Source organism: Streptomyces sp. NPDC127092 (assembly GCF_042722475.1).
Classification (GTDB): domain Bacteria; phylum Actinomycetota; class Actinomycetes; order Streptomycetales; family Streptomycetaceae; genus Streptomyces.
The window spans coordinates 1-56256 of the sequence record NZ_JBHXFE010000051.1; the positions used below are offsets into that span (position 1 = coordinate 1).

Sequence of the window (56256 nt, forward strand, 5' to 3'; positions counted from 1 at the left end):
TAGCTCCGCTATCGCGACGCTCCGGCGCCTTGCGATGCACCGCACCAGACGCCGCGGCCTATCCGGCCCTGATCCGAAAGAAACGGCCTAGGCGATCTCGGGCCGGTCCGGCGGACCGGCGTCCGGACGACCCCCGCCGCCCGCACCCCGGCGCGCCGCCGGCTCCGGGGTGCGGAGGAGCCGCAGGTGGGTCTCCGCGCGGTGCACGGTCTCCTGGTGGGTGTGGGTCAGGCCCAGTTCCCGTGCCTTCGTCAGGGTGAGTTCCGCCTCGGCGGTGCGGCCCAGGGCGAGCAGGGCCGCGCCCGCCGTGGCCGTCAGCATGCCGTGCCGGAGGCCCAGGAGGCCGTTGACGGTGTCACCGTCGATCGTGAGGCCCTGGTGGGCGCAGGCGAGCGCACCGGACGGATCGCCCGCCGCGAGCAGCTGCCGGGAGCGGTGCTCCAGGGCCAGCAGCTCGGTGATCACGTCACCGCCGTCCCGTACGAGCGCGGCGGCGCGGGCGGTGTGCGCCAGGGACTCCGGGGTCACACCGGTCGTGTCGAGCGCCACCGCGAGATTGACCAGCGCGGTCGCCTCGCTGGACACGTCGCCCGCGCGGGCGGCCAGTTCCGGTGCCAGACGCAGGTGCGCCAGGGCCTCGGGGATCCGTCCGTCCTGGGTGAGCAGCCAGCCGAGCAGCGCCCGGGCCCGGGACTCGGCGTCCGGATCGTCCTCGCGCGCGGCCGAGTCGACGGCGGCCTCCAGGAGCGGCACCCAGCCGTCGTGGCCGTTCCACAGCATGTACGGCCACTGGAGCAGCGCGAGCCGCCAGGCTCGGTCGTGACGGCCCGTCGCACGGGCGGCGGCGACCGCCGCGGCGAGGTTGTCGCGCTCGGCCGCGTACCAGAGCAGCGCCGCGTCACGGCCCGCGAAGTGCGGGGTCGCGGCGGGCCCGCGCACGTCCGGCGGCACGGCGCAGCACGGCAGGTCGTCGGGCTCGGCGGCGCGCGCCGCGGCCATCGCGGTCAGCGTGTAGTGGTCGAGCAGGCGCAGCAGCGCCTCCTCGTTCGGGCGGAGCCCGCGGGCGTAGAGCCGTACGAGGTCGTGCAGCGTGTGCCGGCCCGGCGCGTACTCGGTGAGCAGATGCGCGTCGCAGAGCCGGTCCAACGCCTCGGCGGCGACCGCCGGCGGCCGGTCGAGCAGCGCCGCCGCCGCGTGCCGGTCGAGGTCCTGCCCCGGCAGCGCCCCCAACTGACGGAACAGCAGGGCCGCCTCGTCCGGCAGCCCCTGCACGGTGAGCCGCAGCGCGGCCGGCACCCCCTGGCCCTCGCCGCCCCCGGAACCGTCCACCGACAGCAGGGCCAGCCGCCGCTGCTCGTCGGCGAGTTCGGCGGCCAGGTCGGCGAGCCGCCAGTGCGGGCGGGCGGCCAGCTGGGCGGCGGTGACCCGCAGAGCCAGCGGCAGGCCGTCGCAGAGCGCGGCCAGCCGGTGCGCGGCGGCCGGTTCGGCGGTCACCCGGTCGGCCCCCACCGCCGCCGCGAGCAGCGCCGCCGACTCGTCGAGCCCGAGGACGCCGAGCGGCACCGGCCGGGCCAGCTCGCTCACCACGAGGCCGCCGAGCCGCAGCCGCGAGGTCACGACGGCCGCGCCGCGGGCCCCGGCGGGCAGCAGCGGCCTCGCCTCCTCGGCACCGCGCACGTTGTCCAGGACGACGAGCACGGCCCGGTCCTCGGTCAGCGACCGGTAGAGCGCGGCGGCGGCCGTGGGCGACTCCGGCACCCGCCGCGGCGGCACACCGAGCGCGAGCAGGAACTCGCGCAGCACGTCAGGGGCGTCGAGCCCGTCGTCGGGACTGAAACCGCGCAGGTCGGCGTAGAGCACGCCGTCCTCGAACCGGTCCGCCCGAAGGTGCGCCCAGTGCAGGGCGAGCGCGGTCTTCCCGACGCCCGCCGGCCCGGTCACGATCGCGACCCGTGCGGTGTCGACCGCCGCGTCGAGCGCCGTGAGTTCCCGCTCGCGCCCCATGAACCCGCGCGGTGTACGGGGCAGCAGGTCGGGCGCGGGCAGCACCGCGGAGCCGGCACCGGCGCCGGCCAGAGCCGTGAAGGGCGCGATCTCGCCGGTCGGGAAGGCTTCGGAGCCGGCCTGGCCACGCCTCTGCCTGACGCCGTGGCCGTTGCCGTCCTCGATGTCGCCGTCGCCGTCGCTGTCGCTGTCGCCGTCACCGCCGCCGTCGGCGTGGCCGGCGGGCGTACGGCGGGAGGCGTCTGGTCCCCCGCCCGGCCCCGCGTCGGGCACCAGGCCCTGCCCCGCGCCCATCGGCGCCCCCGCCACCGCGCCCGAAACCGCGCCCGACCCCCCGTCCGTCACCAGCCCCGGTGATGCGCCGCGTATCACCCCGGGTATGCCTCCGCGCAGGACGGCCTCGTAGGCGGCGCGGAGGGCCGGTCCCGGGTCGACGCCCAGTTCGTCGGCGAGCAGGGTGCGGGTGCGGTGGTAGCAGTCCAGGGCGTCGGACTGGTGGCCCGTCCGGTAGAGGGACAGCATGAGGGCGGCCGTGAGGGACTCGCGCAGCGGGTTGGCGGCGGCCTCGGCGCGGAGCACCGCCGCCGCCCTGGTGTGCTCGCCGAGCCGGCCGTACGCCGCCGCCAGCTGCTCGACCGCGACCAGCCGGGTCTCTTCGAGGGCGTGCGCCGCCACCAGCAGCGGCTCGCTCGCCACCGTGCCGGTCAGGGCAGGACCCCGCCACAGGGCCAGGGCCTCGCGGAGCATCAGGACCGCGTCGCCCGGGTGCTTCTGATGGCCCGCGAGCTGGACGAGCTCCTCGAACCGGTGGGTGTCGAGGAGCTCGTCCGGCATCCGCAGCTCGTAGGCCTGGGAGCGGGTCGCGAGCTCCACCCCGTACTCGCCCGCGCCGCCCTGCTCGAACAGCGCCCGGAGCCGGGAGACGTGTCCCTGGACCACCGTGCGGGCGCGGGCCGGCGGGCACTCGGCCCAGAGGGTGTCGATCAGCCGGTCGACGGGCACGACCGCGTTCGCGCGCAGCAGCAGCGCGGCGAGCACGCTGCGCCGTTTGGCGGGGCCGAGCGGCAGCTCACCCGCCTCGGAAGTGATCGCCACCGTCCCGAGCAGGCGGAACTCCACCCGGCCCTCCTTCTCGCCTCGATCCGTGGGTCTCCCAGTATCGCCAACCCGCGGACCAGGTCTTTCGGGAGGAGGCCGGATTCGGACGCCGTGACGGACGGGAAGGACGGACCGAAGGAGGGGCAGGCGTGCGGGCTCAGGCGTTCGGGTCGAAGGGGATGCCCGCCGGCTTGGCGCGGGACAGCGCGGAGGCGAAGTCGGAGTCCCGGATCTTGAGGGTGGCCGAACCGAAGTCAGCGCCCGTCAGCTTCTCCCGCAGGCCCGTCGGGTAGCCGTTCCAGCCGACGAGCCGCGGGTGGAACCAGCCGCCGGTGGAGTTCTCGATCTGCTCGTCGGTGGAGTTGGCGAAGCGGTAGCAGTGGGTGGAGAGCCCGTCCTTGTGGTAGACGATCTTGGGGTGGGTGCCGTCGAAGCGCACCGAGGAGCGGGCGGCCACCTGGTAGCCGCTGTGCTGCGAGACCGACACGTACTGGACCTCGTTCCCGCTGGTCCACACGACGACGTGTTCCCAGTCGTGGGTGTGCCCGATCGCGAGGGGGCCCCACGTCGCCTGGTCCTTCTCGTAGTAGCCGGCGTAGACGACGGCGCACCAGCCGTTGTTGCACTTCGCGCGGGAGTAGCTGTTGGCCGAGGCCAGCTGGGCGGGGTCGTGGCACTGACCGCTGACCGTGCCGCCGAGCTTGAGGCCGGGGTTGAGGGTCCCGTCGGAGCCGATGGCGGCCGTCATGTAGCAGCCGTCGGTGTCGAAGTCGTACGCGGGGGCGAAGGTCTGCTCGAGGCCGTCGGCGTTCTGCGGCAGCGGCGGGAGCACGGCGGCGTGGGCGGTGGCCGGGACGCCGACGACGAGGGCGAGGGCGCACAGGATGGCGGCGAGCGCCGTCCGGCGGCGCCCCGGCGCAGAGGTCAGGTGCACGTCAACTCCTTGAGGTGGGGGCGGGTCACCTTCGCAGCCGGGCTCGCCGAGCGTCAACCACCCTGCGGCGAACGGGTAGTTACGGATCGGCGGCGGGGGTCGGCGGGGGTGCGGCGGGGTGCTGGGGGGTGGGGGAGGGGGCGCGCGCCGGTGGGCTCGCGGCGTCAAGGCGCGGCGGGGGCTTCGCCGGATCGTGCGGTTTCGCGCGTGAAGATCGAGGAACCGGGGGAAGGCACGGCAAGATCATGTGGGTCGGGATCGTTTCCGAACGGGAGCCGTGGGGGCTCCCGGATCCCGTGTCCGAGCGTCGTGCGCCGATATCGCCGCTCGCCGCCGCCCCCGGACGAGGCTCCGCTCCGGGGGTGGCACCAACGCCCACCTGGGGCCGACCCGTCGGGCGCGACGCGGCGGAGGTGCTCTTGACGGGTTGTCAGTAGTGGCCGGAATGATGCCTGTACACGACTACCGGCCGGTTCTACTCTCAAGTCACTTTGCGCGTACCCCCCACCCGTCAGCCCGCGCGCAGAGGCACCGCGTCCACGCACCGCGTACCGCAGCACCGCGTATCCGCACCTCCTCGCTCCCCACACTCCGAAACCGAGGAGATCCCCATGTCCAAGCTGCTCTTCGCCGCGACCGGTCTCGCCGCGGCCACCGCGCTCACCCTCGGCGGCACCGGCACCCAGGCGGCCTCGACCACACTGCTTCCCGCCGGTCACTCCTTCGCCGCCAAACTCACCGGAAAGGCCACCTTCGTGGCCGGCTCCACCACCATGACCTGCACGGTCTCCGCCTCAGTGCCGACGACCGGCGCGAACAACCAGGTCCCCGCCGCGCCCGCCAACCACAACGACGCCGGCCCCGTCTCCGCCACCATCAACCCGCCCACCTTCAGCGGCTGCTCGACGAGCATCACCGGTGTCAGCGTGACCGTCACCGCCAACTCCACGAACGGCGCCTGGACGCTCTCCGCCCAGAACGGTGCTCCGGCCACCGGCGGGTTCACCATCCCCAAGGGCGGCGTCGTGCTCAAGACCAGCGGCTTCGCGTCCTGCACCATCACCGCCTCGCCCGCCGGGCCAACCGCCGTCAACGGCACCTGGACCAACGGCGCGCCGTCCGCGCTCGCCATCAGCGGCGCTCCCGTCCCGGCCACCGTCACCGGCGGCTTCCTGTGCCCGACCGGCAACCAGTCGGCCACGTTCACCGCCACCTACCAGATCACCGACACCACGGACCCCGCCCAGCAGATCACCGTGACCGGCTAGGGCCTGTCCGAGAACCGAGGCCCGTGTCTCGCCCCGCGCCGTGACGATCTCGGTGCGGGGCGGGGATCTTTCAGCTGACCGCTGCGGTGCCGGGGTCGTTGTCGCCGGTCCTGGCCGATCCGTCGCGCGAGCGGCCGATCTTCGGCATCCTGGTGGCCTGAAGTGCGCGCCCGGCGCGGCGAGTCGGGGCGCGGTGGGGTGATCCGGGGCGGGGGCCGCGGAGGGGGGAGCCGTAGCAGATGAGTACGCGTGGCGTGCCGGGCAGGGCCGGCGACGAGGAGCTCCAGGAGGAGGACGGCACCACCGACGGCACCACCACCGGCGCCGCCGTCGACGAGGATGACGCCGACGACGGCGACGACACTGGTGGCGCCGACGACGCCGACCGTGGTGACCGGCCGCGTCCGCGCCGTCGGCGGCCCAGGGCGCGGACGGTGCTGGTCGGCGCGCTCGCTCTGCTGGTCGGGGCGGTGCTGCTGACCGCCGGCGCGGGCTACTGGGCGTACCAGCACTACACGGGCCGGGTGCAGCGGATCCCGCAGACCTTCCCGACCGACGCCCCGGTGCCCGCCGCGTCCAAGGGCGGCCGGAACTTCCTCCTCGTGGGCCTCGACTCGCGGTCGGAGGTGCCCACGACCGGCAGCGACGCCAAGGGCAGGCTGTGGAAGTACGGCGACCAGCGCAGCGACGCGATGATGCTGGTGCACATCCCGGACGACCACTCCGCCGCCTACGTGGTGTCGCTGCCGCGCGACTCCTGGGTGGACATTCCCGGCCGCGGCAAGGCGAAGCTCAACGCGGCCTTCTCGTGGGGCGGCCCGCCGCTGCTCATCGACACGGTGCAGCGGCTGACCGACGTCCGTGTCGACCACTTCGCCGTCATCGACTGGAACGGCTTCCGCAAGCTCACCGACGCCGTCGGCGGCGTCGACATCATCATGTCCGACGGGGAGCGCCGGCACATGAACGGCGAGCAGGCCCTGGACTACGTGGGGGAACGGAAGAACCTTCCCAACGGCGACTTCGACCGGACGCACCGCCAGCAGAACTACCTGCGCACGGTCCTGGAGAAGGTGATGGGCTCCGCGTCGCTCACCGACCCGATGCGGCTGAAGGAAACCCTCGACATCTTCACCGAGACCGTCTCCGTCGACGAGCGGTTCGGCGACGGCGAGATGCGCGAACTGGTCTGGAACATGCGGGAGGTGAGGGCCGGCGACATGACCTTCATGAACGCGCCCGTGAAGGGCACCGGCACGGAGCGCGGACAGTCGGTGGTCCACCTCGACCGGGCCCGCTGCACCGCCCTGTGGCAGGCGTTCAAGGACGACACCCTGGCGGACTACGTGAACACGCACCCCATCGACCGGCTGCGACCCGCCACCAACTGAGGTTTCACCAGGGGGGCTTGACGGGGACATTGGTCCAGTCCAATCTGTGACCGCTTCCCCTCCTCAACCCCCCCCATGGAGGTACGGTGCTCATCCGCAACCGCCTGGTGGCGTCGCTCGGCGCGTCGCTCCTCGGCGCGGCGGCCCTGGTCGCCCTTCCCACCCCCGCCCAGGCCGCCAACCTGCTGACCGACCCCGGCTTCGAATCCGGCGGCCTGACCGGCTGGACCTGCTCCGGCGGCCTCGGCTCGGTCGTCTCCAGCCCCGTGCACAGCGGCACCAAGGCACTGGCCGGCGCCGCGAGCGCCTCCGACCACGCCAAGTGCTCCCAGACCGTCGCCGTCCAGCCCAACACGACCTACACCCTGTCCGGCTGGGTGCGCGGAAACTACGTCTACCTCGGCGTCGACGGCGGCACCTCGACCTGGACCGCGTCCGCGCCCTCGTACCAGCAGCTCTCGCTGCGCTTCACCACCGGCGCGTCGCAGACCAGTGCGACGGTCTACACCCACGGCTGGTACGGCCAGGGCACCTACTACGCCGACGACATCAGCCTCGACGGCCCCGGCGGCGGCACCGACACGCAGGCGCCGACCGCACCCACCGGCCTCCGGGCCACCGGCACGACCTCGTCCAGCGTGTCGCTGTCCTGGACGGCCGCCACCGACAACGTCGGCGTCACCGGCTACGACGTCTACCAGGGCGCCACCAGGGTCAGCACCGTGACCGGCACCGGCACCACCGTCGGCGGGCTCGCCGCGGGCACCGCCTACACCTTCACCGTCAAGGCCCGCGACGCCGCCGGCAACGTCTCCCCGGCCTCCAGCGCCGTCACCGCCACCACCCAGACAGGAGGCGGCACCGGCTTCAAGCAGGCCGCGCCCTACCTCTACCTCGGCTGGGGCAACCCGCCCGCCCCGGCCACGGTGATGAACGCCACCGGCATCAGGACCTTCACCATGGCCTTCATCCTCTCCTCCGGCGGCTGCAACCCGGCCTGGGACGGGCAGCGCCCGCTCACCGGCGGCGTCGACCAGTCCACCATCAGCGCGATCCGGGCCGCCGGCGGCGACATCGTCCCGTCCGTCGGCGGCTGGTCGGGCAACAAGCTCGGCCCCAACTGCTCGACCCCGGAGGCCCTCGCGGGCGCCTACCAGAAGGTCATCGACGCCTACGGACTGAAGTCCATCGACGTCGACATCGAGAACACCGACGAGTTCGAGAACGCGGCCGTCCAGGACCGGATCCTGGGCGCCCTGAAGATCGTCAAGGCGAACAACCCCGGTCTGCGGACCATCCTCACCTTCGGCACCTCGACCACCGGCCCGACCTCCTGGGGCAACCGGCTCATCGAGCAGTCCAAGGCGCTGAACGCGGACATCGACGTCTTCACCGTCATGCCCTTCGACTTCGGCGGCGGCGCCGACATGTACGGCAACACGGTCAGCGCCGCCGAGGGCCTGAAGAACAAGCTGAAGTCCGTCTACGGCTGGGACGACGCCACCGCCTACGCCCACATCGGCATCTCCGGCATGAACGGCCTCTCCGACCAGCAGGAGGTCACCACCACGGAGACCTGGACGCGGATCCGCGACTGGGCGAACGGTCACCACATCGCCCGGCTGGCCTTCTGGTCCGTCAACCGGGACCGCGGCTGCGCCGGCGGCGGCGTGACCGAGACCTGCTCGGGCATCGCCCAGCCCGACTGGGAGTTCACGCGGATCACCGCCGGGTTCACCGGCTAGGCGTCGCGGACCCGGCCCCCGAGGAAAGGCCTAGGGGGTGTCTCGCCCCGACCCGCCGGACGCGTCCTGCCCACGGGCTCCGTCTCCCGGGGCCGGGCCCGTCTCCGGGAAGTGGCAGGCCACCTCCCTCGCCTCCCCCGCCGCGGTGATCCGCAGCGGGGGAGGCTCCTTCCGGCACACGTCCCGGGCCTTCGGGCAGCGCGGGTGGAAGGTGCAGCCCGGAGGCGGCGCGGCCGGGCTCGGCGGGTCGCCGGCCAGCACGATCCGCTCCCGGGCCCGCTCCGCCGCCGGGTCGGGCAGCGGCACCGCCGAGAGCAGCGCCCGGGTGTACGGGTGCGCGGGATCGCCGTACACCCGGTCCTTCGGACCGATCTCCACGATCCGGCCCAGGTACATCACGGCCACCCGGTCGCAGACCCGTTTCACCACCGACAGGTCGTGGGCGACGAAGAGGTACGCGAGGCCCAGCTCGGCCTGCAGCCGCTCCATCAGGTTCACGATCTGCGCCTGCACGGAGACGTCGAGCGCCGAGACCGGCTCGTCGGCCACGACCAGGCGCGGTCCCGTCGCCAGGGCCCGGGCGATGCCGATGCGCTGGGCCTGGCCGCCGGAGAACTCGTGCGGATGACGGTCCAGATGCTCCGGGATCAGACCCACCAGCTCCATCAGCTCGGCCGCCCGCCGCCGCGCCTCGGCCGCCGAACTCCCGTGCACGAGCAGCGGGTCGGAGATGATCCGGGCCACCGTCCGGCGCGGGTTCAGCGAGGAGTGCGGATCCTGGAAGACCATCTGGAGCTCACGCCGCAGCGGCTTCAGGGCGCGCTGCGGAAGCCGGGTGATGTCCCGCCCGTCGTACGTCACGGAGCCGGAGGTCGGTTCGAGCAGCCGGACGATCATCCGCCCGGTCGTCGACTTGCCGCAGCCCGACTCCCCGACCAGGCCCAGGGTCTCGCCGGGCGCGATGTCGAAGGAGACGCCGTCGACGGCCCGGACCCGCGCGGCGCGCGGGCCGCGGCCCGGAAAGGTCATCGTGAGGTCGCGGACCGAGAGGAGAGGGGTGGTGCTCATGACGCGACGCCTCCGTACGCGGGGAAGTGACAGGCCGCCGGATGGGCGGCCGGGCCGGCGAGCGGCGGGCGCTCGCCCTCGCAGCGGGCCCGCTCCTCGTCCGTGCCGAGGGCCGGCCGGGGGCAGCGGGGCGCGAAGGCGCAGCCCGGGGCGGGGGTGAGCAGGGACGGCGGGGAGCCCGGGATGGCCCGCAGCGGGGCGTCGTCCCGGTCGTCGAGCCGCGGCAGCGAGTCGAGCAGGCCCCGGGTGTACGGGTGCGCGGGCGAGCCGAACAGGCCGTCCACCGGAGCGCGTTCGGCCGCGCGGCCGCCGTACATCACCAGGACCTCGTGGGCGACCCGGGCCACCACCCCGAGGTCGTGGGTGATCATCACGACGGCGAGCCCGCGCTCCTCCTGGACGCGGGCGACGAGCTCCAGGATCTGGGCCTGCACGGTGACGTCGAGCGCCGTCGTCGGCTCGTCGGCGATCAGCAGCTCGGGCTCGCAGACCAGCGCCGTCGCGATCATCACCCGTTGCCGCATGCCGCCGGAGAACTGGTGCGGATACTCGCCGGCCCGCCGCCGCGGCTCCGGGATGCCGACCTCGGCGAGCGCGTCGACGGCGAGCCGCCGGGCGACCGCGCGGCGGGAGCCGAAGTGCACCCGGTGGTGCTCGGCGATCTGCTCGCCCACCGTGAAGTACGGGTGGAGGCTGGACAGCGGGTCCTGGAAGACCATCGCCATCCGCCGGCCGCGCAGCCGGTTCAGCTCCCGCTCCGGGAGGCCGACCAGCTCGCGCCCGTCGAGGACGATCGAGCCGGACACCCGGGCACCGGTGTGCAGGCCCATCACCGCCAGCGAGGTGACCGACTTGCCGGAGCCGGACTCGCCGACGATGCCGAGGGTCCGGCCGCGCGGCACGTCGAAGGAGAGCCCGTCCACGGCGCGCACCGGGCCGTGCCGGGTCGGGAACTCGACCGTGAGGTCGCGGACCGACAGAAGGGGTTCGGCCTCGGGCATCAGTACCTCACACGCGGGTCGACGACGGCGTACAGCAGGTCGACGCACAGGTTGGCGACGACGATGAAGGTGGCGGCGAGCAGCGTCACCCCGAGGATCACCGGCTGGTCGCCGGTGGCGAGCGCCCCGTAGAAGAGCCGTCCGACGCCCGGCAGTCCGAAGATGGACTCGGTGATCACGGCGCCCGCGAGCAGTCCGCCGAGGTCCATGCCGAAGATGGTGAGGATCGGGGTCATGGCGGCCCGCAGTCCGTGCTTGACCACCACGGTCCGCCGCGGCAGGCCCTTGGCCCGGGCGGTGCGGATGTACGGCTCCGCCATCGACTCGATCATCGAACTACGGCTCTGCCGGGCGTACATGGCCGCGTAGAGGACCGCCAGCGCCAGCCAGGGCAGCAGCAGGTTCGACGCCCAGGAGAGGGGGTCGGTGCCGAACGGCACGTACTGCGGGTAGGGCAGCAGCCCGGTCACCCGGATCAGCCCGTAGATGAGCATCACGGAGGTGAAGTAGACGGGCAGGGAGGCGGCGGCGACCGCGCCGACCATCAGGGCCCGGTCGGTGAGCGTGTCCTTGCGCAGGGCCGCGGTCACGCCCGCTCCGAGGCCGAGCGCCAGCCAGATCACGGCCGCGCCGACGGCGAGCGAGGCGGAGACCGGGAGCCGGTCGACGAGCAGGTCCCAGACCGGCTGGCTGTTCTCGTACGAGTAGCCCAGGCACGGGAAGGCGCAGTCCAGTGCGTACGGGCCGCTGCCGACCGTGCGTCCGGTGAAGACGCCGGTCACGAAGTCGCCGAACTGCCGCCACAGCGGCTGGTCCAGGCCCATGTGGGCGCGGATCGCGGCGAGCCGTTCGGTGCTGCACGACTTGCCGCAGGCCGCGGCGGCCGGGTCGGAGGGCAGGACGTAGAAGATGAGGAAGGTGATGGCGGCGACGGCGAGGAGCACGCCGAGCACCCCGAGCAGCCGGCGGCCGAGGTAGAGGATCACGACCGGCCTCCCCGGGGGTCGAAGACGTCCCGCAGCGCGTCGCCGAGCAGGGTGAAGGCGAGGACGGTGAGGAAGAGACACAGGCTCGGCACCGCGAAGTACATGGGGTCGGTGTCGTAGAAGGCGACGCTCTCGGCGATCATCTGGCCCCAGGACGGCGTCGGCGGGCGCACGCCGACGCCGAGGTAGCTGAGGGCGGCCTCGGTGGCGATCATCCCGGGCACGATCAGGGTGGTGTAGGCGATCACCGGGCCCGCGACGCCCGGCAGCACCTCCCGGGTGAGGATGCGCCAGTCGGAGGCGCCGCTCACCCGGGCCGCGTCGACGTACTCGCGGTGTTTGAGCGAGAGCGTCTGGCCGCGCACGATCCGGGCGATGCCGGGCCAGCCGAAGAGGCCGATGACCAGCACCATCAGCAGGATCCGGTTGACGTCCCTGGCCACGGACATCATCGCGATCATGAAGATGAGGGAGGGGAAGGACATGGTGAGGTCCATGAGCCGGGACAGGACGGTGTCGGTGCGTCCGCCGAAGTAGCCGGCGGCGACGCCTGCCGCGACGCCCGCGACGACCACGATGGCGGTCGCCGCGAAGGCGATGAGCAGCGAGACCTGGGCGCCGTGCACGACCCGGGCGAACAGGTCGCGGCCGGTGACCGGCTCGACGCCGAGCCAGTGCTCGGCGGAGATCCCGCCGAGCGGCCCGATCGGCAGTCCGCCGAGGTACGGGTCGACGGCCGACGCGTCGAACTCGTCGGGGCGCCAGCCGCCCAGCCGGCTGAGCAGCGGGGCGGCGACGGCGATCAGGGCGAAGAGGGCGACGACGGCGAGGGCGACGACGGCGGAGGTGCGGCGGCGCAGCTCGGCCAGGGCGAGCCGCCAGGGGCTGCCGCCCGCGGCGGCCCCGGCCTCCGGGCGCTCCTTCGCCGTGTCCGGTGATGCGGAGACGGTGGACATGGACGGGATCAGCTCCCGCTCTTGGACGGGTCCTTGAGGCCGACCGTCGCGTAGTCGAGCTGGCCGCCGAAGGAGGTGTGCCCGAAGGCGCCCGCGATGTTCGGGCCGACGAGGAGCGGCATGCGCTCGACGACGACGGGCGCGGTGGGGGCCTTGGCCAGGATCTGTCCGTCGAGCTCCTGCCAGGCCTTGTTGGCCTGGGCGGCGTCGGTCATCGCTGCGATCTCGTCCATCCGCTTCATCGTGGCGTCGTCGCGGAACAGGGAGTGGTTGCCGGAGTTGCCCTTCTCCTTGATGTAGCGGCCGTCGAAGACGAAGGGGAGGAAGGTGGAGCCGGAGGGGTAGTCGGGGCACCAGCCGGTGTAGGTGAGGTCGGTGCGGTTCTTGGTGTCGCCGATGGTGTCGTAGAAGGCGGACGGGTCGACGGTCTCGATGACCACCTTGATGCCGGCCCGGCCGAGGGACTGCTGGACGGCCTCGGCGACGGCCTTGTCGCCGGTGGAGACGGTGATGCTGGTGGAGAAGCCGTCGGGCCTGCCGGCCTCCTTGAGGAGCTGCCGGGCCTTCGTCACGTCACCGGTCGGCGGGATCTTGAGGGTGTCGGGCTGCTTGCCGCCGGTGAAGAGGGAGCCGGGCATGAGGGCGGTGGCGGGGTCGTTGAGCGCCGGACCGCCGGACGCGGTGAGGACGGCCTGCCGGTCGAGGGCGTACTGCACGGCCTGACGGACCTTCACGTCGTCGAAGGGCGCGCGGCCGGTGTGCATCTGCACCATCTCGGTGCAGTTGGTGGACTCGGCGAGGAGGCGCGCCCGGACCTCGGGCTTGGTGAGGACCTTGGGTGTGCTCTCGGGGCGGAGCTTGACCCAGGGCACGGCGGAGGCGTCGGCGCCGGATCCGGTCACCAGCCGGTCGTCGATCTGGTTGCCCTTGAGGCCCATGGTGACGACGATCCGGTCCGGGTAGGCCTTGCGCACGCCGTCCGTCGCCGGGTCCCAGTGCGGGTTGCGGACCAGGACGAGCTGCTTGTCGCGGGCGTACGACTCGATCTTGTACGGGCCGGAGGAGAACGGGCGGTTGTCGTACTGGGGGCCCTTGTCCTGGGCCTTGGGCACGGGGGCGAAGGTGGGGAGCACCGTCGCGTAGGGGAACTCGGCGAAGGGCTTGCGCAGTTCGAAGACGATCGTGCGGTCGTCGGGCGTCCTGACGGAGTCCAGGTGCTTGCCGCCGGCCGGGCCCTGGTAGCCCTCGGCCCCGGCGAGGTAGCGGGCCGCGTAGTCGGGGCCGCCGGGGAGGTCGGGGGAGAAGGACCGCTCCACGTTGTACTTGACGTCCTGCGCGGTGACGGGGGAGCCGTCCTCGTACTTGAGGCCCTTCTTCAGGCGGAAGGTCCAGGTCTTGGCCCCGTTGGAGGAGGTGCCCAGGTCCTCGGCGAGGTCGGGGGTCAGCTCGCCGCCCTTGGTGCCGGGTTCGGCCTTGTACGTGACGAGGGTGCGGTAGAGCAGCCGGGTGCCGAAGTCCATGTCGCCCATCACCCAGTTGCGGGCGGGGTCGAGGTGCGTGAAGTCCTGGTTGGACAGCACGGTGAGGGTGCCGCCCTTCGCGGGCGTGCCGCCGACGACCTTGCCGAGGTTTCCGGTTGCCGGGTTGGCGCCGGTGCGCCCGGGGCCGGCCGCGGGGCCGGTGCCGCCGCCGGAGCAGCCGGCCGCGCCGAGGGAGAGGGCTGTCACGAGGGCGACGGCGAGGGCGTTTCGCTTGTGCTGGTCCATCAGGAGTCACTCCGGGGTGGGCGGTTCGGTCGGCCGCGCAGCAGGGCGTGGCCAAAAATGTGACCCGTAACATAGTAATGTGAAATTGTACTGCGCAAGCCCTCGGACACGACAGAGAAGGTTCGACGCATGACCGTCATCTCCCGCAACCCCGCCGACCCGGCCGACCGTCTCGTCGACATCCCGGCTCCCGGAGCCTTCGCCGCGGCGGACGCCGTCGAGCGGGCCCGGGCCGCCCAGCCCGGCTGGGCACACGGCGGGGCCGCCGCCCGCTCGGCCGCCCTCGGCGCGGTCGCCACCGCGATCGAGGCCGCGAGCACCGAACTCGCCGAGCTCGCCGTACGGGAGGTCGGCAAGCCGGTCACGGAGGCCCGCGCCGAACTCGCCCGCACCGTCGCCCTCTGGCGCTACTACGCCCAGGCCCCCTACGAGTCCACCGGCGCCGTCCACGAGACGGCGAGCGGCCCGGGCCTGCTGCTCACCCGGCGCCGCCCGCACGGCGTGGCCGGGCTCGTTACGCCCTGGAACTTCCCCTTCGCCATTCCCAGTTGGAAGGCGGCGCCCGCCCTCGCCGCCGGGAACGCCGTCGTCCTCAAGCCCGCTCCCGAAGCCACGGCCTGTGCCCTGCGGCTCGCCGAACTCGTCCGACAGGCGCTGCCCGACGGCGTGTTCACCGTCGTGCCCGGCGGCGCCACCGAGGGCGGCGCGCTCGTCTCCGCCGCCGACGTCGTCTCCTTCACGGGTTCCTCCGCCGTCGGCCGCGACGTCGTGCGCACCGCGACCGCCCGAGGCATCCCCGTGCAGGCCGAGATGGGCGGCCTCAACGCGGCGATCGTCCTCCCGGACGCCGACATCCCGCGGGCGGCGGCGCAGATCGCCGCCTCCGTCGCCGGATACGCGGGCCAGAAGTGCACCGCCACCAGCCGCGTCGTCGCCGTCGGCGGGGCGATCGACCCGCTGCGCGAGGCCCTGGCCGAGGCCCTGCGGGCCCTCCCGGTCGGCGACCCCGGCGACCCGGCCACCGTGTGCGGCCCGCTCATCTCCGAGGCCGCCCGCGCCGAGACGCAGGCGGCCTGGCAGGGGCTCTCCGTGCTCGCTGGCGGCACCGTCCCGGACCGCACCGGCTGGTACGCGGCGCCGACCCTGGTCGAGAAGGCCGCTCCCGGCCACCGGCTGCTGCGCGAGGAGGTCTTCGGGCCCGTCGCGGTCCTGCTGTCCGCACGCGACCTGGACCACGCCGTGCGGATCACCAACGCCGCGCGCTACGGACTGGTCACCTCGGTCCACACCGCGGACCTGACCGCCGCCCTGGACGGGCTCGACCGGCTCGACACCGGCATGGTCCGGATCAACGCACCGACCACCGGAGTCGACTTCCACCTCCCGTTCGGCGGTGCCAAGGCCTCCGGCTACGGGCCGCGCGAACAGGGCCGGGCCGCACTGGACTTCTACACCTCGTCCCGTACGTACACCCTGTCGCCGGGCTGACGGGCGCCGCTCCGATGGCGGTCGCGCCGGGGCCGACGCAGCATGGAAGGGAGCCGGTTCCCTTCCATGCCGCGAACGCCGCGAACGCCGCGATCTCGGGAGCGACCATGCCCATGCTGCTGATCAAGGGATCGTTCCATCTCTCCGGCCGTACCAGCCCCGACGGTGACACGCTGCCGTTCGTTCCCGACTACGTGGGCGAGTGGAAGCTCGTCGGCGGGTGCAGGAAGCCGCAGCCCACGCGGGAGGGCCGGGTCAACGTCCGCCTCGAAGGCGTCGACGCGCTGGAGACCCACTACGACGGCGTCTACGGAGAAGTGGAGCGACAGCCGAGGGAATTGGGCGACGCCGCCACGAACGCGCTGCTGGAGTGGCTCGGCTTCCGCGACATCCGGCGCGTTCCCGACCCCCAGCACCCCGGCGTCGAGAACATCACCGCGACCCCCGACCGGGTCCCGGGCTTCATCCTCACCCGCGGCACCGACATCTTCGGGCGCTGTGTGGCGCTCGTGGGCAGGGGCGCCCCGCCGGGGGCCAGCGGCTACGAACTCGACGTGCGCGACAAGCTCGTGCGGGAGACGGCCAACCACCACATGCTGGCGGAGGGTCTCGCCTACCCCACGTTCTACGCCGGCCTGCCCAGGGACCTGCGCGAGGTGCTCGCCGAGGCGGCCCTGCAGGCGAAGACGGCACCCGGGAAGGGCGTGTGGAAGCGCGACGCGAACGGCGAGACGGTCGACGCGACCCTCAGAGGAGTCAAGGTCGTCGACATGACCTCGATCACCCAGGACGCGGTCATCCTCCCGAAGCTCTTCCGCCGCCTGAAGGAGTACCTGTCCCTGGGATACACCACCCTGGACTGCTTCCCGGCGTACCTGGGCGGGAACATGGACGCGTTCCGCATCCTGGGACCCACCCCGAGCCCCGGCGAGCTGGTCGGTCTGCACAACGTGGTCAAGGTGGTCAACGGCGGGACGGTCCTCATGACCCATGCCGCGGAGGACCTGCTCTTCGTCGAGAAATGAGCACCGCATGAGCGCACTCGTCGCGGTCGCCGGAGCGACCGGCCGGATCGGCCGGCGCGTCACCGGACTGCTCGCCGAGGCCGGCGCGCCGGTGCGCGCGCTGGGCCGCGACCGGGCGAAACTCGACCGGCTGCCGACCGATGACACGAGGACGGCGTCCTACGACGACGCCGGCGGCATGCGGGCCGTGCTCGACGGCGTGGACACGCTCTTCCTCGTCTCGGCGCACGAGGGGCCGGGCCGGGTCAGGACGCACGCCACCGTGGTGGACGCGGCCGTCGTCGCCGGGGTGCGGCGGATCGTCTACCTCTCGTACCTGAACGCCGCGCCGCACGCCACCTTCACCTTCGCCCGCGACCACTGGCACACCGAGCAGCACATCCGCTCCACCGGCGTGACCTTCACCTTCCTGCGCGACAGCACCTACCAGGCGGACCTGGCCGCGATGGCGTCGCCCGACGGCGTGCTGCGCGGCCCCGCCGGTGACGGCCGGGTGGGTGCCGTCACCCACGACGACGTCGCCGAGTCGGCCGCGGCGGTGCTGCGCGCCACGGGGCACGAGCACGACGGCGCCACGTACGACATGACCGGTCCCGAGGCGCTGAGCTTCGCCGAGGTCGCCGCCGCGCTGACCGTGGCGAGCGGGCGCACGGTCACCTACGTGCCCGAGACCCGGGACCAGGCCTACGCCTCGCGCGCCGGCTACGAGGCGCCCGACTGGCAGGTGGAGGGCTGGGTCACCTCGTACGAGGCGGTGGCGGCCGGCGAGATGGACGACGTGTCCGACGACGTCCGCTCCCTGACCGGGCACCCGCCGCAGGCCTTCGCGGACTTCCTCGCGGCCGACCCGCGGAGCTACCGGCACCTGCTGCCGCACTGACCTCCCCGGTGAATCGCTCACGTGTTCGGTTCATCGTCTACGCTGGTTCCATGACAGCGGCACGACCCGGCATCACCGCCTTCCAGGGCTCCCTCTTCGACCAGGGCACCGACATCGGACCCGGTCCCCTGGACGGCATCCGGCGCACCGAGCTCGGCGACGGCGCCTGGGTCGACCATCTGCCCGGCTGGCTCCACGGCGCGGACGCGCTGTTCGAGGAACTGGCCGCGAAGGTGCCCTGGCAGGCCGAGGAACGGCGCATGTACGACAACGTGGTCGCCGTCCCGCGGCTGCTCGCCCATTACGGGGAGGGCGTCCCGCTCCCGCACCCGGCGCTCACCGAGGCCCGCGACGCGCTCGGCGCCCACTACGCCAGGGAGCTGGGCGAGCCCTTCGCCACGGCCGGCCTCTGCCTCTACCGCGACGGCCGCGACAGCGTCGCCTGGCACGGCGACCGCACCGGCCGTTCCGCGACCCACGACACGATGGTGGCGATCCTCGCCCTCGGCGACCCGCGCGACCTCGCCTTCCGCCCGCGCGGCGGCGGGCCCGTCGCCCTCCGGCTGCCGTCCGGTCACGGCGACCTGCTGGTCATGGGCGGCTCCTGCCAGCGCACCTGGGAACACGCCGTACCGAAGACCACCCGCGCCGTCGGCCCCCGAATCAGCGTCCAGTTCCGCCCGCGCGGCGTGCGCTGACCGCTAGCCTCCGGTCAGGCCAGCTGGCGGCGGGCCAGCTCGTGGAACGGGCCGGCCGGGTCCGCCAGGAGCTCGGCCGGAGTGCCCTGCTGCACGACCCGGCCCTCGGCCATCACCACGACCCGGTCGGCGCCCATCACCGTCGACAGACGGTGGGCGATCACGACCCGGGTCGCCCGCAGCGCCCGGGTGGACTCGATGACCACCCGCTGGGCCTCGTTGTCGAGCGCGCTCGTCGCCTCGTCGAGGAACAGGATCCGCGGCCTGCGGATCAGGGCCTGGGCGATCATCAGCCGCTGGCGCTGCCCGCCCGAGACGGTGCCGCCGCCGTCGGAGAGCATCGTGTGCAGACCCATAGGCATCGCCCGCACGTCCTCGGCGAGACCGGCGAGCGCGACGGCCTCCCAGACCTCCTCCAGCGTGTACGCCTCCGCGCCGCGCACGCAGTCCAGGATCGAGCCGGTGAGCGGCTGGGCGTGCTGCAGGACCACGCCGCACTGGCGGCGCACCGCCGCCTGGTCGAGCGCGGCCAGGTCCTGGCCGTCGTACCGCACCACTCCCTCCGTGGGCCGGTCGAAACCGATGAGCAGCCGCAGCAGCGTCGACTTGCCACAGCCGCTCGGCCCCACCACCGCCACGAACTCCCCGGCGCCGACGGTGAGATCGACGCCGTCGAGCACCAGCGGACCGTCCTTGCCGTACCGGTACGACAGCTGCCGGGCCTCGATCGCGCCGCTCAGCACGCCCGGGCGGGCCGCCCCTCCCCGCACCTCGGGCGCCTCCCGAAGGATCGGCTCGACCTGCTCGAACACGGGCAGCACGGCGGCGACCGACAGGAACGCACCGGTCAGCTGGGTGACCGAGGCGAGCAGCATCGTCAGCGCCGTGGAGAAGGTGAGGAAGCCGGCCGCCGACATCGTGCCCCGGGCGGGACCGGCGAGCAGCACGAACATCACCAGGGTGCACAGCGGCAGGCACACCGCGCCGATGACCGTGACGGCGTTCTGGATCCGGCCGGCCCGCTGCTGCAGCACCCGGGTCCGGGCGAACTCCCGTGCCCAGGCCGCGTAGGCGAAGCTCTCGGCCGCCGCGACCCGCAGCTTGGGCAGGCCCCGCAGGGTCTGGAAGGCCTGGTTGTCGAGCCGGTTGCCCAGCTCGACGAGCCGCCGCTGGTGGCGCAGCTGCCACAGCCCGAGGCCGAGCAGCACCGCCCCGACCACGAGCAGCATCGCGAGGGCCACGAGCGCCAGCCGCACGCTGTGCGTGAGCAGGAGCACGAGGTTCACCGCGCCGACCGCGCCCGCCTGGAGACAGACGGGGGCCACGCCGGACAGCATGCGGCGGATGACTCCGATGCCGAGGGCCGCGTTGGCGAGCTCACCGGTCGAGCGGCCGGTGAAGAAGGTCGTCGGCAGCCGCAGCAGCCGGTCCCAGACGGCCGGCTGGAGCGTGGCCTCGATCCGGCCCTCCATCCGGAGCAGGGCCACGTTCTGCAGCAGCATGAACGCGGCCGACACCACGGCCGCCGCGACCAGCGCCAGCGCCGTCCGCACGATCAGGCCGCTCTCGCCGGCCGGCACGTAGCTGCCCAGGATCCGGCCGGTCGCCAGCGGCACCGTGGCGCCGAGGACCACCGACACCAGACCGGCGAGCATCAGGTCCCGCACCTCCTGGCGGGTGCCGCGGGCGCAGAACCGCAGCAGCCGTACCAGGCCGAGCCGGCCCTCCGGCAGCGGCCGGTAGAACATCACCGCCCGGTCCTCGAACCCGGCGGCCGCGTCGGCGCCGATCCGCTCGTGCCGCCCACCGGGCCGGTCGACCGCCACGTAGCGGCCGCGCCGCCACAGCAGCGCCACCGGCGCCCCGTCCGGCTCCCGGCGGCCCACCAGAGGCCCTGCATTCTCGCGCCACCAGCGCCCGCGCAGCGCGACCTCGCGGGTGCGGACCCGCGCGGCGAGCGCGATCCGCTCCACCGGGTCGAGCCGCTCGTCACCGGCCGTCGAAGTACCGGCGACCGTCTCCGGCAGCGCGATGCGGGCGTCCGCCGCGACGAGCCGGCACACGGCGAGCGTGGCGTCGGCGTCGCCCCCGCCGCGGGTCCGCCCGCCGTGCCGGCCGAGGGCGGCGAGCAGCGTCCGGTCCGCCTCGCTGCCGGCCGCCCGGCCCGCCGCGAGACCGGCCGCCGTACGGTCCTCCTGCGCCCGCTCCCGCGCCTCGATCCAGTCGTCCAGGGCGTACAGCAGCCGGTACTGCTGCTCCACCATGCCCTGCCACAGCGCCGCGTCCACGAGCAGGGTGCCGACCGCGGCCGCCTCGTACACCGCGCCGTACGCCAGGCTCCCCGGAGGGACCCGCATCCACATGACCTCGTCGTCCGTGACGGTGCCCTGCTCGCCGGTCCGGTCGTCGAGCGGGGCCTCGTAGAGGACGCGCAGGCCGCGGCCCACGCCGAGCGCGAAGGCGTCCTCCAGCGGGCTCGCGGCCGGCGCGCCGGCCCCGTACCAGCCCTGCTGTCCCTGCCAGCCCTGCGGTCCCTGCCAGGCGGCGTCCCCGGCGCCGTACTCGCCGCCCCCGTACGCCGCCGGCTCCGGCCGGTGCAGCTCGCGCAGTTCGACGCGGCGCAGCAGGCACTCCGCGGAAGGGCGGCCGACCAGGGTGTGCCGAGGGCCCTCGGCGGGACCGAGCAGCAGCGCGCCGGTGCCGACCCGGCCGAGGAAGTGCCAGGCCCCGGCGTGCGCCGCGTCCACCGCGAACAGGTCGAGGCTGCCGTGCACGACCAGCCACAGCACGGACGGGCCCTCCAGGGACAGACTGCGCAGGCCGGAGCAGTCCACGCCCGCGCCGAGCCCGCCGAGCGCGGCGAGCACCGGGTCCTGCGGGTACGCACCGGCGGTGCCGGTGCCGGTCGCGGCCGTGCTCCCGGTGCCGGTCCAGGCCGCGGTGCCGGTCCCTGTGGCGGTGACGTGGGCGGTGCCGGGTGTGACGGGGCTCGGCGTGGTCACCTCAGTGCTCCTTGACCAGTTCGGCGTACGGGCCGCCCGCGGCCACCAGGCCGGCGTGCCGTCCGCGTTCCACGACCGTGCCCCGGTCGAGGACCAGGATCTCGTCGCTGTCGCGCACGGTGCTCAGCCGGTGGGCGATGACCACACAGGCGCAGCCGCGCCGCCGCAGGTTGTCGATGACCTCACGCTCGGTGACCGCGTCCAGGGCGCTGGTCACCTCGTCGAGGACCAGCACGCTCGGGTCGCGCACCAGGGCCCGGGCGAGTTCCAGCCGCTGCCGCTGCCCGCCGGAGAAGTTCCGGCCGTCCTGCTCGACCCGGCTGTGGATGCCGCCGGGGCGGCGGGAGACCACGTCCAGGACGGCGGCGTCCGCGAGCGCCGCGACGACCGCCTCGTCCGGCACCGACGGGTCCCAGAGCGCCACGTTGTCGCGGACGGTGCCCTCGAAGAGGAAGACGTCCTGGTCGACGAAGGACACGGAGGCGGCGAGGGCGCCGCGCGGGATGTCCGCGAGCGGCATCCCGTCGATGCGGACGGAGCCCTCCCACGGCGCGTACAGACCGGCGATCAGCCGCGAGACCGTGGACTTGCCGCTGCCCGAGCCGCCGACGAGCGCGACCTGCTGCCCGGGGCCGACCGCGAGCGAGAAGTCCTTCAGGAGCGGCGCGTCCAGCGGGCTGTAGCCGAAGGTGACGCCGTCGAGCTCCACGTGGCCCGTGAGCCTGCGGGCACCGGCGGCGGGCTCGCGGCGGGTGTGGACCGGGTCGACGGGGAAGTTCTCCACGTCCTTGAGCCGGGCGACGTCCGCGGCGAAGTCCTGGATCCGGCCCGCGACCCCGCCCAGACGCGCGACGGGCGCCGTGAACCCGGTCACCAGGGACTGGAAGGCGACGAGCAGACCCACCGTCAGATGCCCTTCCACCGCCCGCAGTCCGCCGATCATCAGGATCAGCGCGCTGTTCAGCGCGGCCAGCGTGGGCGCCACGATCGCCAGCCAGGCGCCGGGCACGCCGAGCCGCTGCTGCACGTCGAGCGTGACCGCGTGCTGCCCCGACCAGCGGCGGAAGAAGCCGTCCTCGCCGCCCGTGGCCTTGATCGTCTCGATCAGCTGGAGACCGCCGTACGAGGTGTTGGTCAGCCGCGCGCTCTCGGCGCGCAGTTTGTGCGTGCCGGTGGCCCGGACCCGCATCGTGATCCGCAGCGCCACCACGTTGAGCAGCGCCACGCCCACGCCGACCAGGGTCAGCTGCGGGTCGTAGGTCCACAGCAGCACCGCGTACAGCAGCACCACGACGGCGTCCACGCCCGCCGCCGACAGGTCGCGGGCGAGGGTCTCGGCGACCTGGTCGTTGGAGCGCAGCCGCTGCACCAGGTCCGCCGGGCTGCGCTGGGCGTAGAAGGCGACCGGGAGCCGGAGCAGGTGCCGCAGGAAACGGGCGCCGCCCAGGGTCGAGGAGACGACGCGCCCGCGCAGCAGGTTGCCCTGCTGGAGCGCCGTGAGCGCCGCCGTGAGGACCAGCGCGGTCGCCATCGCCGCGAACAGCACGCCGAGCAGCGAGGACTGCCCGCCGATGAGGAAGCTGTCGATGTACGTACGGCTGAGCGCCGGCACCCACGCGCCGACCGCCACGAGCAGCACGCTCGCGAGCACCGCGGCGGCCATCGTGCCCGAGGTGCCGCGCAGCCGGGCGGGCACGGCGTCCAGGACGCCCGGCCTGCGGCCGCCGCGCCGGAACCCGGCGCCCGGTTCGAAGACGAGGACGATTCCGGTGAAGGCGGTGTCGAACTCCTCCATGGGCACGAAACGGCGGCCCTTGGCCGGGTCGTTGACGTACACGCCGGACCGGCCGAGGCGCCGGCCCATGCCCTCGTAGACGACGTAGTGGTTGAACTCCCAGAACAGCACGGCCGGTGCCACGACCTCGGCGAGCGCCGCCAGGTCCATCTGCATGCCCTTGGCCGTCAGCCCGTAACTCCGCGCCGCCTTCAGGAGGTTGCTCGCCCGCGAGCCGTCGCGCGAGACTCCGCACGCGATCCGCAGCTCCTCCAGCGGCACGAACCGGCCGTGGTGGCCGAGCACCGTCGCGAGCGCCGCCGCGCCGCACTCCACCGCCTCCATCTGCAGCACCGTCGGGGTGCGGACGGTGCGGGTCCCGCGGCCGCGGGGCGGTGCGGTGCGGGCCGGACGGCGCCGGGGGCGGGAGGTCTTCTTGCGCGGGTTCACGGGAGCAGCCAGTCGACGGGACGTTGCGAGGAGAGGTGGACGGCGCCGGTGACCGGCGTGCCGGAGCCGGCGGGGTCCGGGCCTTCGGGGGAGCGGGGCAGGCGCACGAGCACCGCCACCGGGTTGCCCTGCCGGGTGAACTCCGCCGCGAGCCCGTCGTCGCCGAGGAAGCCGCCGATCTGCGCCCGGGACTGCGGCGCGCGGCCCACAGCGGTGACCCGGCCGCGCAGCGTCCCGGCACGGGCTCCGGCGGTCCGGCGGACGGTCACGTCGACGGCGGCGCCCGCGCGGACCACGGAGGCCTCGCCGGCCGGCACGTACAGCACCGCCACCAGCGGCTCGTCGGGGTCGGTGACCCGCTCGACGGCGGCCACGTCGGCGCCGGCCGTCACGACGGCGCCGGTACGGGCGAACAGGACGGCCACCCGGCCGCCGGCCACGGCGCGCACGGGCCGGTCGCCGCGGTCCGTGCGGACGACGGCGAGCGGTTCTCCGGCGGCGACCGTCCGGCCCTCGGCGACCAGGACCTCGGTCACCTGCCCGGCCACCGGGCTCTGCAGCAGATAGCGGCCCTCGGCGTGGGTGAGGACGCCGGGCGCGCTCAGCTTCGACGTCACCGTGCCGGTGAACGCCCAGTACCCGGCGGCCGCCATCACGAGCACCGTGACGGCCAGGACGAGCCGGCCCTGGGGGCGCGCGAAGCGCACCGGGAGATCGAGTTCCTCGGGGGACTGCAGCTTGGAAAGGGCCTTCTGGCGAAACTGCATGGACTGTTCCTTCGACCGCAGTTCGACTGCGTTTTCCTGTGCCGCCGTACCGCGGCGGGACGACCCCCGTCGGCCCCGCAGCGGGTGCCGGACACCCCGGGGCGTGGGCCCCGGGGTGTCCGGCGGTGGGACTCGCTCAGAGACCGGCGATGCCGGTGATGGCGCCGGTGTTCACCGAGACGCCGGTGACGCCCTGGACCAGGCCGGGGACGCCGTTGACGAGGCCCTCGACGTTCTGCACGGTCTGCAGGTTGCCGACGGTGCCGAGCAGGTTGGTGACGTCGCTGGTCGCGGCGCCGGCGAGACCGCCGTTGACGCTGATGACACCGCCGGACACGGCGTCGAGCTCGGTGTCGGCGATCTCGCGGGTCTCGATGTCGTTACGCATGGAGCGCACCTTTCGTTGAGTGGGGGGAATCCGTCTGCCGCGGCGGGCCAGATCAAAGCACGCCAACGGGTGTACGAGCCAATTCCCTTGACGCCTTTTCGGCACCTTTCGCGCACCACCGGAAGCCGCCCGTGCAGCATGTTTCACCCAATGGCGACGACTTCTCCGCAGAGCGGAGTAACAGATTCCGGGGGTCCTCGAAGGGCACCGGACGAACCGGGGCGAAACCCGACAGCGAGCCTCGGGCGGTGTGCCCGTCCGGCGAGCGCCGGGGGAGGCCCGGTTCAAGTCACGTACACAATGTGCAGGTTCTCGGCAGGCGGTGACGAAGACGCGGTACGGCCCGCGGCCCCCGGCGCTCGCGGCCGCTCACAGCCAGCCGGCCCGCTGCGCCTGCAGCGCCAGCTGGAAGCGGTTCGCCGCGCCGAGCCGGGCCATCAGGACCTGCAGCCGCCGGAACAGGGTCCGGCGGCTGACACCGAGTTCGCGCGCGATGACCTCGTCGCTCGCCCCGCCCGCGAGCAGCCGCAGCAGCCGGCGGTCGGCGGGCGGCAGTGCGGCGGGCCGCGCCGTGCCGCCGTGGAAGGGCAGCGCGCTGTTCCAGCACTGCTCGAACAGCGCCACCAGCGCGGAGAGCAGCCCGCACGGCTGCACCACCAGCATCGTGTTGACCACGTCCGCCTCCCTGATGGACAGCGACACCAGGGCGTACGCCTCGTCGATGATCAGCAGCTTCACCGGCACCGAAGGCAGCACCCGCGCCTGCTCGCCCGCCGCGATGGCCGGCTCGATGGCGTCCCGCAGGTGCCCCGGGTGCTCCAGGGACTCCCGGGAGTACACGACCCGCTGCCGCACCCCGCGCGCCAGCGTCGCCAGCGCGTCCTCCGTGGCGCCCGGCAGCAGCACGTACGGCGGCGACTCGAACTGCCGGATCTGCTCCCGCGCGCTCGCCCACGCGTGCCGCATCCGCGGCCCGATCGCCTCGCCCGTGACGACCTCGACCAGGTCGTCGTTGTAGGCGGCCAGCCGGTGCCGCCGGAACGACTCGAAGGCGCCGCCCACCGCGATCCGCGACTCCTCCAGCTCCGCCGCCCGGTGCCGGGCCAGGATCTCCAGACCCGCCGCGGGCGGCACCGGCGCCACCACATCGCCCTCGCCGTCGGCGGCGCTGGCCAGGCCCGCGTCGACCAGCTCCGCGTACGCGGCGGACAGCTCGGCGCCGCCGAGGCCCGCCGCACGCCCGATCACGCCGAGCGGCGCGGGCGCCGATTCGAGCAGCGCCCGGTAGACCCGGCCGGCCGCGGGACCGACCCCCAGGAGCCGCAGCGCCTCGGCGAGTTTCGCGTTCGTCATGCCCTCATTGTCGGCGCCCTCCGACCCCCGCGTGTCCGATCAGTGCCACTGGCACTCCAGGGCCCACGGCGTCCGCCGGGAGGACTACCGTCCGGAACCGCAAGCTCACCCGAACACGCGAGCAACCGACGAAGGGGTACGACGTGGCCAAGGCCCGGAAGAACGGTCTCTACGCAGGCATCTCCGAGGAACTGTCGGCGCTGATGCGCACCGGCTGGGCCGACACCGAACGGCACGACCTCACTCCCGACGAGCAGGCCCCGTACGCGGCCCGGCGCCGCGCGGCGCTCTCCGCCCGCTTCCCCGGCGAGCGCCTGGTGATCCCCTCAGGCAACCTCAAGGCCCGCTCCAACGACGACACCTACCCCTTCCGCCCGTACTCCGGCTACGTGCACATGACCGGCGACCAGGCCAGGGACGGCGCCCTCGTGCTCGAACCGCGCGCGGACGGCGGCCACGACGCCTACTGCTACCAGCTGCCGCGCGACGGCCGGGACACCGACGAGTTCTGGAGCGGCTACCACGCCGAACTGTGGATGGGCCGCCGCCGCTCCCTCGCCGAGTCCGAGCGCGTCCTCGGCCTGCCCTGCCGCGACGTCCGCACCGCCGCCCAGGACCTCGCCGCCTCCACCGTCCCCACCCGCGTCGTCCGCGGCGTCGACCCGGTCCTCGAGGCCGCCCTCAGCACCGACGAGGAGCGCGACGACGAGCTGGAGGAGGTGCTGAGCGGCCTGCGCCTGGTGAAGGACGCCTGGGAGATCGGCGAGATGCGCAAGGCGGTCGACTCCACCGTGCGCGGCTTCACCGACGCGATCGCCGAGCTCTCCCGCGCCGTCGCCACCTCCGAGCGCTGGATCGAGGGCACCTTCTTCCGCCGCGCCCGCCTGGAGGGCAACTCCGTCGGCTACGGCTCCATCTGCGCCGCGGGCGAGCACGCCACGATCATGCACTGGACCACCAACGACGGACCCGTGCGCCCCGGCGAACTGCTCCTCTTCGACGCGGGCGTGGAGACGAACAGCCTCTACACCGCCGACGTCACCCGCACCCTCCCCATCAGCGGCACCTTCACGCCCGTCCAGCGCCGGGTCTACGACGCGGTGTACGAGGCACAGGAGGCCGGCATGGCCGCCGTCAAGCCCGGGGCCGCCTACCGCGACTTCCACGAGGCGGCCCAGCGCCACCTCGCCGCCCGGCTCGTCGAGTGGGGCTTCATCGAGGGCCCCGCCGAGCGCGCCTACGAACTCGGCCTCCAGCGCCGCTTCACCATGGCCGGCACCGGCCACATGCTCGGCCTGGACGTCCACGACTGCGCCCACGCCCGCAACGAGGAGTACGTCGACGGCGTCCTGGAGCCCGGCATGGTGCTCACCGTCGAGCCCGGGCTCTACTTCCAGCCGGACGACCTGACCGTGCCCGAGGAGTGGCGGGGCATCGGCGTCCGCATCGAGGACGACCTCCTCGTCACCGAGGACGGCCACGAGAACCTGTCGGCGGGTCTGCCGAGGTCCGCCGACGAGGTCGAGGCCTGGATGGCCCGGCACGCCGGCTGACCGGGGAGCGGCACCGGGAGCGGCGCCGTGCCCACGGGGGGCACGGCGCCGCGAATGGAAGGCGCCACGGGTTGGGGCTAATGTCGATACATAGGCCATAGGTGCGCCGACGCTCCCGCGGTCAGGCAGTCTTCCCAGCCTCGTAGCCCCCGCGGTAGAGGGCTCGAGGGCGCGCGGAAGGAGCCTGCCATGACCCGTACAGTGCGCGCGGCGATCGCCGTCGCGGGAACCGCGGTCCTCTCCCTGAGTGCGGTGGCCACGAGCGGCGTCGCCCAGTCCGCTTCGGACTCGGCCCAGCGTCAGGAGATCAAGATCGGGCTGCTGCTCCCGGAGAGCAAGACGACCCGGTACGAGAAGTTCGACAAGCCCTACATCGAGCAGAAGATCCAGGAGCTGGCGCCCGGCGCCCAGGTCGACTACTACAACGCCGCCGAGAGCGCGACCACGCAGCAACAACAGGTCAACACCGCGCTCGCCAAGGGCGACAAGGTCCTCATCCTGGACGCGGTGGACTCCAAGTCGATCCAGTCCTCCGTCGACAAGGCCCACGCCGCCGGCGTGAAGGTCGTCGCCTACGACCGCCTCGCCCAGGGCCCGGTCGACTCCTACGTCTCGTACGACAACCGCAAGGTCGGCGAGCTGCAGGGCAAGGCGCTCCTCGACGCCCTCGGCGACAAGGCCGATTCCGGCCAGATCGTCATGCACAACGGCTCGCCCACCGACCCGAACGCCGCCGACTTCAAGGCCGGCGCACACTCCGTACTCGACGGCAAGGTGAAGATCGGCAAGGAGTACGACACCCCCAACTGGGACCCGAACAACGCCAACCAGCAGATGTCCGGAGCCATCAGCGCACTCGGCAAGGACAAGATCGTCGGCGTCTACTCCGCCAACGACGGCCTCGCCGCCGGCATCTCGACCGCCCTCAAGGCGGCCGGCATGAACGTGCCGCTGACCGGCCAGGACGCCCAACTCGACGCCATCCAGCGCATTCTGGTCGGCGATCAGACAATCACCGTCATGAAGCCGTACAAGCCCGAGGCCGACATCGCCGCCACGATGGCCGTGAACCTCGCCGAAGGCAAGGCGCTCCCGAAGGACCTCGTCCCCCTGACCGTCACCAACGGCAGCGGCGACAAGGTGCCGGCCAACCTGCTGACGCCGGTCGTGGTCGACAAGACCAACATCAAGGACACCGTCGTCAAGGACGGCCTCTACACGGTCGACGAGATCTGCACGCCGACGTACGAGGCCGCGTGCAAGCAGGCCGGACTCGAGTAACCGCCCGGCGAACACGGGCCTGGCAGGGTCGGAGGCGGTCGCGGTGCCGGAAACACCTGTGCTGACGCTACGGGGAATCTCCAAGCGCTTCGGCGCGGTCCAGGCCCTGTCGGACGTCGACCTGGACGTGCACGCCGGTGAGGTCGTCGCCCTGGTCGGCGACAACGGCGCCGGCAAGTCGACCGCCGTCAAGGCGATCGCCGGGGTGAACCCGCCCGACGACGGCGTCATCGAGTGGCAGGGCAGGCCGGTGTCCATCAACCGGCCCCACGACGCCCAGAACCTCGGCATCGCCACCGTCTACCAGGACCTCGCGCTGTGCGACAACCTCGACGTGGTCGGCAACCTCTTCCTCGGCCGCGAGCTGCGCCGCTTCGGCGTGCTCGACGAGGTCCGCATGGAGCAGCGCTCCCGCGAACTCCTCGAGACCCTGTCCATCCGCATCCCCAGCGTCCGCATCCCGGTCGCCTCCCTGTCCGGCGGCCAGCGCCAGACGGTGGCCATCGCCCGGTCCCTCATCGGCGACCCCAAGGTCGTCATCCTGGACGAGCCCACCGCGGCGCTGGGCGTCGAGCAGACCGCCGAGGTCCTCGACCTCGTCGAACGGCTCCGCGAGCACGGCCTGGGGACCATCCTCATCAGCCACAACATGGTGGACGTGATGGCCGTCGCGGACACCATCGCGGTCCTGCGGCTCGGCCGCAACAACGGCCTCTTCGACAAACGCGCCACCAGCACCGAGGAGATCATCTCCGCCATCACCGGCGCCACCGAGAGCGCCGTGACCCGGCGTCAGGCCCGCATCCGCGAAGAACGGCAGGCCCGCGGGGAGGAGGAGCCATGAGACGCGACCGGAAGCCCGGCGGGCCGGGCGCACCCGGTGACGCCGCCAGCCAGCGACCCGCCCCGGAGGCCGTCCCCGCCGTCGACAGCCGGCTCATCGTCCGCGAGGAGGGCTTCCGCGGCTACCTGGGCGAGTTCCGGCGCAAGCTGCGCAGCGGCGAGCTGGGCTCCCTGCCGGTCGTCGTCGCCATCGTCGTCATCTGGACCGTCTTCGGCAGCCTCGACAGCACCTTCCTCTCCGCACAGAACCTCTCCGACCTCAGCCAGCAGATCGTCGGCACCGGCATGATCGCCGTCGGCATCGTCTTCGTCCTGCTGCTCGGCGAGATCGACCTCTCCGTCGGCTCCGTCAGCGGTCTGTGCGCGGCCGTGTTCGCCGTGCTCAACGTGCTCAACGGCATGAACGAATGGCTGGCGCTGCTGGTCGCCGTCGCCGGGGGAGCGGCGGTCGGCCTCATCCACGGCTTCTTCTTCGCCAAGGTCGGCGTGCCCGCCTTCGTCGTCACCCTGGCCGGCAACCTCTTCTGGAACGGCCTCATGCTCCAGGTGCTCGGCACCTCCGGCACCGTCAACATCCCGAGCGAGACCATCGTCGCCGAGCTCTACTCGACGATCTTCCACAACGCGGCCGTCTCCTACGTCACGGCGGGCGTCGGCACCGGTCTGTTCCTGCTCGCCTCGCTGCTCGACGCCAAGCGGCGGCAGGCGGCCCGGGTGCCGTTCCGGCCGGTCGCCGAGATCGTGATCAGGACGGTCGTCATCGGTGCCCTCGCCTTCGCCGCCGCGTACATCCTCAACCAGTACCAGGGCCTGCCGCTGGCGCTGCTGATCTTCCTCGTCCTGCTGGTGCTCCTCGACTTCGTGCTCCGCCGCACCCGCTACGGGCGGCAGGTCTTCGCGGTCGGCGGCAACATCGAGGGCGCCCGCCGCGCCGGCATCAGCGTGCCCTTCGTCCGGATGAGCGTCTTCACCATCTCCGGCACCATGGCGGCCGTCGGCGGCATCTTCCTCGCCGGCCAGATCCAGTCCGCGAGCCAGACCTCCGGCGGCGGCAACCTCCTGATGAACGTCATCGCCGCCGCGGTCATCGGCGGCACGAGCCTGTTCGGCGGCCGGGGCTCGGTGTGGTCCGCGCTCCTCGGCGCGCTCGTTATCGGCTCCATCCAGTCCGGCATGAACATCATGGGCGTCAGCAACGCCGTCCAGTTCATGATCACCGGCGCCGTGCTGCTCGCCGCCGTGGTCGTGGACTCCCTGTCCCGGCGCAGCCAGAAGGCCGCGGGACGCGCCTGAGACGTGCTCAGGCGCGCCCACGACCTCGGGCCAGGAGCGGCTACGGCTGGTTGAACCGCACCTCGGGGTGCTCCGCGCTCGGTCCGGTGAGGAGCGGCTGGGGGACGCCCTTCAGGTGCTCGTCGAAGAACGCGGCGAGATACGCGCGGGTCACGGTCAGCGCCCGGTCGGCCGGGATCGGCCCGGCCGGCAGGCCGAAGTGACGCTGGATCACCGGCGCGTCCGAGAACGTGAAGTGGTCGGCACCGGCCACCGTCAGCCAGCGCTTCCAGCCGCCGAGCGCCTGCCACGTACGGTCCCAGGTGGCGTCCTCGCCACCGGGCCGGTGCGTCTCGTCGTCCGTGCCGAGGAACAGGAACGGCCGGCCGCCGAGACCGCCCGCCGGCAGCGTGTCCCAGAAGGAGCCGTCCATGTTCACCCCGGCGTCGATGCGCCGGTCCGCGAGCATCGCGGTCGCCGCGCTCGCGCCGCCGATCGAGTGGCCGGCCATGCCGATCCGGGACCGGTCGACGATCCGCGCGTACGGCCAGGCGGCGCGCGGCCCGGTGATGCGGTCGAGGACGAAGCGGACGTCCGCGGCGCGCGCGGCCGTGACGTCACTGCCCTTCGCCCGGCCCTCCTCCAGGGCCTTGCAGGCCACGCAGGTGAGGATCCGTCCGTCCGGCATGGCGGTGCCCGAGGTCTCGTAGGCGTGGTCGACGGAGGCGACGACGTAGCCGCGCGAGGCCAGTTCCACGGCGGTGGCGGTGAGCGTGAAGCGCGGCACGCCGAAGCCCGGCGACAGCACCACGAGCGGATGCCGCCCCGGCGCGGGCCGCGCGTTCGTCGCGCTGTGGGTGCTCATGCCGGCGAGCGCGCGCACGGACGCCGGATCGGTCACCCCGACGCCCTCCAGGAGCAGTCGTGCCTCCTGCTCGGTCGCGTACGGGGCGGGCCGGCCCTGCGCCTTGCGGGCCGCCGGGTAGTGGAGGGTGACCATCAGCTCCCGGCCGTCGGCGTCCGGCACCCACGGGTCGGTGCGGGACCGGTCGACGAGGTGGAGGACGGAGGTCCCGACGCCGGACCTGCCGGTGGGCGCGGGAAGTTCGAGCGCGGCGGCCGCGGAGGCGGCCGTGGCCGCGGGGGCGACGGCCGTCGGCGTCGCGGCGGTGGCGGGAAGGGCGGTCGCGGGTAACGCGACGGCGCAGGCGAGGAGGGCGGCCGCGGCCGCCCGAGTCAGTTTGACCATGCCCAGGACGTTAGGGCGTGGGGCTCCGGCCGTGCGTCAGACCACGGGCGGAACCCGCCGGCCGCCCGTACACCCGAGGTCTGACCCCGCGTCCGCCTCACGGCGCCCATGGGCCCGGGCCACCGCCCAAGCCACCTTCAGGACCGCTCTGCGGATGCGGGTCGCGTGCCGGTCCGGGATGCTGGACGGGACAGGGGGGCCACTCTAGGAGGGCCGCGATGTCCGTGATGGACAAGCTCAAGCAGATGCTCAAGGGCCACGAGGACAAGGCGGGTCAGGGCATCGACAAGGCAGGCGACTTCGTCGACGGGAAGACGCAGGGCAAGTACAGCGGACAGGTCGACACGGCCCAGGACAGGCTGAAGCAGCAGCTGGGCTCCGACCAGGCGCCGCCGCCCCCGGAGCAGCCGCCCCAGCGGTGACCCACGTCAGCCCCTGGCAGCCGCGCACCTCCGTGCGCGGCTGCCAGGGGCGTTTCCGGGCGGGGCTCAGGAATCTTCGGAGATGGAGCCGACGAGGTCGCCCACCGGGCGGTCGGGCAGGGTCCTGGCGACGTCGGCCTGGGCGATGATGCCCACGAGGACGTGGTGGTCGATGACGGGGACACGGCGGATCCGGTGCTCGCTCATCACGTGCAGCACCTCGTCGGCGGAGTCGTCCGCGCCGACGGTGACGATCTCGTCCTGCGCGAGTTCTCCGGCCGTGCACTGCGCGGGGTCCTTGCCCTCGGCGATGACCTTGAGCACGATGTCACGGTCCGTGAGCATGCCCTTGAGCCGTTCGTCGGGGCCGCAGATGGGCAGCGCGCCCACGTGGAGCTCGGCCATCTTCCTGGCGGCGTCGGCGACCGTCTCGTCCCACCGGACACAGGTGGCGTCCGGGGTCATCATCTCGCGTGCGGTGGTCATGGTGGTCTCCCGTGGTGGTGGAAGGGGCGTCGGAACGGAGGGGATCGGGGTCAGGACGTGCGGCCCTCGAGGGCCGTGACGATCGCCTTGGAGAAGGCGTCCAGATCGGCCGGTCTGCGCGAGGTGATCAGCGGATGGCCGCCGGAGGTGTCCACGACGACCTCCCGGTCCTGCCAGTGGCCGCCGGCGTTCTCCAGGTCCGTGCGCAGGGACGGGTAGGACGTGAGCTCGCGGCCCTTGACCACCCCGCTCTCCAGCAGGAGCCACGGACCGTGACAGATCGCCGCCACGGGTCTGCCGTCGTCGGCGAAGGCGGCGATCAGGCGCTGTGCCCGGTGGTTGGTGCGCAGCCGGTCGGCGTTCAGGGTGCCGCCTGGCACGACCACGGCGTCGTACGCGTCCGGCGAGGCCTCGGCGAGCGTCGTGTCCGGTTCGACGACGGTTCCCGGCCGGCGGTCGGAGATCAGGGTCAGGACGGGTTCGTCCCGGGGGGCGGCGACCGTGACGCGGGCACCGGCTTCCCGCAGTACCGCCATCGGGTGCATGAGTTCGTCCTGCTCCGTCCCGTAGTTGCTGGTGAGGACGAGAACGGTCGTTCCGTCGAGCGTCACGGTGGATCCCTTCGGCGTCCCCGGGTCACATGGTCATTCCCCGAGGGAGCGCTTGAGTTCGGCCTTGTTCATCGAGGACCGGCCGTGGATGTCGCGGCGTTGTGCCTCCGCGTACAGCTGGTCGTACGTCGGTCCCTGGGAGCCGCTGTGCGAGCGCTTGCCGCCGCGGCGCGAGGAGGACATGTCCTGGAGCGAGGTCTTGCTCGCCGTCTCCGACTCGCCCGCGCGGGCGCGCTCCTTGTTCACGGTGCGGGCGGCGATCTCCTTCGCGCGTTTCTGGCTCTCGCCGCGGTCCAGGGCACTCTCCTTGATGTGCTCGTACTGACGTTCGCGCTTGGCGCTCGATCCGCGGGGCATGGTCCGCTCCTCTCCGGGCGTCCAGGGTTGTTCTCGGGCCCTTAACGGGCCGCTGCCCTGACCGACTGGATTAATTCGTGTCAAAACGGACCGGAGCGGGAATCCTTACCTCAGACGCTCGACCGACGGACCCCCGCCGCGCACCCCGCACGGCGCAGGCCCACCGCCACCGTCGAAGGAGCCACATGCCCAGGAACGCGACGTCGACACGTCGCTCCCCCGTCCCTCCCGCGACGCCCACCCGGGCCGCCGCGATGCGCCGACACGCACTGGACGGACTGCCCGAGATCGACCGGCCCACCCAGGTCTCCACCGATGACGCCCAGACGCTGTCCACCGCGCTCCTCACCCGGCTGCGCGAACTGGAGCCGGGCACGCCCGAGCACGCCTACGTACGCAACACCCTCGTCGAGCTGAACCTGAGCCTCGTAAGGTTCGCGGCCCGGCGCTTCAAGAACCGGCCGGAACAGCGCGAGGACATCGTCCAGGTCGGCACGATCGGTCTGATCAAGGCCATCGACCGCTTCGACCCGGACCGCGGCATCGAGTTCTCCGCGTTCGCGCTGCCCACCGTCGTCGGCGAGATGAAGCGCTTCTTCCGCGACACCACCTGGGCCGTCCGGGTGCCCCGGCGGCTCCAGGAACTCCGCATCGACATGGCCAAGGCCGCCGACGCCCTGGAGCAGAGCCTCGGCCACCGGCCCACCCGCGCCGAGGTCGCCGAGCACCTGCACGTCCCCGAGGAGCGCGTCGCCGAGGGCGAGATCGCCGCCCGCGGCTACACCGCCCGCTCCCTGGACGCCTCCGTCGCCGACGAGGGCGACCCCCCGCGCACCGGCTCGCGCCGGCTCGCCGCGCCGGAGCCCTCGTACGAGCTGATCGAGGACTTCGCCTCCCTGAAGCCGCTCATCGCCCGCCTCGACGCACGGGACCGCATGATCCTGTCGCTGCGCTTCGGCGAGGACCTCACCCAGGCCGAGATCGGCGCCCGCCTCGGTCTCTCCCAGATGCACATCTCGCGCCTGCTCACCCGCATCCTCGGCGAGCTGCGCACCGGACTCCTGGCCGAGGAAGAGCCCGCCGCGCCGGGCACGGCCGAGGCCTGACCGGCGCCCCGCCCCCGGCCGCCTCCACGTTTTCCTCCGGGTCACCCGGGCAGCCGCTCCGTCGGAGCCCACCGCACGGAGCGACGACCCGCACCCACGTGGAGGTGTCATGACCGAGTTCGGCTACTTCCTGTCCTGCGAGGAATTCGGGCCGGCGGATCTCCTGGACCAGGCGAGCATGGCCCAGGACGCCGGCTTCCGCTCGCTGTGGATCTCCGACCACTTCCACCCGTGGAACGACGCCCAGGGCCACAGTCCGTTCGTCTGGTCCGTGATCGGCGGTCTCTCGCAGCGCTGCGAGCTGCCCGTCGAGACCGCCGTCACCTGCCCGACCGTGCGCCTCCACCCGGCGCTCGTCGCCCAGGCCGCCGCCACCTCGCAGGTCATGCTGGACGGGCGCTTCCGGCTCGGGCTCGGCAGCGGGGAGGCGCTGAATGAACACGTCCTCGGCGACCCCTGGCCGATCGCCGACGTGCGCCTCGACATGCTGGAGGAAGCCGTCGAGGTGATCAGGAAGCTGTTCACCGGCGAGCAGATCACCCACCGCGGCCGCCACTACACCGTGGAGAACGCCCGCCTCTACACCCTCCCCGACACCCCGCCGCCGATCGACCTCTCCGCCTTCGGCCCCAAGGCCGCCGCACTCGCCTCGCGCATCGCCGACGGCTTCGTCACCACTGCCCCCGACCCCGAACTGATCGGCACCTTCCGGGCCGGCGGCGCCGGGCGGCCCGTGTCCGCCTCCACCAAGGTCTGCTGGGCGGCCTCCCGCGACGAGGCGGTCCGCACCGCCCACCGCCTGTGGTCCGTCGAGCAGCTGCCCGGCGAGCTGAACCAGATCCTGCCCACGCCCCGCCACTTCGAGCAGGCCTCGGAACTCGTCACCGAGGAGACGGTCGCGGAGGCCGTGCCCTGCGGACCCGATCCCGAGGAGCACGCCCGCCGGCTGCGGGCCTTCGCCGACGCCGGCGTCGACCGCGTCCACGTCGGCCAGATGGGGCCGGAACAGCGGGGCTTCTTCGACTTCTACCGGACCAAGGTGCTGCCGCTGCTCGACGGAGCCGGCCCGGCCGGCGCGGGCAGCGCCGCCGAGCGGAACGGGCGGACGGACCGAACCGACCCGAGGAACGGAGGCGAGCGGTCATGAGCAAGGAGACCGTGGCCGACCACCTGCTCGACCGGCTCCGCGCCTGGGGCGTCAGCCATGTCTTCGGCTACCCCGGCGACGGCATCAACGGCCTGCTCTCCGCCTGGTCCCGGGCCGGGGACGACCCCCGGTTCATCCAGGCCCGGCACGAGGAGATGGCCGCCTTCGAAGCCGTCGGACACGCCAAGTTCTCCGGCCACGTCGGCGTCTGCGCCGCCACCTCGGGACCCGGCGCCGTCCACCTCCTCAACGGCCTGTACGACGCGAAACTCGACCACGTACCCGTCGTCGCCGTCGTCGGACAGACCGACCGCAGCGCCATGGGCGGCTCCTACCAACAGGAGGTCGACCTGCACAGCCTCTTCAAGGACGTCGCCTCCAGCTACCTGGAGACCGTCAACGTCCCGGAACAGCTGCCCAACGTCCTCGACCGCGCCGTCCGCACCGCCTACGCCCGCCGCGCCCCCACCGCGCTGATCATCCCCGCGGACGTCCAGGAACTGCCGTACTCCGCCCCGGAACACGCCCACAAGATGGTCCCCTCCAGCCTCGACGTCGCCGGCTGGGAGCCCGTACCCGACGACGCCTCCCTCGCCCGCGCCGCCGAACTCCTCAACGCGGGCACCCGGGTGGCCATGCTCATCGGCCAGGGCGCGGCCGGCGCCGCCCGCGAGGTCGAGGAGACCGCCGAACTCCTCGGCGCCGGCGTCGCCAAGGCCCTCCTCGGCAAGGACGCCCTCAGCGACGAACTGCCGTACGTCACCGGCTCGATCGGTCTGCTCGGCACCCGCCCCTCGTACGAGCTGATGCGCGACTGCGACACCCTGCTCACCGTCGGCTCCAGCTTCCCCTACTCCGAGTTCCTGCCGCCGTACGGCCAGGCGCGGGCCGTGCAGATCGACATCGACGCCCACATGGTCGGACTGCGCTACCCGTACGAGGTCAACCTCGTCGGCGACGCCGCGGCCACCCTGCGCCGGCTGCTGCCCCTGCTCCTCCGCAAGGAGGACCGCGGCTGGCAGCGGGCCGTCATCGCCGGAACCCGCCGCTGGAGGACCGTGATGGAGCGCCGCGCCGGGCTCTCCGCGGACCCCGTCAACCCCGAGCTCGTCGCCCACGCGCTCGACCCGCTGCTCCCCGACGACGCCATGATCACCGCGGACTCCGGCTCCGTCGCCAACTGGTACGCCCGCCACCTCACCCTGCGCAGCGGCATGCGGGCCTCGCTCTCCGGCACCCTCGCCAGCATGGGCTGCGCCGTCCCGTACGCGATCGGCGCCAAGTTCGCCCACCCCGACCGGCCCGCCGTCGCCCTCGTCGGCGACGGCGCCATGCAGATGAACGGCATGGCGGAGCTGGTCACCGTGGCCAAGTACGCCGACGAATGGACCGACCCGAGGCTCGTCGTCGCCGTCTGGAACAACCAGGACCTCAACCAGGTCAGCTGGGAGCTGCGCGCCTTGGGCGGCACACCGCCCTACGGCCCTTCCCAGGCCGTCCCCGACGTGCCGTACGCCGGCTTCGCCCGGTCGCTCGGCATGGACGGCATCCGCGTCACCGATCCCGGCGACGTCGAGGACGCCTGGCGCCAGGCCCTTTCCGCGGACGGTCCCGCCGTCCTGGACTTCCGCACCGACCCGGCCGTGCCGCCCATCCCGCCGCACTCCACCTGGGAGCAGATCGAGGCCACCCTCGCCTCCCTCGCCCACGGCGACGGCCACCGCGGCCACGTGGTGATGCAGGGCCTCAAGGCCAAGGCCCAGGAACTGCTGCCGCGCCGCCCCGGCCGACGGTGAACGCCGACGGTGAACACGGAGGAACGCCGAGCGCCATCCACGCGCGATCGACGAGTGCGGTCCCGGCGGTCGGGCCGCCGGAGCGGGTGGGGTGCTGTCAGGGGGTGCTGTCAGGCCGCCGGAGTCGGCGGGGCCGCCGGGTCGCCGGGGTTGTCGCGGGCGGCGGGACCCCAACCCGGAACCGCGTCGCGCGCGGCCGAGGGCGGAGCGGGACGCGGGGACGCCGGAGGCGGCGAGCCGGGCCGTGGCGCCGCGGGATGCGGCGGCACGGCGGGCCGGGAACCGGGATGCGGGCCCGGCTTCGGGGCCGGGCGGTGCTCCAGGCGCATCCGGTAGCTCTCCTCCCCGAGGTCCCGGCCGTCGCCGTCCGTGAAGCGGCCGGTCACCGTGTACACCCCGCAGTGCGCCCGGCCCACCGGCAGGCGCTCCGGGGGCAGCCGCACCTCGTACGGGCCGCCGGTCCGGAAGCCGCCGAGGACGGTCCGCGTCGTCGCGAGCACCTTCCCCTCCATGACCAGGGACTCCTCGAAGGCCAGCCCGTCGACCTCCTGGTCGAGCCGGAACGTGAGGCCGACACTGATCACCGTGCCCTCGGGCACCACGATCGGTTCCGCTTCACCGGGGCGGTCGCTGCGCGGCACTTCGAGCCGTCCCAGCTCCTCCGTGTGCAGGGAGAGGTCGAGGAGTTCGAAACCGGTCACGGCCGGTCACCGCCTTTCGTCGCGCCGAGCCCGCAGGGCGCGGGCCGCGAGCGCGGACGCGCCCGCCGCCGACGCGCCCACGGCCGACGCGACGGTCATCGGATGCCGGGCCAGGGCGGTGTACGGCGAACGCTCGGCCGACTCCGCGTCGAAGGCGCCGTGGGCGCCGTGGTCCCGCCCGTCGGGCCCGTCCAGGGGAGCCCAGAGGTTGTGCGGACCGTCGGCCGCGGCCGGCAGGTCGGTCTGCTGGGAGTCGTAGCCGGTACGCGCCAGGTACCGGTCCAGGAGGCCGGGCGCCGCCCGGCGGGTCAGTACCGCCGCCGCGGTGGACGCGCCGACCCGGTACTCCTTGCGCCGCGGGTGCCGGGCCGCGTGCAGCACCGCCCGGGCGGCCACCTCGGGCTGGAACACCGGCGCGACGGGGCGCGGCCGGTGCGGCAGCCTGGACAACGCCCACGAGAACTGCGGCGTGTTCACGGACGGCAGCTGCACGAGCGTGACGGCCACGCGGCTGTGCCGGTGCAGCAGTTCGAGCCGCACGGAGGCCGTGAAGCCGTTGATCGCGTGCTTCGCCCCGCAGTACGCCGCCTGGAGCGGCACGGACACCTCGGCGAGTGCCGAGCCGATCTGGACGACGGCGCCCGAGTCGCGCGGCAGCATGCGGCGCAGCGCCGCCCGCGTCCCGTTGACGTAGCCGAGATAGGTCACCTCCGTGACCCGCTCGTACTCGTCCGAGGTGACGGAGAGGAACGGGGCGAAGACGGAGGTGAACGCCGAGTTCACCCAGACGTCGACCGGCCCCAGACGGCTCTCCACCAGGTCGGCGGCCTCCTCCACCCTCGACGGGTCCGCCATGTCCACCGGTACCACCAGGGCCTCGCCACCCGCGCGCTCGACCTCACCGGCCGCCGCCTCCAGACCCACCCGGCCGCGGGCGAGCAGCGCCACCCGGGCTCCGGCCGCTCCGAACGCCCGCGCCGTGGCACGCCCCACGCCCGCGCTCGCACCCGTCACCACGACCGTGCGCCCGTCGAACGGCCGCGCCCCGCCGCGCGTCGCACGCAGCACGAGCAGACCTTCCAGGAAGGAGAGGACGTCCGCCGTCCTGACCATGATCACGCTCCTCGGGCCTCGAGTCTCCGCCTTGGCGCACGGTCTCCGCCTCGGCGACGCACGGTCTCCGCCTCGGCGACGCACGGTCCCCGCCCGTGCGCCGGCACACGGTTCCCACCGGCGACTGCCCAGGCCCGGCCGGAACACGCCTGGCGTGCGTCGACGCGGGTGGAACGCCGCTCACCGGGTAGACGCTGGCCGAAGCGAGGAGACGGCCATGAACGACCTGACCATGGGAGTCGAGGAGGAGTTCGTCCTCGTGGACCAGGCGAGCCGTGCCCCCGTCGACCGGGCCCCGGACGTCATCGCCTCGGCCGCGCGGGTACTCGGCGAGCAGGTCCAGAACGAGTTCTTCAACGCCCAGGTCGAGACCATCACCCAGCCCACCGGCTCGTGCCGAGACCTGAGGGACGAACTGGTCCGGCTGCGCTCCGTCGTGGGCACCGCCGCCCGCGCGGAAAGCTGCCTGCCGATCGCCACCGGCACGCCGGTCGTGCCGCCCGCGCAGCCGCTGACCATCACGGACACCGAGCGCTACCGGCGCATGGCCCGCCGCTTCGCGTCCCGCTTCAGCACCGTCGACGGCCTCGTCTGCGGCTGTCACGTCCACGTCGGCACCTTCGACCGCGAGCTCGCGCTCGCCCTCTCCCGCCGCATGGCGCCGTGGCTCCCCGTGCTCCAGTCGGTGACGGCCAACTCGCCCTTCGCACGGCGGCGCGACACGGGCTTCGCCAGCTGGCGCTCCGTCGAGTACGCGAGCTGGCCCACGGTCGGGCCCGCGCCCGACCTCGACGAACCTCACTACCTCGCGCACGTGGCCGAGCTGGTGCGCACCGGCACCCTGCTCGACCGGCGGATGGTGTACTGGCACGCCCGCCCGTCGGAGCACGTGCCCACCCTGGAGATCCGCGTCGCCGACTCCAACGCCGACGTGGACACCGTCGTCATGGTCGCGGCCCTCGTCCGGGCCCTCGCCGCCACCCTGCTGGCCGACGAGCGGGCGCACCGGCCCGTGCAGCGCACCCCGCTGCGCCGGCTGCTGCTCGCCCACGAGCTGGCCGCCCGGTACGGCCTGTCCGGCTTCGGCATCGATCCGTGCACGGGGGCCGAACGGCCCGCCACCGAGCTGGTCGACCGCCTCGTCGAGCGGGTGCGGCCGGAACTCGACCGCACCGGCGACACCACGCGGGTCCTGGGCCAGTGGCACAGCATCCGCGCCTACGGCGTCGGCGCGACCCGGCAGCGCGTCGCGTACCGCCGCCAGCGCCGCCTCAGCGACGTGGTGGACGCGCTGGCACGACTGACGGCCCTTCCGTGACCGACACTGACTGCCTGCCTGCCCTGACCGACACGGACTGCCCGCCTGCCCTGATCGCCGACTGACCGACCCTGACCGCCGACACTGACGGCCCCTGCCCCGCCCCGACCGGCCGGGTGGACGACCGCACGGCCCGGCGCCGGCCCGAGGGCCGGCGCCGTCGGCCGAACGGCTGTCACCGCACGGACGTCACCAGCGGTACCAGCGGCTGTTGCTCCCGGAGCGGAAGAAGAATCCCAGCACCCAGAGCACGAGCAGGGCGATGGCGATCCACCACAGCACGTCGAGGGCGAAGCCAGCGCCGAACAGCACGAGGATGATGAGCAGGACGATGAGCAAAGGAATCATGACGAGTCTCCTGAGGGGATCGGACCGGCCGCTCGCACTGGCCGGTCGGTGGTGTGCCACACGGGGCCGCGTCAGGGCGGCTCCGGAGCGGACCCGCTGTCCGCCGGCCGCAGCCGGCCGCGCCAGCCGCCGGTCGCGCGGCCGCGGTCCTCGATGAACTCCTTGAAGCGGTACAGGTCCCCTTCGACCCGGCTGTCGACGGCACCGACGGCCGCGCCGGCCTTGTCGGCCAGGCTCCGGGGCTCCACCTCCATGGCCAGGTCCACCCGGGTATGGCTGTCGTCGGTCCGTACGAAGGTGACGACGCCCCTCTGTCCCACGTCGCCGCCGACCGTGCGCCACGAGATGCGCTCGTCGGGCAGCTGGTCGACGATCTCCGTGTCGAACTCCCGGGTCACTCCGGCGATCGTGGTCCGCCAGTGGCAGTGCCGGTCGTCGAGCTGACGGACCTCCTCGACACCGTCCATGAAGCGCGGGAACTGCTCGAACTGCGTCCACTGGTCGTAGACCTCGCGCAGCGGGGCGTCCACCTCGATCGTGGCGTGCACCATCGTGTTCACCTCCCTGGCCCGCGAAGGACCGGTCTGGCAGCGCGGCTACCCGCCGTCGGCGCCCGTAACCCCGGGCGCGCGCACCACACGCCGGGTGAGTGCCCCGGCCGTACCCGGGTACTCGCTCGGAATGACCATGATGTCCACGATGCCGCTGATCAGACCGCCCGGTGTCTATGCACCGCAGGGCGACACCGCCCTCCTCCTGGAGAGCCTCGCCCGCGAACGGATCGAGCCGGGCGTCCGCACGCTCGACCTGTGCACCGGCACCGGGATCCTCGCCCTCGCGGCCGCCCGCAGGGGAGCCGACGCGACCGCGGCCGACATCTCCGGCGCGGCCGTCGCCGCGGCACGGTGCAACGCCCGGCTCCACCACTGCCGGATCCGGGTCCTTCGCGGCGACCTCACGGAACCGGTGCGGGGCGAGCGCTTCGGCCTCGTCACCGTCAACCCGCCCTACGTGCCCGCCGCCGCGCCCGAGGGCCCGGCCCGCGGCGCGAGCCGGGCCTGGGACGCCGGCCCCGACGGGCGGCTCCTGCTCGACCGGATCTGCCGGACCGTACCCGAGCTATTGGCTCCCCGCGGCGTACTGCTCGTCGTCCAGTCCTCCCTCAGCGGAGAGGCCGCCACCCTCGCCGCCCTGCGCCGTGCCGGCCTCCGGGCCGGCGTCGCCGCCCGGCGCGCCCAGCCCTTCGGGCCCGTCATGGCGACGCGGGCCTCCTGGTTCGAGCGCAGGGGACTGGTCCCGCCCGGGACGACCAGCGAGGTGCTGGTGGTGATCCGGGCCGTCCGCGACCCGGGGGCCCGCATGCCCATGACGATGCGGGGCAGTCGCGACCGGAAAGCGGCGTGACCGGACCCGCCGCCCGCCGGGCGCGGTCGCCCGCGGGCGCGGCCTGAGGAGGAACACGATGACAACGCGTGGGGCACGGGCGTCCCGGGGCGCCGCCTTGTTCGACGTCGACGGGACCCTCGTGGACACCAACTACCTGCACACGCTGGCCTGGTGGCAGGCGCTGCGCCGGCACGGCCACGACGTGCCGATGGCCCGGATCCACCGCGCCATCGGCATGGGCGCCGACCGCCTCCTCGACCAGGTGCTCGGGGCGCAGCGGCGGCGCGAGGAGGACCGCGCCGTCGCCGACGCGCACGGCGCCCTCTACGCCGCCTGGTACGACAACCTCCGCCCCTTCGACGGCGCCACGGAACTGCTGCGCGCCGTGTCCGCGCGCGGCTGGCAGGTCGTGCTCGCCAGCTCCGCCTCGGAGGAGGAGGTGGGTGCCGTCCGCGGGCTGCTCGACGCCGAGGAGGTGATCGACGCCGTCACGTCGGGCGGGGACGTCGACGTGACCAAGCCCGCGCCCGACCTCGTGGAGGCCGCCCTGAAGGCGGTGGGCGCCGAGCCCGAGGACGCCGTCTTCATCGGCGACACCGTGTGGGACGTCGAGGCCGCCGGACGCGCCGGCCTGCCGTGCATCGCCCTGCTGACCGGCGGCACCTCGCGCGCCGAACTGGAGGACGCGGGCGCGGTGCTCGTGTGCGAGGACCCCATGACCCTTCTGCGCCGCATCGACACGAGCCCGCTGTCCCGGCCTCCGGACCGCCCCGCCGGGTGACCGGCCGCCCGTTCACGGGGCAGGGGTCACGAGCCGCGGCCACGTGAGCTCGCGGCTCGCCGGTCACAGGGCCTCGGCCGCCGCGCGCAGGTCGGCGACCAGCCCCGCGTACATCTCCTCCCGGTCCTGCGACCGGAGCACCGCCGAGGGATGCACCGTGGGAATCACCCGGATCTCCCCGCCGGCCGCGTCGGCGGCCTCCTCGCCGAGGTCCGGCAGCGGCTGCGGCACACCCCGGTCGGCGCCCACCCGGAAGGACGGACCGAGCAGCGAGCGGCCCGCGGTGGCGCCGAGCGTGACGATCAACTCCGGGGAGACGAGACGGAGTTCGGCGACCAGCCAGGGACGGCAGGCCAGCGTCTCGCGCAGACTCGGCGCCTTGTGGATCCGGCGCTTGCGGGTCTCCTCCTCGGTGAACTTGAAGTGCTTGACCGCGTTCGTGAGGTACACGTCCTCCTCGTCGATCCCCGCGTCGCGCAGCGCCCGCGAGAGGAGCTTCCCCGCCGGGCCCACGAAGGCCTTGCCCTCCAGGTCCTCGCGGTCGCCGGGCTGTTCGCCCACCAGCATCAGCCGGGCGTGCGCGGGGCCGCGCCCGAAGACGGTGCCGCTCGCCTTCCGGTGGAGCGGGCAGCCCTGGCAGTCGGCCGCCGCCCGGCGGTACGCGGGCAGCCCGCCGCGCCGCGGCAGGAAGGGCGTCGCGTCGTACCGCTCGTCGTCGTAGGTCTCCGGCGCGGTGGCCGCGGAACGGCTAGTCATGACCGCACACCTCCCGTACGGGCACGGGCTCACGTTCGGAGCCGACGACGATCCGCAGGCCGTCGCGCGGCCGGGTCGGGATCCGGTTCAGGGGGATCCGCAGGTCCTGCTCCGGGACCGTGAAGCCGGTCCTGGCCAGCTCACGGGCCAGGCGGGCGAGCACGGCCACGGTGATGTCCTCGCCCGGGCAGCGGTGCCCGTCGCGCGGTCCGCCGCCCTGCGGGACCAGCGCGTCGGTGTGCGGCGACCTGCCCAGGAACCGGTCGGGGTCGAAGCGGTACGGCTCCTCCCACAGGGCCGGGTCGTGGTTCCGCCCGTACACGTCGAGGAGCAGCAGCGTGCCGCCCGGCACCCGCTCCCCGTCCAGGACCAGCCCCTCGGGCGCGAGCGCGCCGACGAACGGCACGAACGGGTAGAAGCGGCGCACCTCGTGCGCGAACGCCGTGGCGAACCCGACGGGCTCGTCCGCCGCGAGCCGCCGCCGCAGGCCGGGGCGCCGGCACATGGCGTGGGCCGCGAAGGTCAGGTACCAGGTGATCGCCACCGTGGGCCGCGCGATGTTCAGCAGCTCCACGGCGGCCGTGGCCGGGGCCAGCGGGAAACCGTCGGCGTCCCGGTGCGCCACCACCGCGTCGAAGGCCGTGCGCGGCGGTCCGGCCGGCACCGGCGCCGCCCGGGCCCGTTCGACCTCCGCGGCGAGCAGGTCCTCCTGCCGCGCCCGCGCCCGGCGGGCCCGCAGATGACGCGGCCCGGCCGTGGCGAAGCCGTCGACCATGGCCACGCAGTCCCTGGCCAGGCGGGCGGTGCCCGCTTCGTCGTACCCGGGCAGCCCGGCCCAGTCGCGGACGGCGCGGGCGAGGACCAGCGCGCCCTCGTCGAAGAGCGTGACCTCCTCGCCGTCCCGTGCGACGAGCCGCTCACGGAAGTCCTCCGCCGCGCCCCGGGCCAGCGCCTCGACCGCGTCCGGAGCGGTCAGCAGGGACAGGAACAGGGACTTGCGGGCCCGGTGTTCCGCGCCGTCGAGGGTGTGCACCGCGCCCCGGCCGAAGAGCGTGTCCAGCACGGGCCCGGGCAGGGCGCCGGAGCGTCGCGCGTGCCGTTCGTCGTAGAAGTAGGCGACCGCGTCCGGGCCGCGCAGCACCCGGACCGGCCGCCCGAGCAGCCGGGTCGCCACCGGGCCGTCGCCCGGAGCGTCCCGGCGCAGCCCGGGCAGCCACCCGTATCCCTTCAGGAGCAGGCCGAGCGTGCGGTCGGCGCCGGAACGCGGCGCGGCGCCGACGGGGTTCGACGGGCGCATGGTCCGTCTCCCTTCACCGTGGTCGTACGGGCTCACCGTGGTCGGTACGGGGCTCACCGGGGGCCGTCCAGGCTCGCCGGGGTCGGTACGGGGCTCACCGTGGTCGGTACGGGACTCGCCGGAGCCGTCCGGGCTCGCCGGGCGTCCGCGCCGCGACGGGCGCCCGCGTCAGATGTGGGGCGCGCCGCCGGGCTCGTCGGGGAGCGGGCCGGGATACGGGCCGGGCCGTTCGGGAGGCGGCACCGGCTCGCCGGCCGTCGGGGCCGCGGAGGCCTCGCCGGTGGAGTCCTCGGGGCGGAGCCGGCCGCGCCAGCTGCCGGTCGCGCCGTCCTGTTCCTCGATGAACTGCTTGAAGCGCATCAGATCGCCCTGGACCCGGCTCTCCAGGAAGCCGAGGGCGTCACCGGCCTTCTCGACCATGCCCTGCGGCTCGACGTCCATGGCCAGGCTGACCCGCGTGTGCGTGTCGTCGAGGCGCTGGAAGGTGACGACGCCCTTCTGCTTCACGTCGCCGCCGACCGTGCGCCAGGAGATGCGTTCATCGGGCAGCTGGTCGACGATCTCCGTGTCGAACTCGCGGGTCACGCCCGCCACGCGGGTGCGCCAGTGGCAGTGCCGGTCGTCGAGCTGCCGTACCTCCTCGACACCGTCCATGAACCTCGGGAACTCCTCGAACTGGGTCCACTGGCCGTAGACGTCGTGCAGCGGCGCCGTGACCCGGATGGTCTCCTGCACCATGCTCATGGCCGTCTCCTCGTCTCCTCGGTCCGGTGTCGTGTCGTCGGTACCCCGTCCCGTCGGATCACGGTCCGTGGACGGCTGCGACTACCCCGTCCGGCCGCCCGCACGCGTGCCAGGGCGCACCTGCCGCCCGCACACGCGCCCTGGCATACCGGTGGCGGAAGCGGGCATCCGCCAAAGCGTCGCCCCAGCGAACGGAGGTGCGCCGTGAGCGCTGTCGTGAGTTCCGCCGAGGACCGTGCGCGAGGATCCGCGGACCCGGACACCAGACCCCCTCGGCCCGCCGCGGTGCGGGTCACCCCGGTGGCGGACGGCCCGCTGCTCGTCGAGGGCCCGGTCGAGATCGTGCTCCCCGACGGAACGGTCCGGCGCAGCGACCGGCCCGTCGTCGCCCTGTGCATGTGCCGCCGCAGCCTCAGGGAACCCTTCTGTGACACCAGCCACCGCCGCCGGATGCGGCGCAACCAGGAAGGGACCGGGCGGCGGGACTGACCCGCCGCCGTTCGCGCGTCCGGCCGGACCGCCCGTCCCACGGGACGGAGCTCGGCCGCCGGGCCCGTCGTGAGGAGACCGTGACATGACCACCACACTCCTGCGGGAGCCGGCGGAACGCACCGGCCCGGAGGACGGCCCGCGACTGCCGCCGCCCCGCGGCGAGCTGTCCGAGGCACTCGTCGCCCGGCTGCGCGGCGCGGCCGGCCCGCTGCCCGGCCGCCGCGCCACCGAGGCCGCCGACCCGTACGGGGAAGACCTCCAGCTGGCCCTGCACCTCGGCTACGAGCTGCACTACCGGGGCTTCGCGGGCGTCCCCGACGAGGCCGAGTGGGACCCGGCCCTCCTGCGCCTGCGGGCCGGACTCGAACGCCGGTTCGAGGAGGCGCTGCGCGCCGACTGCGGGCGGCCCGGGGACCTCGACGAGGTCTTCGGGGCGCTGCTGACGGAACCCGTCGAAGGCCACGGCGTCTCCCACTACCTGCTCCGCCACGGCACCCCGCACCACGTGCGGGAGCACGCCGTCCTGCGCTCCGTGCACCAGCTCCGCGAGGCCGACCCGCACCTGTGGGTGGTGCCCCGCCTCCAGGGCCGCGCCAAGGCCGGGATGATGATGATCCAGTACGACGAGTACGGCTGCGGCCGGACCGAGCACATGCACGCCCGGCTCTACGCCGACCTCCTGGGCGCCCTCGGCCTCGACCCCGCGTACGGCCACTACCTGCCGCTCGTCGGGGCGCCCGCGCTCGCCAACGCCAACCTGATGTCGCTGCTGGGCCTCCACCGTGCCCGCCGTGGCGCCCTCGTCGGGCACTTCGCCGCCCTGGAGATCGGCTCCTCGCCCGCCGCGTCCCGGATCGCCGCCGCGATGCGCAGGATCGGCACCGACGAGGCCGCCGTGCGCTTCTACGACGAACACGTCGAGGCCGACGCCGTCCACGAACAGCTCGTGCGGCGCGAGGTCGTCGGCGGGCTGCTCGCCGACGAACCGGACCTCGCCCCGGACGTGACCTTCGGCGTACAGGCCACCGTCCTCCTCGAGGACGCGTTCGCCGCCTCCGTCACCCGCGCGTGGGAAGACGGGGACACGGCCCTGCGCGCGCCGCTCGACGACGCACCGTGAGGAGGAGGCATGAACCTCATGGAACCGACGCGCCGACCGATCACCGGCCCGCCCACCGGACCGACCGGGGGGCCCGCCCCCGAACCGGCGAGCCCACCGCCGGCCCCGGACGAGGGGCGCCCGCCGCTCGCCGCCGTGCACCCCCCGTCCGAGGACGACCACGAAGCGCCGTCGACCCGCACCGGCCCGCCGGCCCGCACCGACCCCCCGCAGCCCCTGCCCCCCGACCACACCCAGGCCATCCTGGAGGCGACCAAGGAGGTCGGCGCCGTCCTGAAGACCTCCGGCTGCCCCTTCGCCCTCGTCGGAAGCGTCGCCGTGTACGCGCACGGCATCCCGGTCAGGCTCCAGCACGACACCGACTTCGCCCTGCGCGCCGAGGACGCCGAGACGGTCACCCGCCTGCTGCGCCGGCGCGGCATCCGGATCGTGGAGCCGCCGGAGGACTGGCTGGTGAAGGCCCGCAGCGGCGGAGAGGAGATCGACCTCATCTTCGCCCTCGCCGGACGGCCCGTCACCAGGGAACTCCTCGAACGGGCCTGGACCCTGCCCGTGGACTCGGTGCACATGCCGGTGATCGACCCGACGGACCTCCTGGTGGGCCGCCTCGACGCACTGTCCGAGCACCACTGCGACTTCGGCCCGCTGCTGCCGGTCGCCCGCGGACTGCGCGAACGCGTCGACTGGGACCGGGTCCGTGCCGAGACGCACGACAAGCCGATGGCGGTCGCCTTCCTCTACCTGCTGGAACTCCTCGACGTCATCCCCCGGACGACGGCTGCGGGCGACGGAGGCAACGGCGGTGCGGGCGACGGAGGGAACGACGATGACTGAGCAGCACGCCGGAGCCCACGAGGACGAGTACCGCATCGCCCGGCTGCGCGAGCGGCTCGCCGGAGACGACCTGGCCGAACTGGGCATCCAGGCGGAACAGCGAGGCAGCGCCGTGCTGTTGACCGGCACCGTGCCCACCGCCACCCACCGGGACGAGATCCTGCGGCTGGCGCGTGACGAGCTCGCCGGGCTGACCCTGCGCGTCGACCTCGAAGTGGCCTGCGCCGACGCCCCGGACCGTTGGGAGGAGCTGTCATGACCGTCGCCACCGGCCCGTCCACCGCCGACACCGCCGTCCGTGTCGCGGCCGTCGGCGACATCCATCTCAGCGAGGACTGCGCGGGACTGCTGCGCTCGGCCTTCTCCGCCCTGCCGGACTGCGCCGACCTGCTGCTGCTCGCCGGCGACCTGACCCGGCACGGCACCGCGGCGGAGGCCGAGGTGGTGGCCGGAGAGGTGCGGGGGCTGGGGATACCGGTCGTGGCCGTCCTGGGCAACCACGACTACCACTCCGGCGAGGAGGCCGAGGTCACCCGGGTGCTGCGCGACGCGGACGTCGCCGTCCTGGAAGGGGAGGCCGTCGTGCTGAACGTCGGCGGCCGCAAGGTGGGCGTCGCCGGCGCCAAGGGCTTCTGCGGCGGCTTCGTGGGCCGCAGCGCGGGCGAGTTCGGCGAGCCCGAGATGAAGGCCTTCGTCCGCACCACGCGACTCAGCGCCGAACGCCTGACCGCCGCGCTCGGCGACCTGGCCGTCGGCGGCTGTGCGGTGCGCATCGCCCTGACCCACTTCTCGCCCGTACCCGACACGCTCGCGGGCGAGCCGCTGGAGATCTACCCCTTCCTCGGCAGCTATCTGCTCGCCGAGGCCATCGACTCGGCCGGCGCCGACCTGTCCGTCCACGGCCACGCCCACCTCGGCACGGAGCACGGCATGACGGCCGGCGGCGTACGGGTCCGCAACGTCGCCCAGCCCGTGATCGGCAGGGCCTTCGCGCTCTACCACCTGCACCCCGACGGCCAGGCCGCCTCCGGGCCCTGAGCCCGCTCCCGACGGCCTTCACCCGACGTGCGGGTGCGATCACGGCGGGCGTCTGCCTAGCCTTGTCCTGCGTGCCCGGCGAGGCGCCCGGGGCTGATGGGAGCCCCCTTCACCCCGTCGCCCGTGGTCAGGGCGGCGGATGCCGGGGACACGCCCCACGAAAGGATGCATGCAGCACGCTTCTCGCCATACCCGGTGAGCCGCCTGCCACGGCCTCGCGCCGCCCGTCAGGAGCCCTCCGGCGTCGGAAGGAGACCGCCATGCTGATCAGCCACGCTTTCGAGGACGGGGTTCTGCACGTCTCGCTCCTGCGCGACCTCGACGTCACCAGCCGGGGAGCCGCGGTTCTGGAGACCGAGGCCCTGCTGCTCGCGCACCGCCCGCGACTGGTCCGCGTGCAGCTCCCCACCGACGACCCGTCCCCGGCCTCCCTGAGCGCGCTGTCCCGCGCCCGCCGGCTCTGCGAGAGCCTGGGCATCCCGCTCAGCGTCGTCGGCCCGGTACGGCCCGTCCCCCTGCCGCCGCATCCCACGGCGGCCTGACCGGACAGGTCCTGCCCCGACGTCAGCCGGTGCCGAAGAGGGAACGCAGGGCCACGGCCCTGCTGTCCCGCACGTGCAGCAGGGTGCTCGCCGCCGCGGCCTCCTCGTCACCGGCGGCGATGTGCCGGTACATCTCCGTGTGCTGCGCCCGCATGTGTTCCGGCTCCGCGCGCAGCCCGAACAGCAACCGCAGCTGCCAGGACAGCTGCTCCATCATGCGGGCGAGCAGCGGATTGCCGGCCATCGCCACCACCCCGTCGTGGAACGCCGTGTGCGCGGCCACCTCACGGGCACTCTCGTCGGCCGCGGCCGCCGTCTCCGCCTGCCGGAGGGCCGCTTCCAGGGCGGCGAGTCCGGCGGCGTCGCCCGCCGCGGCCGCCCGCGCCGCGAGCCGGGACGCCTGGGCCGCGAGCGGTTCCCACACCTCGTACAGATGCTCCACATCGGCGCGCTCCAACCGCCGGACGCGGACGCCGCTGTGCGGCAGCAGTTCCAGCAGCCCCTCCGCGACCAGCGCCCGCAGCGCCTCGCGCACCGGCACGCGGGACATGCTCAGCTCCTCGGCGACCTCCCGCTCGACCAGTCGCGCGCCCTGCGCGTAGCGGCGGTCGACGATCCGCTGCAGCACCGCCTCGCGCGCCCGCGCGCTCAGGGAAGCCGTCCCGCCGCCCGCACCGCCGCCGCTGCCGTCCGCCACCCGGTCCGACCCCTTCACGTCCGCCACCGTCCCTCGCCGCCCCGCCGACGTGTCCCGCGCCGGGAAGCAGAGAATACGTCGACCGGGCACGGGAGCCCGGCAGCGGACCTCACCAGCCGAAACGGCGGTCCACCAGCGCGGTGAACTCCTCCAGGCTGAGGACCTGGTCACCGTTCGCGTCGGCCTCGTCGAACAGTGCCGAGGCCGCGTCGGCGTCCCCGACGCCCCACGCCGGGATCACTCCCTGCGCGACCAGCGTCGGGCCCTTGGCCCGCAGGGCCTCGATGACCTCGACGCGCGTCAGGGTGCCGTCGTGGTCGAGGTCGAGCGCGTCGAAGAGAATCCGGGCCTTGTCGCTCATCGCGTTTCCTGTTCGCCATCCGAGGGTGCCGTGCGTGTGCCGGCCGTGAGGAAGGACGCCGGAAGCGCCCGCCGAGTTGCCTCGCGGACCGATCCCGGCCCCGCCTCGCGGATCCGGACCGGACCCGGCTCTGGACCCGGACCCGGACCGGCATCCGTGCCCGTACGCCGCGGGGCGGCCGCCGGCTCCCTCCCGGGAACCGGCGCCCGCCCCTCCATGGTCCATCAGACCGCGGATCGACCCGGCCCGGCACCACGAGACGTCACGAGGCGTCCCGCACCGTACCCGTGAACTCCGGACCCGGTACGCGCTCCCAGTCACCGTCGTACGAGAACGGCCGCGCCCGCAGCGACTCGACGGGCTCGGCGACCCCGTCCTTGAGGGTGGGCACGCGCAGTTCCACGGCCGTCTCGCCGGCGGGAACGGCGAAGGGCGCGTACGCGTCCTCCTCCTCCGGCCGCGACAGCGGCCTGGCCGGCTCGGGAACGGAGCCGTAGGTGTCCCGCACCCACTCCGGATCGAGGTCCGCCGTCGACAGCTCCGCACCGCCGGTCACCGGCAGGAACGACACACCGCCCATGATGTCCGCGTCGGCGGCCTCGGACAGCGTCACCCGCCAGGTCAGCGCCCCGCCCTCGGCCACGTCGTCCGCGACGGGCGTCAGCCGCACCTTCGGCATCGGGTCGTCGTTCCGCGCCGTCACGCCGCCGTGGTGCGAGCCGACCACGGCGCCGCGCACCGCCTTGACGAACGCGTCGTGGGACACCTCCCAGCCGAAGCGCGTGTTGCCCCGCACGGTCACCGGGATGTCCACGGTCCGCTGCCCCGGACGCACGGTCACGAGGCGCGACTCGACGCCCTCACCGCCGGGCCGGGGCGTGAACACCCGGACCTGGCCACTGCCCTGGCCCGACACCCGCACCGGAACCCGATAGGTCCGCACGCCCGAGTCGCCCTCGTCGACCGTCAGCCGCCCGAAGTCGACCCGCGGCAGCGGCGCCGGCCGCACCGCGGGCGTGCCCGGGCGCCAGCCCCACGCGTCCACCAGCCAGGCACGCCCGGAGGCACTGCGCGGAGTGAGTTCGAGGACGGAGACCCGCTTCAGGTCGAGTCCGGCCCGGGCCGCGGCGGACAGCGGTACGCGCAGCTCGCGGCCCCAGTACGAGGCGGTGCGGTCACTGCCCGGCAGGCCGTCGACCCGCACCCGGCCGAGCTTCGCGCGGCGGCCCGAGCCGTCGGCCACGGCGACGTCGAGCTCGGTGCCCTTGCTGTTCGGCGGGACGATCACGCGCAGCGCCAGGGACTCGGCGCCCGCGAGGGACACCGGCCGCGCCGCCCGCACGGCGGTCGCGGCACCGGGCCTCGTCCACGTCATCGCGACGGAGTCCCGGCCCGGCTCGGGCGAGGTCTCCCACGACGCGAAGTGCGGGGACTGGCCGCCCTCGTCGGGCGAGAGGCAGGCGCGCGCGGCGTCGGGGTCGACCTGCGCGCAGAGCCGGCCGCCACCGGACACCGTCACCGACGGGCCGGGGAGGAAGGCGGGCGTACGGCCGGCGCCGACGGCGTGGGTGAGCACCCGGGCGGGACCGGCCGAGGCCGCCCGGCGCCCGGAGCCGTCGAGCAGCGGCCGCACCCGGTCGTCACCGCCGACGAACAGCCGGGCCGCCGCCGCGATGTAGGTGGCGCCCGCGGTCTGCTGCTGCGGGGCGGTCAGCCGGGTCCGCGTGCCGGGGGAGCAGACCGCGTCCGGGGTCTCCTCGTCCGTCCAGAAGTCGTCCACGGCGGGCGCCTTCGCCTGACCCGGCGTCCACTCGCTGTTGAAGAAGTTGTGGTTGGCGCCGACCATGTACACCGCGCTGTGCAGCGCCGCGCCACCGCCGACCCCCCGCGTGCCGTCGAGGTAGATCTGGCCCTGGAGGTCGGACACGTCGCCGTCGCAGCCCGGCAGGATCGTCATGGACGGCACGTCGGGCACCGGGTTCTGGCCGAAGATCGTGGGCCCGATGAGGACGTTGCCGCGGATCTTCCACCGTACGGGGCCGCGGTAGCCGTCCTGGTCGGCGGGCGGCGCGGACAGACTGTCGAGCGCGGCCCGGTTGACGCCCTCGCCGCCCCGCGAGTGACCCACGAGCAGCACCCGCGAGAGGTCGGCCGCGGCCGACTTCCGTACGACCGCCGGCGCGTCCTTGCCGTTCGCGGCCCACTCCGCCCACCGGGCCAGGTGCAGCCGGACGAGAGAGGAACGGGCCTGCGCGCCGCCGTCCTCGGCCCGGAAGTCCTGCCCGTTGATGCCGTTGGCCGATATGGACAGCGTCACGTACCCCTGCGAGGCCAGGAGCCGCTGCGCCTTCTCGTAGCCCTGGTGGCTCGGAACCGGCTTCATCCCCGGCGGGCACGGCCAGTCGCCGGTCTCCTCGTCGGTGCCCGGCTTGTAGCAGGTGCCGTGCCGGCCGTGCAGGAACAGCGCCACCGGGCGCCTGCCGGGCACGGAGGCCGGGTCCGGCGCCACGACCGCGGCGCGCATTTCGACCGGCTCGGGGAACCCGGGCAGGCGCACCGACTTCAGCGCGTACTCGCCCTTGACGGTGCGATGGCCGCCCGGCACGCCCGGGTCCACCGGGTTCGCGGGCAGCGGCGCCTCCGGCCGCACGGCCGGAGCGGACGGGCGTACGCGCGCCGAGAGCGCCGGCGTGTCGGCGTCGAGCCGCCGCCCGCCGGCCGTCACCCGGAGCTCGTCCCCGCCGGCGATCCGCTGCTCCGTCCGCCCGCCGAGGCGCGCGTCGCCGAGCGGCAGCCGGAAGGAGCGGCCGTCCGGCTGCGCCACCGGGAACCCGAGCAGTCGCCCGCCGAGCCGGAACTCGACCCGGGCGTCCCCCATGGGCACGGCCTCGTCGGCCGTCCACACCAACTGGCGTTCCGCACCGGCCCCGGTGATCCGCCACCCCTCGGGCAGCCGCGGACTTCCGTCCCGTTCCCCCGGGGACGTCGTCGGCGCTCCCGGCGACGGCTGCGCCGCCTGCGCGAGTCCCGGTGATGCGGCGGCGAGTGCCATGAGCGTCACGGCGGTGGTCACGCCGCGTGTGACACGTATCAAAGCGGTCTTCCTCACGATCGGTCTCGTCACGACACGGGCACCACGGCAAGCCGTCGTTTCGGATCCCCCGGACTGCCCTCCGGGTGCCCCTCTCGCCCCCGGAGGACGGGAAGGAAGGGACGCGGGTTGCCTGATGGGACGTCACGATCGCGTCAGAAGCCGACCGTTGCGGCCGCGGAGAAAAGGCACGCGCCGCTTCGGCCGTCGCCCGGCTCCCACCGTGCCGGGATACGGCATGATGCTCGCATGGTGACGGGGGACGAGGCCCAGGAGGCCGCGGCCGAGGGCCGGTTGGTCGGCGGCCGCTACCGGCTCGACGAACGGCTCGGTTCGGGCGGCATGGGCACGGTGTGGGCCGGACACGACCTCCTCGTCCGGCGCGAGGTCGCCGTCAAGCAGGCCCACACGGCGCATGATCCGGCGCGCGTCGAACGGGTCTTGCGCGAGGCGCGCGCCGCGGCCCGCGTGAACCACCCGGGCGTGGTGACGGTGCACGACATCGTCATCGAGGACGGGCACCCGTGGATCGTCATGGAGCGGGTACGCGGAGAATCCCTCGCCGACCGGCTGGACCGCGAAGGCGTTCTGCCCGAAAGGGAGGCGGCCCGCGTCGCCCTGCGCGTCGTCGAGGCGCTGACGGCGGCTCACGAACGGGACGTGCTGCACCGTGACGTGAAGCCGGCCAACGTCCTGCTGCGCGAGGACGGCGGCGTCGTGCTCACGGACTTCGGCATCGCGTACATCACGGGCGAGAAGCCGCTCACGCAGACCGGGGAGTTCGTCGGCTCCCTCGCCTACACGGCGCCGGAGCGCATGGGCGGCCGGCGCCCGGAGCCCGCCTCCGACCTGTGGTCGCTCGGCGTCCTGCTGTTCCAGATGGTGGAGGGCTGGTCGCCGTTCCATCGCGAGTCGATGGAGGAGACGGTCACGGCCGTCGTCGTCGACGAGACCCCGCCGACCCGGCGGGCCGACGCCCTGGCGCCCGTCGTACACGCGCTGCTCTCCAAGAGTCCGGACGACCGTCCCTCGTCCGCTGAAGTGGCGGAGTTGCTACGGGCGGCGGCGGAGCGGCCCGCGGAGGAGGCCGCGGGGCAGACCTCGGCGGGGGCCGCGGGGCAGAACTCCGTAGCGGAGAGGTCGGCGGCGGAGAACCCCGTAGCGGAGAGCCCGGTAGGGGAGAACCCCGTAGCGGAGAGCCGGAAAGCGGAGAAGCCGGTAGGGGAGGAGCCCGTAGCGCAGGAGGTCGCAGCGGACGAAGGAGGCCCGTCCGTCGGGGCGGACTCGGTCCGGCCCGTGCCGGCCACCGCAGGACCGAGTGCCGACGTCGTGCCGGTCACCGGTGGGGCCCGCCCCGAGGTGCCGGGCTCCGGGCGGCGGTCGCCCGGGCCGTCGCGGGGGACGGTGCGCCGGAGGCTCCTGGCCGCCGCCGCGGCCTGTGTCCTGCTCGGCTCGCTCGGAGCCTGGGCGCT

Annotated in this window: 50 protein-coding genes and 1 pseudogene (1 of these 51 only partly in view); 25 read left to right on the forward strand and 26 right to left on the reverse strand. The window is 73.8% G+C overall.

The window, feature by feature from the left end:
• Positions 1-87: 87 nt before the first annotated feature.
• Positions 88-3123 carry a BTAD domain-containing putative transcriptional regulator gene (locus tag ACFWJO_RS31730; protein WP_386870740.1) on the reverse strand — a complete coding sequence of 1012 codons (3036 nt, stop codon included), beginning with the start codon at positions 3121-3123 and terminating at the stop codon, positions 88-90.
• Positions 3124-3259: 136 nt separating this feature from the next.
• Positions 3260-4036: an NPP1 family protein gene (locus ACFWJO_RS31735; RefSeq protein WP_386870742.1), complete on the reverse strand. Its 777-nt coding sequence runs from the start codon at positions 4034-4036 to the stop codon at positions 3260-3262.
• A gap of 611 nt (positions 4037-4647) precedes the next feature.
• Between ACFWJO_RS31735 and ACFWJO_RS31740 the strand changes: the two genes are divergently transcribed.
• The 3 genes from ACFWJO_RS31740 to ACFWJO_RS31750 all read left to right on the forward strand — a co-directional run bounded on the left by ACFWJO_RS31740 (position 4648) and on the right by ACFWJO_RS31750 (position 8440).
• On the forward strand, positions 4648-5304 hold the full coding sequence (locus tag ACFWJO_RS31740) for a hypothetical protein (protein WP_384407250.1): 657 nt from the start codon (positions 4648-4650) through the stop codon (positions 5302-5304).
• A 239-nt stretch (positions 5305-5543) separates the two neighbouring features.
• Positions 5544-6695: an LCP family protein gene (locus ACFWJO_RS31745; protein ID WP_386870744.1), complete on the forward strand. Its 1152-nt coding sequence runs from the start codon at positions 5544-5546 to the stop codon at positions 6693-6695.
• An 86-nt stretch (positions 6696-6781) separates the two neighbouring features.
• Positions 6782-8440 (forward strand): carbohydrate binding domain-containing protein, encoded by a 1659-nt coding sequence (locus ACFWJO_RS31750; RefSeq protein WP_386870746.1) that lies wholly within the window; start codon positions 6782-6784, stop codon positions 8438-8440.
• A 30-nt stretch (positions 8441-8470) separates the two neighbouring features.
• Here the strand turns inward: ACFWJO_RS31750 and ACFWJO_RS31755 are convergent, their stop codons facing one another.
• Genes ACFWJO_RS31755 through ACFWJO_RS31775 form a run of 5 tightly spaced genes read right to left on the reverse strand, consistent with a single transcriptional unit; the run spans position 8471 to position 14217 of the window.
• On the reverse strand, positions 8471-9508 hold the full coding sequence (locus tag ACFWJO_RS31755) for an ABC transporter ATP-binding protein (protein ID WP_386870748.1): 1038 nt from the start codon (positions 9506-9508) through the stop codon (positions 8471-8473).
• On the reverse strand, positions 9505-10509 hold the full coding sequence (locus ACFWJO_RS31760) for an ABC transporter ATP-binding protein (RefSeq protein ID WP_386870750.1): 1005 nt from the start codon (positions 10507-10509) through the stop codon (positions 9505-9507). The genes ACFWJO_RS31755 and ACFWJO_RS31760 overlap by 4 nt, the downstream gene beginning before the upstream one ends.
• A complete protein-coding gene (locus ACFWJO_RS31765) occupies positions 10509-11495 on the reverse strand; it encodes an ABC transporter permease (protein ID WP_386870752.1) in 987 nt (328 codons plus the stop codon). Before ACFWJO_RS31765 ends, ACFWJO_RS31760 begins: the two co-directional genes overlap by 1 nt.
• The gene (locus ACFWJO_RS31770; RefSeq protein WP_386870754.1) at positions 11492-12451 is read right to left on the reverse strand and encodes an ABC transporter permease; all 960 of its coding nucleotides are present in this window, start codon (positions 12449-12451) and stop codon (positions 11492-11494) included. The genes ACFWJO_RS31765 and ACFWJO_RS31770 overlap by 4 nt, the downstream gene beginning before the upstream one ends.
• An 8-nt stretch (positions 12452-12459) precedes the next feature.
• Entirely contained in the window at positions 12460-14217 is a 1758-nt protein-coding gene (locus ACFWJO_RS31775) for an ABC transporter substrate-binding protein (protein ID WP_386870756.1), read from the reverse strand.
• Positions 14218-14346: 129 nt separating this feature from the next.
• On the opposite strand from ACFWJO_RS31775, the gene ACFWJO_RS31780 reads away from it, so the two are divergent.
• The 4 genes from ACFWJO_RS31780 (at position 14347) to ACFWJO_RS31795 (ending at position 18308) form a co-directional block, all read left to right on the forward strand.
• Positions 14347-15705 (forward strand): aldehyde dehydrogenase family protein, encoded by a 1359-nt coding sequence (locus ACFWJO_RS31780; protein ID WP_386870757.1) that lies wholly within the window; start codon positions 14347-14349, stop codon positions 15703-15705.
• A gap of 107 nt (positions 15706-15812) precedes the next feature.
• Entirely contained in the window at positions 15813-16730 is a 918-nt protein-coding gene (locus tag ACFWJO_RS31785; RefSeq protein ID WP_386870759.1) for a thermonuclease family protein, read from the forward strand.
• Between the two features lie 7 nt (positions 16731-16737).
• Positions 16738-17610, forward strand: a complete 873-nt coding sequence (locus tag ACFWJO_RS31790) for an SDR family oxidoreductase (RefSeq protein ID WP_386870761.1) — start codon at positions 16738-16740, stop codon at positions 17608-17610.
• 50 nt (positions 17611-17660) lie between these two features.
• On the forward strand, positions 17661-18308 hold the full coding sequence (locus ACFWJO_RS31795) for an alpha-ketoglutarate-dependent dioxygenase AlkB (RefSeq protein WP_385688957.1): 648 nt from the start codon (positions 17661-17663) through the stop codon (positions 18306-18308).
• A 14-nt stretch (positions 18309-18322) separates the two neighbouring features.
• On the opposite strand, the gene ACFWJO_RS31800 is transcribed toward ACFWJO_RS31795, so the two are convergent.
• The 5 genes from ACFWJO_RS31800 to ACFWJO_RS31820 all read right to left on the reverse strand — a co-directional run bounded on the left by ACFWJO_RS31800 (position 18323) and on the right by ACFWJO_RS31820 (position 26042).
• A complete protein-coding gene (locus ACFWJO_RS31800) occupies positions 18323-21175 on the reverse strand; it encodes an NHLP bacteriocin export ABC transporter permease/ATPase subunit (protein ID WP_386870830.1) in 2853 nt (950 codons plus the stop codon).
• Between the two features lie 136 nt (positions 21176-21311).
• Entirely contained in the window at positions 21312-23534 is a 2223-nt protein-coding gene (locus ACFWJO_RS31805; protein WP_386870763.1) for an NHLP family bacteriocin export ABC transporter peptidase/permease/ATPase subunit, read from the reverse strand.
• Positions 23531-24301, reverse strand: coding sequence for an HlyD family efflux transporter periplasmic adaptor subunit (locus ACFWJO_RS31810; protein ID WP_386870765.1), 771 nt, complete (start codon positions 24299-24301; stop codon positions 23531-23533). Before ACFWJO_RS31810 ends, ACFWJO_RS31805 begins: the two co-directional genes overlap by 4 nt.
• Positions 24302-24437: 136 nt before the next feature.
• A complete protein-coding gene (locus tag ACFWJO_RS31815) occupies positions 24438-24689 on the reverse strand; it encodes a hypothetical protein (protein WP_386870767.1) in 252 nt (83 codons plus the stop codon).
• A gap of 369 nt (positions 24690-25058) precedes the next feature.
• A complete protein-coding gene (locus ACFWJO_RS31820) occupies positions 25059-26042 on the reverse strand; it encodes a LuxR family transcriptional regulator (RefSeq protein ID WP_386870769.1) in 984 nt (327 codons plus the stop codon).
• A gap of 143 nt (positions 26043-26185) precedes the next feature.
• Here ACFWJO_RS31820 and ACFWJO_RS31825 point away from each other — a divergent pair, with 143 nt between their 5' ends.
• From ACFWJO_RS31825 to ACFWJO_RS31840, 4 genes are all read left to right on the forward strand, one after another.
• Positions 26186-27595, forward strand: coding sequence for an aminopeptidase P family protein (locus tag ACFWJO_RS31825; RefSeq protein WP_386870771.1), 1410 nt, complete (start codon positions 26186-26188; stop codon positions 27593-27595).
• 189 nt (positions 27596-27784) lie between these two features.
• Positions 27785-28876, forward strand: a complete 1092-nt coding sequence (locus ACFWJO_RS31830; RefSeq protein WP_386870773.1) for a substrate-binding domain-containing protein — start codon at positions 27785-27787, stop codon at positions 28874-28876.
• A gap of 43 nt (positions 28877-28919) precedes the next feature.
• Positions 28920-29720 carry an ATP-binding cassette domain-containing protein gene (locus ACFWJO_RS31835; RefSeq protein ID WP_386870775.1) on the forward strand — a complete coding sequence of 267 codons (801 nt, stop codon included), beginning with the start codon at positions 28920-28922 and terminating at the stop codon, positions 29718-29720.
• Complete coding sequence (locus ACFWJO_RS31840; protein WP_386870777.1) at positions 29717-31012, forward strand: sugar ABC transporter permease; 1296 nt, start codon at positions 29717-29719, stop codon at positions 31010-31012. Before ACFWJO_RS31835 ends, ACFWJO_RS31840 begins: the two co-directional genes overlap by 4 nt.
• A gap of 40 nt (positions 31013-31052) precedes the next feature.
• Here the strand turns inward: ACFWJO_RS31840 and ACFWJO_RS31845 are convergent, their stop codons facing one another.
• Positions 31053-32240 carry an alpha/beta hydrolase family protein gene (locus ACFWJO_RS31845; RefSeq protein ID WP_386870779.1) on the reverse strand — a complete coding sequence of 396 codons (1188 nt, stop codon included), beginning with the start codon at positions 32238-32240 and terminating at the stop codon, positions 31053-31055.
• A gap of 218 nt (positions 32241-32458) precedes the next feature.
• On the opposite strand from ACFWJO_RS31845, the gene ACFWJO_RS31850 reads away from it, so the two are divergent.
• Positions 32459-32662 carry an antitoxin gene (locus ACFWJO_RS31850; protein ID WP_386870781.1) on the forward strand — a complete coding sequence of 68 codons (204 nt, stop codon included), beginning with the start codon at positions 32459-32461 and terminating at the stop codon, positions 32660-32662.
• Positions 32663-32728: 66 nt separating this feature from the next.
• Here ACFWJO_RS31850 and ACFWJO_RS31855 read toward each other — a convergent pair whose 3' ends face one another.
• The 3 genes from ACFWJO_RS31855 to ACFWJO_RS31865 are packed head-to-tail and all read right to left on the reverse strand — an operon-like array spanning position 32729 to position 34116.
• The gene (locus tag ACFWJO_RS31855; RefSeq protein ID WP_386870783.1) at positions 32729-33148 is read right to left on the reverse strand and encodes a CBS domain-containing protein; all 420 of its coding nucleotides are present in this window, start codon (positions 33146-33148) and stop codon (positions 32729-32731) included.
• 50 nt (positions 33149-33198) lie between these two features.
• Positions 33199-33759 carry a DJ-1/PfpI/YhbO family deglycase/protease gene (locus ACFWJO_RS31860; RefSeq protein WP_386870785.1) on the reverse strand — a complete coding sequence of 187 codons (561 nt, stop codon included), beginning with the start codon at positions 33757-33759 and terminating at the stop codon, positions 33199-33201.
• A 33-nt stretch (positions 33760-33792) separates the two neighbouring features.
• Complete coding sequence (locus ACFWJO_RS31865) at positions 33793-34116, reverse strand: plasmid stabilization protein (protein ID WP_386870787.1); 324 nt, start codon at positions 34114-34116, stop codon at positions 33793-33795.
• 185 nt (positions 34117-34301) lie between these two features.
• On the opposite strand from ACFWJO_RS31865, the gene ACFWJO_RS31870 reads away from it, so the two are divergent.
• From ACFWJO_RS31870 to ACFWJO_RS31880, 3 genes are all read left to right on the forward strand, one after another.
• Entirely contained in the window at positions 34302-35222 is a 921-nt protein-coding gene (locus tag ACFWJO_RS31870; RefSeq protein WP_386870789.1) for a SigB/SigF/SigG family RNA polymerase sigma factor, read from the forward strand.
• A 109-nt stretch (positions 35223-35331) separates the two neighbouring features.
• A complete protein-coding gene (locus ACFWJO_RS31875) occupies positions 35332-36369 on the forward strand; it encodes an LLM class F420-dependent oxidoreductase (RefSeq protein WP_386870791.1) in 1038 nt (345 codons plus the stop codon).
• Positions 36366-38165 (forward strand): thiamine pyrophosphate-requiring protein, encoded by a 1800-nt coding sequence (locus ACFWJO_RS31880; protein WP_386870793.1) that lies wholly within the window; start codon positions 36366-36368, stop codon positions 38163-38165. Before ACFWJO_RS31875 ends, ACFWJO_RS31880 begins: the two co-directional genes overlap by 4 nt.
• Before the next feature lie 110 nt (positions 38166-38275).
• Here ACFWJO_RS31880 and ACFWJO_RS31885 read toward each other — a convergent pair whose 3' ends face one another.
• Together ACFWJO_RS31885 and ACFWJO_RS31890 are read right to left on the reverse strand one after the other, a co-directional pair.
• Positions 38276-38866 (reverse strand): hypothetical protein, encoded by a 591-nt coding sequence (locus ACFWJO_RS31885; protein ID WP_386870795.1) that lies wholly within the window; start codon positions 38864-38866, stop codon positions 38276-38278.
• A 6-nt stretch (positions 38867-38872) separates the two neighbouring features.
• Positions 38873-39979: an SDR family oxidoreductase gene (locus ACFWJO_RS31890; RefSeq protein ID WP_386870797.1), complete on the reverse strand. Its 1107-nt coding sequence runs from the start codon at positions 39977-39979 to the stop codon at positions 38873-38875.
• Between the two features lie 217 nt (positions 39980-40196).
• Between ACFWJO_RS31890 and ACFWJO_RS31895 the strand changes: the two genes are divergently transcribed.
• Complete coding sequence (locus ACFWJO_RS31895) at positions 40197-41297, forward strand: glutamate--cysteine ligase (RefSeq protein WP_386870799.1); 1101 nt, start codon at positions 40197-40199, stop codon at positions 41295-41297.
• A 189-nt stretch (positions 41298-41486) separates the two neighbouring features.
• Here ACFWJO_RS31895 and ACFWJO_RS31900 read toward each other — a convergent pair whose 3' ends face one another.
• The gene (locus ACFWJO_RS31900) at positions 41487-41645 is read right to left on the reverse strand and encodes a hydrophobic protein (protein ID WP_385688931.1); all 159 of its coding nucleotides are present in this window, start codon (positions 41643-41645) and stop codon (positions 41487-41489) included.
• Between the two features lie 71 nt (positions 41646-41716).
• Positions 41717-42196, reverse strand: coding sequence for an SRPBCC family protein (locus ACFWJO_RS31905; RefSeq protein ID WP_386870801.1), 480 nt, complete (start codon positions 42194-42196; stop codon positions 41717-41719).
• 148 nt (positions 42197-42344) lie between these two features.
• Here ACFWJO_RS31905 and ACFWJO_RS31910 point away from each other — a divergent pair, with 148 nt between their 5' ends.
• Together ACFWJO_RS31910 and ACFWJO_RS31915 are read left to right on the forward strand one after the other, a co-directional pair.
• A complete protein-coding gene (locus tag ACFWJO_RS31910) occupies positions 42345-43049 on the forward strand; it encodes a HemK2/MTQ2 family protein methyltransferase (protein ID WP_386870803.1) in 705 nt (234 codons plus the stop codon).
• Positions 43050-43107: 58 nt separating this feature from the next.
• Positions 43108-43812, forward strand: coding sequence for an HAD family hydrolase (locus tag ACFWJO_RS31915; RefSeq protein ID WP_386870805.1), 705 nt, complete (start codon positions 43108-43110; stop codon positions 43810-43812).
• Between the two features lie 63 nt (positions 43813-43875).
• Here ACFWJO_RS31915 and ACFWJO_RS31920 read toward each other — a convergent pair whose 3' ends face one another.
• The 3 genes and pseudogenes from ACFWJO_RS31920 to ACFWJO_RS31930 all read right to left on the reverse strand — a co-directional run.
• A complete protein-coding gene (locus ACFWJO_RS31920) occupies positions 43876-44568 on the reverse strand; it encodes a UdgX family uracil-DNA binding protein (RefSeq protein WP_386870807.1) in 693 nt (230 codons plus the stop codon).
• The gene (locus ACFWJO_RS31925) at positions 44561-45865 is read right to left on the reverse strand and encodes a cytochrome P450 (protein WP_386870809.1); all 1305 of its coding nucleotides are present in this window, start codon (positions 45863-45865) and stop codon (positions 44561-44563) included. Before ACFWJO_RS31925 ends, ACFWJO_RS31920 begins: the two co-directional genes overlap by 8 nt.
• Before the next feature lie 285 nt (positions 45866-46150).
• Positions 46151-46609, reverse strand: a pseudogene (locus ACFWJO_RS31930) (SRPBCC family protein); the annotation flags it as partial.
• Between the two features lie 204 nt (positions 46610-46813).
• Between ACFWJO_RS31930 and ACFWJO_RS31935 the strand changes: the two are divergent.
• The 6 genes from ACFWJO_RS31935 to ACFWJO_RS31960 all read left to right on the forward strand — a co-directional run bounded on the left by ACFWJO_RS31935 (position 46814) and on the right by ACFWJO_RS31960 (position 50635).
• Positions 46814-47098, forward strand: coding sequence for a CDGSH iron-sulfur domain-containing protein (locus ACFWJO_RS31935; RefSeq protein ID WP_384407180.1), 285 nt, complete (start codon positions 46814-46816; stop codon positions 47096-47098).
• Between the two features lie 85 nt (positions 47099-47183).
• Entirely contained in the window at positions 47184-48221 is a 1038-nt protein-coding gene (locus ACFWJO_RS31940) for an iron-containing redox enzyme family protein (RefSeq protein WP_386870811.1), read from the forward strand.
• Positions 48222-48230: 9 nt separating this feature from the next.
• Positions 48231-49055: a nucleotidyltransferase family protein gene (locus ACFWJO_RS31945; protein WP_386870813.1), complete on the forward strand. Its 825-nt coding sequence runs from the start codon at positions 48231-48233 to the stop codon at positions 49053-49055.
• On the forward strand, positions 49048-49314 hold the full coding sequence (locus tag ACFWJO_RS31950; protein ID WP_384407174.1) for a BON domain-containing protein: 267 nt from the start codon (positions 49048-49050) through the stop codon (positions 49312-49314). Before ACFWJO_RS31945 ends, ACFWJO_RS31950 begins: the two co-directional genes overlap by 8 nt.
• On the forward strand, positions 49311-50093 hold the full coding sequence (locus tag ACFWJO_RS31955; protein WP_386870815.1) for a metallophosphoesterase: 783 nt from the start codon (positions 49311-49313) through the stop codon (positions 50091-50093). Before ACFWJO_RS31950 ends, ACFWJO_RS31955 begins: the two co-directional genes overlap by 4 nt.
• A gap of 260 nt (positions 50094-50353) precedes the next feature.
• Positions 50354-50635, forward strand: coding sequence for a hypothetical protein (locus tag ACFWJO_RS31960; RefSeq protein ID WP_386870817.1), 282 nt, complete (start codon positions 50354-50356; stop codon positions 50633-50635).
• Between the two features lie 22 nt (positions 50636-50657).
• Here the strand turns inward: ACFWJO_RS31960 and ACFWJO_RS31965 are convergent, their stop codons facing one another.
• The 3 genes from ACFWJO_RS31965 to ACFWJO_RS31975 all read right to left on the reverse strand — a co-directional run bounded on the left by ACFWJO_RS31965 (position 50658) and on the right by ACFWJO_RS31975 (position 54787).
• Entirely contained in the window at positions 50658-51350 is a 693-nt protein-coding gene (locus ACFWJO_RS31965) for a GntR family transcriptional regulator (protein WP_386870819.1), read from the reverse strand.
• Between the two features lie 91 nt (positions 51351-51441).
• Positions 51442-51693, reverse strand: a complete 252-nt coding sequence (locus ACFWJO_RS31970) for an EF-hand domain-containing protein (protein ID WP_386870821.1) — start codon at positions 51691-51693, stop codon at positions 51442-51444.
• Between the two features lie 262 nt (positions 51694-51955).
• Entirely contained in the window at positions 51956-54787 is a 2832-nt protein-coding gene (locus tag ACFWJO_RS31975) for a hypothetical protein (protein WP_386870823.1), read from the reverse strand.
• A 246-nt stretch (positions 54788-55033) separates the two neighbouring features.
• Here ACFWJO_RS31975 and ACFWJO_RS31980 point away from each other — a divergent pair, with 246 nt between their 5' ends.
• Positions 55034-56256, forward strand: the 5' portion of a protein-coding gene (locus ACFWJO_RS31980; RefSeq protein WP_386870825.1) for a protein kinase. Its footprint extends 595 nt past the window's final position; only the first 1223 of its 1818 coding nucleotides appear in the window; the start codon lies at positions 55034-55036; its stop codon lies beyond the right edge, outside the window.

Coding starts and splice junctions, on each gene's coding strand:
- ACFWJO_RS31925 (WP_386870809.1), bottom strand. CDS start 45,865: ATGCGCCCGTCGAACCCCGTCGGCGCCGCGCCGCGTTCCGGCGCCGAC.
- ACFWJO_RS31830 (WP_386870773.1), top strand. CDS start 27,785: ATGACCCGTACAGTGCGCGCGGCGATCGCCGTCGCGGGAACCGCGGTC.
- ACFWJO_RS31890 (WP_386870797.1), bottom strand. CDS start 39,979: ATGGTCAGGACGGCGGACGTCCTCTCCTTCCTGGAAGGTCTGCTCGTG.
- ACFWJO_RS31815 (WP_386870767.1), bottom strand. CDS start 24,689: ATGCGTAACGACATCGAGACCCGCGAGATCGCCGACACCGAGCTCGAC.
- ACFWJO_RS31910 (WP_386870803.1), top strand. CDS start 42,345: ATGCCGCTGATCAGACCGCCCGGTGTCTATGCACCGCAGGGCGACACC.
- ACFWJO_RS31915 (WP_386870805.1), top strand. CDS start 43,108: ATGACAACGCGTGGGGCACGGGCGTCCCGGGGCGCCGCCTTGTTCGAC.
- ACFWJO_RS31770 (WP_386870754.1), bottom strand. CDS start 12,451: ATGTCCACCGTCTCCGCATCACCGGACACGGCGAAGGAGCGCCCGGAG.
- ACFWJO_RS31940 (WP_386870811.1), top strand. CDS start 47,184: ATGACCACCACACTCCTGCGGGAGCCGGCGGAACGCACCGGCCCGGAG.
- ACFWJO_RS31950 (WP_384407174.1), top strand. CDS start 49,048: ATGACTGAGCAGCACGCCGGAGCCCACGAGGACGAGTACCGCATCGCC.
- ACFWJO_RS31865 (WP_386870787.1), bottom strand. CDS start 34,116: ATGCCCCGCGGATCGAGCGCCAAGCGCGAACGTCAGTACGAGCACATC.
- ACFWJO_RS31740 (WP_384407250.1), top strand. CDS start 4,648: ATGTCCAAGCTGCTCTTCGCCGCGACCGGTCTCGCCGCGGCCACCGCG.
- ACFWJO_RS31850 (WP_386870781.1), top strand. CDS start 32,459: ATGTCCGTGATGGACAAGCTCAAGCAGATGCTCAAGGGCCACGAGGAC.
- ACFWJO_RS31745 (WP_386870744.1), top strand. CDS start 5,544: ATGAGTACGCGTGGCGTGCCGGGCAGGGCCGGCGACGAGGAGCTCCAG.
- ACFWJO_RS31895 (WP_386870799.1), top strand. CDS start 40,197: ATGAACGACCTGACCATGGGAGTCGAGGAGGAGTTCGTCCTCGTGGAC.
- ACFWJO_RS31945 (WP_386870813.1), top strand. CDS start 48,231: ATGAACCTCATGGAACCGACGCGCCGACCGATCACCGGCCCGCCCACC.
- ACFWJO_RS31960 (WP_386870817.1), top strand. CDS start 50,354: ATGCTGATCAGCCACGCTTTCGAGGACGGGGTTCTGCACGTCTCGCTC.
- ACFWJO_RS31795 (WP_385688957.1), top strand. CDS start 17,661: ATGACAGCGGCACGACCCGGCATCACCGCCTTCCAGGGCTCCCTCTTC.
- ACFWJO_RS31780 (WP_386870757.1), top strand. CDS start 14,347: ATGACCGTCATCTCCCGCAACCCCGCCGACCCGGCCGACCGTCTCGTC.
- ACFWJO_RS31970 (WP_386870821.1), bottom strand. CDS start 51,693: ATGAGCGACAAGGCCCGGATTCTCTTCGACGCGCTCGACCTCGACCAC.
- ACFWJO_RS31790 (WP_386870761.1), top strand. CDS start 16,738: ATGAGCGCACTCGTCGCGGTCGCCGGAGCGACCGGCCGGATCGGCCGG.
- ACFWJO_RS31775 (WP_386870756.1), bottom strand. CDS start 14,217: ATGGACCAGCACAAGCGAAACGCCCTCGCCGTCGCCCTCGTGACAGCC.
- ACFWJO_RS31845 (WP_386870779.1), bottom strand. CDS start 32,240: ATGGTCAAACTGACTCGGGCGGCCGCGGCCGCCCTCCTCGCCTGCGCC.
- ACFWJO_RS31810 (WP_386870765.1), bottom strand. CDS start 24,301: ATGCAGTTTCGCCAGAAGGCCCTTTCCAAGCTGCAGTCCCCCGAGGAA.
- ACFWJO_RS31855 (WP_386870783.1), bottom strand. CDS start 33,148: ATGACCACCGCACGCGAGATGATGACCCCGGACGCCACCTGTGTCCGG.
- ACFWJO_RS31820 (WP_386870769.1), bottom strand. CDS start 26,042: ATGACGAACGCGAAACTCGCCGAGGCGCTGCGGCTCCTGGGGGTCGGT.
- ACFWJO_RS31785 (WP_386870759.1), top strand. CDS start 15,813: ATGCCCATGCTGCTGATCAAGGGATCGTTCCATCTCTCCGGCCGTACC.
- ACFWJO_RS31955 (WP_386870815.1), top strand. CDS start 49,311: ATGACCGTCGCCACCGGCCCGTCCACCGCCGACACCGCCGTCCGTGTC.
- ACFWJO_RS31840 (WP_386870777.1), top strand. CDS start 29,717: ATGAGACGCGACCGGAAGCCCGGCGGGCCGGGCGCACCCGGTGACGCC.
- ACFWJO_RS31920 (WP_386870807.1), bottom strand. CDS start 44,568: ATGACTAGCCGTTCCGCGGCCACCGCGCCGGAGACCTACGACGACGAG.
- ACFWJO_RS31880 (WP_386870793.1), top strand. CDS start 36,366: ATGAGCAAGGAGACCGTGGCCGACCACCTGCTCGACCGGCTCCGCGCC.
- ACFWJO_RS31760 (WP_386870750.1), bottom strand. CDS start 10,509: ATGCCCGAGGCCGAACCCCTTCTGTCGGTCCGCGACCTCACGGTCGAG.
- ACFWJO_RS31755 (WP_386870748.1), bottom strand. CDS start 9,508: ATGAGCACCACCCCTCTCCTCTCGGTCCGCGACCTCACGATGACCTTT.
- ACFWJO_RS31870 (WP_386870789.1), top strand. CDS start 34,302: ATGCCCAGGAACGCGACGTCGACACGTCGCTCCCCCGTCCCTCCCGCG.
- ACFWJO_RS31905 (WP_386870801.1), bottom strand. CDS start 42,196: ATGGTGCACGCCACGATCGAGGTGGACGCCCCGCTGCGCGAGGTCTAC.
- ACFWJO_RS31875 (WP_386870791.1), top strand. CDS start 35,332: ATGACCGAGTTCGGCTACTTCCTGTCCTGCGAGGAATTCGGGCCGGCG.
- ACFWJO_RS31900 (WP_385688931.1), bottom strand. CDS start 41,645: ATGATTCCTTTGCTCATCGTCCTGCTCATCATCCTCGTGCTGTTCGGC.